This window comes from Micromonospora sp. NPDC051141 (assembly GCF_044455765.1).
Lineage (GTDB): Bacteria > Actinomycetota > Actinomycetes > Mycobacteriales > Micromonosporaceae > Micromonospora.
Genome location: NZ_JBITFD010000003.1, coordinates 494,379 through 552,049 on the forward strand (window position 1 = coordinate 494,379; position 57,671 = coordinate 552,049).

The 57,671-nt window shown below is 72.8% G+C and carries 47 protein-coding genes, 1 tRNA gene and 1 pseudogene (2 of these 49 cut by a window edge); 30 read left to right on the forward strand and 19 right to left on the reverse strand.

Translation table 11 applies throughout. The annotated features are described in order from the left end of the window. A protein-coding gene (locus ACIA6B_RS07555; protein ID WP_396771946.1) for a polymorphic toxin-type HINT domain-containing protein crosses the window boundary here: on the forward strand, positions 1-2,225 show its 3' portion. Its footprint begins 1,864 nt before the window's first position; 2,225 of the gene's 4,089 nt are visible here — the last part of the coding sequence; the start codon falls outside the window, past its left edge; its stop codon occupies positions 2,223-2,225. Positions 2,226-2,235: 10 nt separating this feature from the next. Then, on the forward strand, positions 2,236-2,790 hold the full coding sequence (locus ACIA6B_RS07560; RefSeq protein WP_396771948.1) for a hypothetical protein: 555 nt from the start codon (positions 2,236-2,238) through the stop codon (positions 2,788-2,790). A gap of 59 nt (positions 2,791-2,849) precedes the next feature. On the opposite strand, the gene ACIA6B_RS07565 is transcribed toward ACIA6B_RS07560, so the two are convergent. Next, entirely contained in the window at positions 2,850-3,500 is a 651-nt protein-coding gene (locus tag ACIA6B_RS07565; RefSeq protein ID WP_396771950.1) for a GNAT family N-acetyltransferase, read from the reverse strand. An 89-nt stretch (positions 3,501-3,589) separates the two neighbouring features. Here ACIA6B_RS07565 and wrbA point away from each other — a divergent pair, with 89 nt between their 5' ends. From wrbA to ACIA6B_RS07585, 4 genes are all read left to right on the forward strand, one after another. Continuing rightward, on the forward strand, positions 3,590-4,207 hold the full coding sequence (gene wrbA / locus ACIA6B_RS07570) for an NAD(P)H:quinone oxidoreductase (RefSeq protein ID WP_281938840.1): 618 nt from the start codon (positions 3,590-3,592) through the stop codon (positions 4,205-4,207). Positions 4,208-4,366: 159 nt separating this feature from the next. After that, positions 4,367-5,767 carry an FGGY family carbohydrate kinase gene (locus tag ACIA6B_RS07575; RefSeq protein WP_396771952.1) on the forward strand — a complete coding sequence of 467 codons (1,401 nt, stop codon included), beginning with the start codon at positions 4,367-4,369 and terminating at the stop codon, positions 5,765-5,767. Positions 5,768-5,868: 101 nt separating this feature from the next. Next, a complete protein-coding gene (locus tag ACIA6B_RS07580) occupies positions 5,869-8,541 on the forward strand; it encodes a nitrate- and nitrite sensing domain-containing protein (RefSeq protein WP_396771954.1) in 2,673 nt (890 codons plus the stop codon). Between the two features lie 5 nt (positions 8,542-8,546). Then, the gene (locus ACIA6B_RS07585; protein ID WP_199199713.1) at positions 8,547-8,960 is read left to right on the forward strand and encodes a roadblock/LC7 domain-containing protein; all 414 of its coding nucleotides are present in this window, start codon (positions 8,547-8,549) and stop codon (positions 8,958-8,960) included. Positions 8,961-9,053: 93 nt separating this feature from the next. On the opposite strand, the gene ACIA6B_RS07590 is transcribed toward ACIA6B_RS07585, so the two are convergent. Next, positions 9,054-10,544, reverse strand: coding sequence for a GH1 family beta-glucosidase (locus ACIA6B_RS07590; protein WP_396771957.1), 1,491 nt, complete (start codon positions 10,542-10,544; stop codon positions 9,054-9,056). Positions 10,545-11,382: 838 nt separating this feature from the next. Between ACIA6B_RS07590 and ACIA6B_RS07595 the strand changes: the two genes are divergently transcribed. From ACIA6B_RS07595 to ACIA6B_RS07605, 3 genes are all read left to right on the forward strand, one after another. After that, the gene (locus ACIA6B_RS07595; protein WP_396772091.1) at positions 11,383-14,280 is read left to right on the forward strand and encodes a glycoside hydrolase family 48 protein; all 2,898 of its coding nucleotides are present in this window, start codon (positions 11,383-11,385) and stop codon (positions 14,278-14,280) included. Between the two features lie 345 nt (positions 14,281-14,625). Continuing rightward, the gene (locus ACIA6B_RS07600; RefSeq protein ID WP_396771958.1) at positions 14,626-15,507 is read left to right on the forward strand and encodes a phosphatase PAP2 family protein; all 882 of its coding nucleotides are present in this window, start codon (positions 14,626-14,628) and stop codon (positions 15,505-15,507) included. Positions 15,508-15,516: 9 nt separating this feature from the next. Then, positions 15,517-16,188, forward strand: coding sequence for a maleylpyruvate isomerase N-terminal domain-containing protein (locus ACIA6B_RS07605; RefSeq protein WP_396771959.1), 672 nt, complete (start codon positions 15,517-15,519; stop codon positions 16,186-16,188). 122 nt (positions 16,189-16,310) lie between these two features. Here the strand turns inward: ACIA6B_RS07605 and ACIA6B_RS07610 are convergent, their stop codons facing one another. Both ACIA6B_RS07610 and ACIA6B_RS07615 read right to left on the reverse strand, forming a co-directional pair. Continuing rightward, positions 16,311-17,195: a DUF1028 domain-containing protein gene (locus tag ACIA6B_RS07610; RefSeq protein WP_396771960.1), complete on the reverse strand. Its 885-nt coding sequence runs from the start codon at positions 17,193-17,195 to the stop codon at positions 16,311-16,313. A gap of 220 nt (positions 17,196-17,415) precedes the next feature. Further along, positions 17,416-18,627 carry a low temperature requirement protein A gene (locus tag ACIA6B_RS07615; RefSeq protein WP_396771961.1) on the reverse strand — a complete coding sequence of 404 codons (1,212 nt, stop codon included), beginning with the start codon at positions 18,625-18,627 and terminating at the stop codon, positions 17,416-17,418. 143 nt (positions 18,628-18,770) lie between these two features. Here ACIA6B_RS07615 and ACIA6B_RS07620 point away from each other — a divergent pair, with 143 nt between their 5' ends. Together ACIA6B_RS07620 and ACIA6B_RS07625 are read left to right on the forward strand one after the other, a co-directional pair. Beyond that, a complete protein-coding gene (locus ACIA6B_RS07620) occupies positions 18,771-19,751 on the forward strand; it encodes an LLM class F420-dependent oxidoreductase (protein ID WP_396772092.1) in 981 nt (326 codons plus the stop codon). 1 nt (position 19,752) lies between these two features. Further along, positions 19,753-20,553: an SDR family oxidoreductase gene (locus tag ACIA6B_RS07625; protein ID WP_396771962.1), complete on the forward strand. Its 801-nt coding sequence runs from the start codon at positions 19,753-19,755 to the stop codon at positions 20,551-20,553. Between the two features lie 24 nt (positions 20,554-20,577). Here the strand turns inward: ACIA6B_RS07625 and ACIA6B_RS07630 are convergent, their stop codons facing one another. The 6 genes and pseudogenes from ACIA6B_RS07630 to ACIA6B_RS07655 all read right to left on the reverse strand — a co-directional run. After that, on the reverse strand, positions 20,578-22,950 hold the full coding sequence (locus ACIA6B_RS07630) for a transglutaminaseTgpA domain-containing protein (protein WP_396771963.1): 2,373 nt from the start codon (positions 22,948-22,950) through the stop codon (positions 20,578-20,580). A gap of 76 nt (positions 22,951-23,026) precedes the next feature. After that, positions 23,027-24,181 (reverse strand): DUF58 domain-containing protein, encoded by a 1,155-nt coding sequence (locus tag ACIA6B_RS07635; protein WP_396771964.1) that lies wholly within the window; start codon positions 24,179-24,181, stop codon positions 23,027-23,029. A 2-nt stretch (positions 24,182-24,183) separates the two neighbouring features. Further along, positions 24,184-25,179, reverse strand: a complete 996-nt coding sequence (locus tag ACIA6B_RS07640; protein WP_107156932.1) for a MoxR family ATPase — start codon at positions 25,177-25,179, stop codon at positions 24,184-24,186. A 28-nt stretch (positions 25,180-25,207) separates the two neighbouring features. Next, positions 25,208-27,835 carry a fibronectin type III domain-containing protein gene (locus ACIA6B_RS07645; protein ID WP_396771965.1) on the reverse strand — a complete coding sequence of 876 codons (2,628 nt, stop codon included), beginning with the start codon at positions 27,833-27,835 and terminating at the stop codon, positions 25,208-25,210. Between the two features lie 142 nt (positions 27,836-27,977). Then, a complete protein-coding gene (locus ACIA6B_RS07650) occupies positions 27,978-28,865 on the reverse strand; it encodes a hypothetical protein (RefSeq protein WP_396772093.1) in 888 nt (295 codons plus the stop codon). 2,175 nt (positions 28,866-31,040) lie between these two features. Beyond that, positions 31,041-31,223 (reverse strand): annotated as a pseudogene (locus ACIA6B_RS07655) (tetratricopeptide repeat protein); the annotation flags it as partial. Between the two features lie 190 nt (positions 31,224-31,413). Here ACIA6B_RS07655 and ACIA6B_RS07660 point away from each other — a divergent pair. After that, positions 31,414-31,497 (forward strand) — tRNA-Leu (locus ACIA6B_RS07660). Between the two features lie 591 nt (positions 31,498-32,088). Next, positions 32,089-33,108, forward strand: coding sequence for a tyrosine-type recombinase/integrase (locus tag ACIA6B_RS07665; RefSeq protein WP_396771966.1), 1,020 nt, complete (start codon positions 32,089-32,091; stop codon positions 33,106-33,108). A 150-nt stretch (positions 33,109-33,258) separates the two neighbouring features. Here the strand turns inward: ACIA6B_RS07665 and ACIA6B_RS07670 are convergent, their stop codons facing one another. Continuing rightward, on the reverse strand, positions 33,259-33,762 hold the full coding sequence (locus ACIA6B_RS07670) for a helix-turn-helix domain-containing protein (RefSeq protein WP_396771967.1): 504 nt from the start codon (positions 33,760-33,762) through the stop codon (positions 33,259-33,261). A 354-nt stretch (positions 33,763-34,116) separates the two neighbouring features. Beyond that, a complete protein-coding gene (locus ACIA6B_RS07675; protein WP_396771968.1) occupies positions 34,117-34,554 on the reverse strand; it encodes a helix-turn-helix domain-containing protein in 438 nt (145 codons plus the stop codon). A 937-nt stretch (positions 34,555-35,491) separates the two neighbouring features. Here ACIA6B_RS07675 and ACIA6B_RS07680 point away from each other — a divergent pair. From ACIA6B_RS07680 to ACIA6B_RS07755, 16 genes are all read left to right on the forward strand, one after another. Continuing rightward, positions 35,492-35,947, forward strand: coding sequence for a hypothetical protein (locus ACIA6B_RS07680; protein WP_396771969.1), 456 nt, complete (start codon positions 35,492-35,494; stop codon positions 35,945-35,947). A 56-nt stretch (positions 35,948-36,003) separates the two neighbouring features. Beyond that, positions 36,004-36,345, forward strand: coding sequence for a hypothetical protein (locus ACIA6B_RS07685; RefSeq protein WP_396771970.1), 342 nt, complete (start codon positions 36,004-36,006; stop codon positions 36,343-36,345). Between the two features lie 12 nt (positions 36,346-36,357). Further along, a complete protein-coding gene (locus ACIA6B_RS07690; protein ID WP_396771971.1) occupies positions 36,358-37,065 on the forward strand; it encodes a hypothetical protein in 708 nt (235 codons plus the stop codon). Positions 37,066-37,117: 52 nt separating this feature from the next. Further along, positions 37,118-39,133, forward strand: coding sequence for a hypothetical protein (locus ACIA6B_RS07695; protein WP_396771972.1), 2,016 nt, complete (start codon positions 37,118-37,120; stop codon positions 39,131-39,133). A gap of 15 nt (positions 39,134-39,148) precedes the next feature. Then, the gene (locus tag ACIA6B_RS07700; protein ID WP_396771973.1) at positions 39,149-40,645 is read left to right on the forward strand and encodes an SCO6880 family protein; all 1,497 of its coding nucleotides are present in this window, start codon (positions 39,149-39,151) and stop codon (positions 40,643-40,645) included. Continuing rightward, complete coding sequence (locus ACIA6B_RS07705; protein ID WP_396771974.1) at positions 40,642-42,216, forward strand: hypothetical protein; 1,575 nt, start codon at positions 40,642-40,644, stop codon at positions 42,214-42,216. The genes ACIA6B_RS07700 and ACIA6B_RS07705 overlap by 4 nt, the downstream gene beginning before the upstream one ends. Continuing rightward, the gene (locus ACIA6B_RS07710; RefSeq protein WP_396771975.1) at positions 42,216-44,069 is read left to right on the forward strand and encodes a type IV secretory system conjugative DNA transfer family protein; all 1,854 of its coding nucleotides are present in this window, start codon (positions 42,216-42,218) and stop codon (positions 44,067-44,069) included. Before ACIA6B_RS07705 ends, ACIA6B_RS07710 begins: the two co-directional genes overlap by 1 nt. Beyond that, the gene (locus tag ACIA6B_RS07715; RefSeq protein ID WP_396771976.1) at positions 44,069-44,668 is read left to right on the forward strand and encodes a hypothetical protein; all 600 of its coding nucleotides are present in this window, start codon (positions 44,069-44,071) and stop codon (positions 44,666-44,668) included. Before ACIA6B_RS07710 ends, ACIA6B_RS07715 begins: the two co-directional genes overlap by 1 nt. Beyond that, entirely contained in the window at positions 44,665-44,925 is a 261-nt protein-coding gene (locus tag ACIA6B_RS07720) for a hypothetical protein (protein WP_396771977.1), read from the forward strand. The genes ACIA6B_RS07715 and ACIA6B_RS07720 overlap by 4 nt, the downstream gene beginning before the upstream one ends. Beyond that, on the forward strand, positions 44,922-45,137 hold the full coding sequence (locus ACIA6B_RS07725; RefSeq protein ID WP_396771978.1) for a hypothetical protein: 216 nt from the start codon (positions 44,922-44,924) through the stop codon (positions 45,135-45,137). Before ACIA6B_RS07720 ends, ACIA6B_RS07725 begins: the two co-directional genes overlap by 4 nt. After that, on the forward strand, positions 45,134-45,637 hold the full coding sequence (locus ACIA6B_RS07730; RefSeq protein WP_396771979.1) for a hypothetical protein: 504 nt from the start codon (positions 45,134-45,136) through the stop codon (positions 45,635-45,637). The genes ACIA6B_RS07725 and ACIA6B_RS07730 overlap by 4 nt, the downstream gene beginning before the upstream one ends. A 74-nt stretch (positions 45,638-45,711) precedes the next feature. Next, the gene (locus tag ACIA6B_RS07735) at positions 45,712-46,710 is read left to right on the forward strand and encodes a M23 family metallopeptidase (protein ID WP_396771980.1); all 999 of its coding nucleotides are present in this window, start codon (positions 45,712-45,714) and stop codon (positions 46,708-46,710) included. A gap of 387 nt (positions 46,711-47,097) precedes the next feature. Then, entirely contained in the window at positions 47,098-47,631 is a 534-nt protein-coding gene (locus tag ACIA6B_RS07740; protein WP_396771981.1) for a MarR family winged helix-turn-helix transcriptional regulator, read from the forward strand. Further along, on the forward strand, positions 47,628-49,019 hold the full coding sequence (locus ACIA6B_RS07745; protein ID WP_396771982.1) for an APC family permease: 1,392 nt from the start codon (positions 47,628-47,630) through the stop codon (positions 49,017-49,019). Before ACIA6B_RS07740 ends, ACIA6B_RS07745 begins: the two co-directional genes overlap by 4 nt. A gap of 82 nt (positions 49,020-49,101) precedes the next feature. After that, positions 49,102-50,442: an MFS transporter gene (locus ACIA6B_RS07750; RefSeq protein ID WP_396771983.1), complete on the forward strand. Its 1,341-nt coding sequence runs from the start codon at positions 49,102-49,104 to the stop codon at positions 50,440-50,442. 559 nt (positions 50,443-51,001) lie between these two features. Next, positions 51,002-51,382: an Lsr2 family protein gene (locus tag ACIA6B_RS07755; protein ID WP_396771984.1), complete on the forward strand. Its 381-nt coding sequence runs from the start codon at positions 51,002-51,004 to the stop codon at positions 51,380-51,382. Positions 51,383-51,471: 89 nt separating this feature from the next. Here the strand turns inward: ACIA6B_RS07755 and ACIA6B_RS07760 are convergent, their stop codons facing one another. From ACIA6B_RS07760 to ACIA6B_RS07780, 5 genes are all read right to left on the reverse strand, one after another. Beyond that, on the reverse strand, positions 51,472-51,750 hold the full coding sequence (locus ACIA6B_RS07760; protein ID WP_396771985.1) for a hypothetical protein: 279 nt from the start codon (positions 51,748-51,750) through the stop codon (positions 51,472-51,474). Positions 51,751-51,806: 56 nt separating this feature from the next. Further along, positions 51,807-52,007: a hypothetical protein gene (locus ACIA6B_RS07765; protein WP_396771986.1), complete on the reverse strand. Its 201-nt coding sequence runs from the start codon at positions 52,005-52,007 to the stop codon at positions 51,807-51,809. Positions 52,008-52,185: 178 nt separating this feature from the next. Then, positions 52,186-52,911, reverse strand: a complete 726-nt coding sequence (locus ACIA6B_RS07770; protein WP_396771987.1) for a hypothetical protein — start codon at positions 52,909-52,911, stop codon at positions 52,186-52,188. Positions 52,912-52,925: 14 nt separating this feature from the next. Beyond that, the gene (locus ACIA6B_RS07775) at positions 52,926-53,564 is read right to left on the reverse strand and encodes an RNA polymerase sigma factor (protein WP_396771988.1); all 639 of its coding nucleotides are present in this window, start codon (positions 53,562-53,564) and stop codon (positions 52,926-52,928) included. A gap of 67 nt (positions 53,565-53,631) precedes the next feature. Beyond that, entirely contained in the window at positions 53,632-53,874 is a 243-nt protein-coding gene (locus ACIA6B_RS07780) for a hypothetical protein (protein WP_396771989.1), read from the reverse strand. A 284-nt stretch (positions 53,875-54,158) separates the two neighbouring features. On the opposite strand from ACIA6B_RS07780, the gene ACIA6B_RS07785 reads away from it, so the two are divergent. Next, entirely contained in the window at positions 54,159-55,115 is a 957-nt protein-coding gene (locus tag ACIA6B_RS07785; RefSeq protein WP_396771990.1) for a DUF5954 family protein, read from the forward strand. An 80-nt stretch (positions 55,116-55,195) separates the two neighbouring features. Here ACIA6B_RS07785 and ACIA6B_RS07790 read toward each other — a convergent pair whose 3' ends face one another. After that, entirely contained in the window at positions 55,196-56,272 is a 1,077-nt protein-coding gene (locus ACIA6B_RS07790) for a hypothetical protein (RefSeq protein WP_396771991.1), read from the reverse strand. Further along, positions 56,272-57,671, reverse strand: partial view of a MobF family relaxase gene (mobF, locus tag ACIA6B_RS07795; RefSeq protein WP_396771992.1) — the 3' end only. It continues 2,869 nt past the right edge of the window; only the last 1,400 of its 4,269 coding nucleotides appear in the window; the start codon falls outside the window, past its right edge; the stop codon is at positions 56,272-56,274. The genes ACIA6B_RS07790 and mobF overlap by 1 nt, the downstream gene beginning before the upstream one ends.

A 57,671-nucleotide genomic window follows, 5' to 3' on the forward strand; every position in this document is an offset into this window, starting at 1 on the left:
CGTTCCTGACGACCGAGCTGCCGCTGGCCGCCGGCCAGGACGACCGGGCGGTGGTCGGCCACCTCGCGGACACCGCGACGAAGCCGGCGGCGAAGACCGCCGCGGTGGCCGCGCTGGCCGGTGACGACGCGCAGGTGCGCGAGTTCCTCCGCACCCGGGCGTACCCGGGCAAGGCCGACGACGACCGCATCCTGATCGGTCAGTTGATCACCACCGGCGGGTCCACCATGAAGACGGCCGCCGAGGCCGCGCTGAACGGGACCGACCAGGACCGGCACGAGTTCCTCCGGTCCGGCCGCTACGACGCGGCGGAGCAGGACGACCGGATCCGGGTCGGTCAGATCATGACCGCGGGTGGTCCGGAGGTGAAGGCCGCGGCGACCATCGCGCTCTCCGGCCCCCGGGCGGCGCTCCGGCACTTCATCGACGCCGGCCAGTACAAGGCCCGTCTCCGGGACGAGGAGACGACGGCGCACGTGGCCAAGGTCCGGGCGCTCGTCGCCGACGCGGCGCGTAACGCGGCCACCGCGCGGGTCGACGCGGCCCGGGCGGCCGAGGCCGCGGCCCGGGCCCGGTCGGCGGCGGCCGAGGCGGCGGAGTACGCCCGGCAGGCGGAGCTGTCGGCCGCGGCGGCGCAGGGCTACGCCGACCAGGCGCAGCAGTCCGCGCTGGCGGCCCAGCAGTCCGCTGCCGCCGCCGCGCAGTCGGCGGCGACCGCCCAGGCCGCGGCGGCCCGGGCCCGCAGCGACGCGCAGGCCGCGCAGCAGTCCGCGGCGGCGGCCACCGTGTCGGAGCGGCGCGCGGCCAACTACGCCGCGGCGGCGCAGCAGTCCGCGGCGCGGGCGAAGGCGTCGGCCGAGGAGGCCGGCCGGAGCGCGGCCGAGGCGCGGCAGGCGGCGACCGAGGCGTTCCAGGCCGTGGTGGCGCTGCAACGTCAGGAGGCCGAGGCCCGGCGTACGGCCGGTCAGACGGACCCGGGCAGCGTCGAGTGCAACCTCTACATGCACCTGAACCGGATGTGCCACAACCCGTTGCTCGGCGCGCTCGAACGCGAGGACAACTGGTGCACGATCCAGTGGGGCCACGGTCCGCTCTGCGAGGGCGTGGTCAAGTACTTCGACCAGAAGGACGCCGAGGAGGGCAAGCTCGTCGGGCAGCTCGTGCTGACGATCTGCGGGTTCATCCCCGTGGTGGGGGAGCCGTGCGACGCGGTGGACGCGCTCATCGCCTATCTCGAAGGCGACACGGAGGACGCGCTGCTGTCGCTCGCCGGGATGATTCCGGTGGTCGGCTGGATCGGCGGCGGCAAACGCGGCGTGGACCTGCTGCGTGAGCTGTACCAGTTCGGCAGCAAGGCGTGCAAGAAGGCGAGCAGTTTCCTGCCCGGCACGCCGGTGCTGCTGGCCGACGGCAGCCGGAAACCGATCGAGAAGCTGCGGATCGGTGACCGGGTGCTGGCCACCGACCCGGTCGGGCGGGTGACCGGGGCGAGGGAGATCACCCGGACCATCCAGAGCGAGGGGGAGAAGAACCTCGTCCGCGTCCGGTTGGACGTCGACGGGGCCGCCGGCCGGGCGACCGCGACGGTCACCGCGACCGAGAACCACCCCTTCTGGGTGCCCGCGCGCAACGCCTGGGTGCCCGCCGGTGAGCTGCACCGGGGCCAGTGGCTGCGCACCGCGGCGGGCACGTCGGTGCAGGTCGAGCAGGTGAGTCGCCGTACGGTGACGACGCGGGTGCACAACCTGACCGTCGCCGAGCTGCACACCTACTACGTCGGCGTCGGTCGGACGTCGGCGCTGGTGCACAACACCAGCGCCTGCAAGGTCACCAACACCGGCAAGATGAACGACGTGGAGATCGCCCAGGCGCACGAGCTGGGCGACCACGTCGGCGGCAAGGAGTTCGTGGGGCAGCCGGTGCGGGACACCCCCGGCATCGACGGCTGGCTGGACGGCGTACCGACCAGCCTGAAGGCCACCGACAGCGTCAGCCCGAGCGCGGTGCTCAAGCACCTGTCGAAGGCCGAGTCCCAGCTGCGCAACGCGAACTACCGCGACGCGATCGTCTACGTCCGGGCGAACAACCTCGACCATGCCCGGTTGCAGAGCTTCATCGACGGTGGGCCGGCGATCAGGGACATCACCCGGCAGGGCATCGTGAAGGAGGTCTACATCAAGACCGCCACCGGCTGGATCCACTGCCTCGCCGGGTCCTGTAGCTAGGGTTTGCGACATGGCGATCGAGTGGCACCTACGGGTGAACCGTCCGTTCACCCTCCACGAGGCCGTCGATCTCACCAGCGTCCGGCTGGCCGACCTGCTCGGCCAGCCGGACGCCCCGCCGCCCGTCCGCGTCGTCGAGGCGTCCGCGGAGCGCCGCCGCGGCGGGCCCGGGGCGCCACTGCCGGCGGACGCCCTGGACCGCGTCGCCGAACCCGCCGGCCTCGGCGCCGACATCGACTTCTTTCTCGAGATTCCCGAGTGGCGCGCCGGTGCGCTGCTGAGCCTCAGTGAGTTCCTGCCGGGCGTCGACGACCCGGAGGCCGGGGTGTTCGTCTGGGTGACGTCGCAGCACGATCCCGCCTCCCAGGTGCTGAGCATCGCCGCCTGCGTCGCGTTCGCCGAGTGCGCCGACAGCGAGGTGGTGGACGAGTACGGCTATCTCGCGAAGACCCGGACGAACTCGCCGGAGGCGCTGCTCTACCAGCTCCGGGTGACGTCACCCGTCGAATCGTTCACCGCCGCGGCGGACCTGGTCCTCAGCCGCACCCGGCTGCGCCGGCGCTGACCAGGGCACCCCTGATCGCGCTGCGCCGGCGTCGTTGCCGACGGAGCGCGATCCCCCGTTCAGGTTCCCGGCGCGGGGCGGCGGTCGGCCGGCGCCGGTCTGACCAGGATCCCCGGCGCGGCCGGCCGGGAGAGCGGTTGCCCGCCGAACTTGCGCAAATCTTGAGCCGTGGTCAGTCCAGCCGGCGGTGCATCACCAACAGGTCGACGTACCCGTCGGGGGGGGGGGGGGGGGGGGGGGGGGGGGCGGGGCCGGCCCCGCGCCCCCCGCCGCCCCCCCCCCCCCCCCCCCCCCCCCACCACGTCGAAGCCCAGCGACCGCCACAGCCGTACCGCGCGGGTGTTGCTGGCCACCACGGCGTTGAACTGCATGGCCCGGTAGCCGTCCGCGCGGGCCGCGTCCAGCACGTGTGCGGCGAGCGCCCGGCCGACGCCGCGGCCCGCGGCGGCGGGGGCGACCATGAATCCGGCGTTGGCCACGTGGTCGCCCGGGCCGGCCTGGTTCGGCGCCAGCCGGGCGGTGCCGAGCACCGTGCCGTCCGGGTCGACCGCGACCAGGGTCCGCCCGGGCGGCGTCGCCATCCACTGCCGGCGGGCCTGCTCCTCGGTGACGTCACGCGGCCAGGTGTACGTCTCCCCGGCGGCCACGATGTCGTGCAGGAACGGCCAGATCAGCGGCCAGTCGGCTGCCGTCGCGGTACGGATCTCCACCGGTCGAGCATGGCACGCCCGACGTTTGACGTGGCAAACAACGGGTAGTCGCCGAAGCTCACCGGCGAACTCGCGAAGGAGAAGCTCTGATGGATGGCCAGGTCAAGGTCGCGGTGATCTACTACAGCGCGACCGGCATCACCTACCAGATGGCCCGGGCGGCGGTCGAGGCGGCCGAGGAGGCCGGCGCCGAGGTGCGCCTGCGCAAGGTGCGTGAGCTGGCGCCGGACGAGGCGATCCGGTCGAACTCGGGCTGGCAGGCGCACCGGCTGGAGACCCAGGACGTGATGGAGGCCGAGCCGGACGACCTGTCCTGGGCCGACGTCGTGATCATGGGCTCGCCCACCCGGTACGGCATGATCGCCGCCCAGCTCAAGCAGTTCATCGACACCACCGGACCGCTGTGGGCCAACGGCGCGCTGGCCGACAAGGTCTACACCGGCTTCACCTCGACCGCGACCTCGCACGGCGGTCAGGAGGCGACGCTGCTCTCGCTCTACACCGTCTTCTACCACTGGGGCGGCGTCGTGGTGACGCCCGGCTACACCGACCAGAGCCAGTTCGTCGCCGGCAACCCGTACGGCGCGTCGCACACCAGCAACAACGGTGAGGTCGCCCCGGACCACGTCGCGTTGGCCGCCACCGCGCTCACCGCCAAGCGGGCCGTGCTGATGGGGGCCGCGCTGAAGCGGGGCATGGCCGGCTGACCGGCCCGGCACGCGGGTGACCGGTGGCCGGACGGGGGCTCTCGAACCCGTCCGGACCACCGGTCGTCCTTCGGCCTACCCGCGATCGGCCCCGCCATGCGCGCCCGGGGCGGGGAACCCGATCGGAGTCGTCGGCGGCGCCGGGTAGGTTGACCGGCGATGGACATTCTCGCTCTGGACCTGGGCACCTCGTCGGTACGCGGGCTGGTGCTGGACGCGGACGCGGAACCGCGTCCGGGCGCGCTGGCCCGTCGCAAGGTGCGCCTGGCCGCCGGCGACGACGGCACCGGGACGCTGGACGCCGCCGGCTACCTGGCCTGCCTGGTGGAGTGCCTCGACGAGTTGGCCGCCGGCGGGCACCTGCGGGAGGTCGGGCTGGTGGCGACGTCCGCGCAGTGGCACTCGGTGCTGCCGCTGGCCGCCGACGGCACCCCGTCGGGTCCGGTGCTGACCTGGCTGGACACCCGGCCGACGCCGCCCGTCGGGGTCGCCGGCCCGGCCGACCCGGACGACTACCATCGGCGCACCGGCACCTGGTGGCACCGCTGCTACTGGTCGGTGCGACTGCCGTGGCTGCGGGAACGCGCGGGCGACGTGTCCCCGCGCTTCGTCGGCCTGGCCGAGTACGCCCTCGGCGCGCTGCTCGACGACGCGCCCATGTCGATGTCGCTGGCCTCCGGCACCGGCCTGCTCGACCTGCGCCGCCTGGACTGGGACGCGGAGGCGTGCGCGCTGGCCGGCGTACGCCCGGACCGGCTGCCGCCGCTGGCCCCGGCGGGCTGGCACGGCCGGTTGAACCCGGAGCACGCGCGGCGCTGGCCGCAACTGGCCGAGGCGCGGTGGGCCGCGCCGGTAGGCGACGGCGCGGCGTCCAACGTGGGCTCCGGCTGCGTGGACGAGTCCCGCGCCGCGATCACCGTCGGCACGTCCGCCGCGGTCCGGGTGATCCAGGCCGTGCCGGCCGGCGCGGAACTGCCGCCGCTGCCGGACCAGCTCTGGCGGTACCGGGTCGACCACGACCACGTGGTGACCGGGGCGGCGTACTCCAGCGGCGGGAACCTGTTCGCCTGGGCGAGCCGCGAGTTGCGGCTGCCGGAGGGCGACGAGTTGGAGGCCGCGCTGGGCCGTGCCGGCGACGCCCGGTCGCTGCGGGTCAATCCCCGCTTCGGCGGCGACCGGCCGCCGGGCACGGCGCCGGCCGGGTCGGGCGAGTTGGGCGGGTTGAGCTTCGGCACCACCGCTGTCGACCTCCTCGCCGGCCTGATGGGCGGGCTGTGCCGGCTCGTCGCCGACGACCTCGTGCTGCTGGAGGCCGGTGTCGCCGACCCGATGGAGGTGGTGCTCGGCGGCGGGGCGCTGACCGCCTCGCCGTGGTGGCGGGCGGCCTTCGCCGAGGCGCTCGTCCCGCGTACGGTGCGGTGGCAGCGCAACCCGGAGATCGGGGCGACCGGTGCCGCGCTGGTGGCCCTGGGGCGGGTCGCGGAGGCGGCCCGGATCGGCGGCGTCGGCGGTGTCGGCCGGCCGGACGCCGACGACCCGGGCGCCGCGCCGACGCGCTGACCGTCCTGCTCATGCCGCCCGGGCGGGCGTTGACACCGCCCGCCGGCCTGGTTGGATGGATCCCGCTCCCCGGCGTGGTGGAGTCGGACGAGGAGGCAAGCGTGGGCGCAGGTCCCGACCCGGTTCGCGGCGCGGCCCCACCGCCGCACCGGCGGCGCTCCGGGTTCCGGCTGCGGGACTGGCGGCTGAGCACCAAGCTCGCCACGGTGCTGGTGATCCCCTCGGTGGCGTTCCTGGTGCTGGCCGGCGTGCAGACCCGGGGGCTGGTGGGGCAGACCACGACGTTGAGCGACTTCGCCGAGCAGGTCGGCATCGGCCGGCAGATCACCGCCGTGGTCGACCGGCTCCAGCAGGAGCGGGACCGCTCCGCCGGTGAGCTGGCCGCGTTGCGCCGCTCCGGCACCGGCGCCGACCGGGACGCCGCGGTCGCCGCGCTGCGGCCGTTGCAGGAGGCCACCGACCGGGCGGTGGACGAGTTGCGGACCGCGGCCGAGCCGCTGGCCGACGCGGACGCCGCCTGGCGGGTCTCCTACGCGGAGGCGCTGGAGGCGTACGACCAGGTGGTGAACATCCGGGCCGCGGTGCCGCCCGCGGTGCTCTCCGGCGACACCGTGCTCGGCAACTACCACCGGGCCGTCGCGGCGCTGCTCAACCTGCTGGCCGAACCGTCGCCGGGGGACGGGGAGCGGGCGCTGACCGAGGCGGTGCTGCGGTACGTGCAGCTGGCCCGGGTCAAGGAGCTGTCCTCGCGGATCCGCGCCGAGCTGTACGCTGCCGCACGCGCCGGCCGGTACGAGCCGGACGCCCAGGTGACGCTCAGCGACCTGCGGGCCCAGCAGCTCACCGCGTTGGGCGCGTTCCGGGTGGCGGCGACCGCCGACCAGATCCGCCGCTACGACCGGACGTCGGTCGATCCGGCCTTCGTCACGGCCACCCGGCTGGAGGAGCGGACGCTGCCCACCGGCGAGGCGACGCCGGCGCTGCTGTCCGCGCCGCAGTGGTGGGCGGCCACCGAGCAGCGGCAGGAGCTGTTCCGCCAGTTGGAGAGCGAGATCGTCGACGACGCGGTGGGCCGGGCCGACGACGCGAGCGCCCGGCAGTTGCGCGAGACGCTGCTGGTGGCCGGCGGCATCGTCGCGGTGCTCCTGGTCGCCGTGCTCATTTCCCTGCTGGTGGGCCGGTCAGTGGCCCGGGCCATGCGCCAGTTGCGCGGCCAGGCGTTGCGCATCGCGCAGGTGGAGCTGCCGATGACGCTGGAGCGGCTACGGGTGGTGGACCGTCCGGTGAACCGCATCGACGTGCCGCCGGCGGTGATCGACTCCCAGGACGAGCTGGGCGAGCTGGCGGAGGCGTTCGTGGCGGTGCACCGCAGCGCGGTGGACGTCGCGGTCGAGCAGGCGATGATGCGCCGCAACGTGAACGCCATGTTCGTCAACCTGGCCCGGCGCAGTCAGGTGCTCGTCGAGCGGCAGTTGGAGCTGCTGGACGACCTGGAGCGTGAGGAGAGCGACCCGGATCAGTTGGAGAACCTGTTCAAGCTGGACCACCTCGCCGCCCGCATGCGCCGCAACGACGAGAGCCTGCTGGTGCTCGCCGGCTCCGAGTCGACCCGGCGGTGGAACCGCCCGGTGGGGCTCGGCGCGGTGCTGCTGGCGGCGAGCGCCGAGATCGAGCAGTACCAGCGGGTGCGCCACGAGAACCGGGCCGGCCTGCACGTGGTCGGGCACGCCGTGGGTGACCTGGTGCACCTGTTCGCGGAGCTGCTGGAGAACGCCACCGCGTTCTCCCGGCCGGACACGGCGGTGCGGGTCGTGGTCGGGCCGGACGGACCGGGCGCGTTGGTGGAGATCGTGGACCAGGGGCTCGGCATGAGCCAGGCCGCGCTGGCCGAGGCGAACGCGGTGCTGGCCGCGCCGCCGGCGGCCGACGTGTCCGCCTCCGAGCGGATGGGCCTGTTCGTGGTGAGCCACCTCGGCGCCCGGCACGGGGTTCGGGTGCGGTTGCGCGCCGGCCGGGAGGGCCTGGTGACCCAGGTCCGGATCCCGGGCGTCCTGTTGGCCGAGGCGCCCGCGCCGGGGCTGGACCCGCCGGTGCCGGCGCGGATGCTGACCGGCCAGGCCGCCGCGGCGTCCCGGTCGCTCGGCGCGGCGACCGCCGAGTTGCCGGTGGCCGGTCGGCACCCGGTGTCGCCGCTGCTCCGGCCGCAGCCGGGTCCGTCGCCGCAGCCGGGCCAGTCGCCGCAGCCGGGCCAGTCGTCACAGCCGGGCCAGTCGTCACAGCCGGGCCAGCCGTCACAGCCGGCGTTGCCGGTGTCGCCGTTGACCGGCCGGCCGCTCGGCGACGTGGCGGAGCCGGCGCCCGCCGCCGCGCCGGCGGGTGCGCCCGCCGGCGCGCCCCGCGTGGCCCCGCGACCCCGGCCGGTGCCCGGCCGGGCCGAGGACGTGCTGGCCCCGGCCGTCGGGGCGGCGGCCGGCGGCGGCTGGTTCACCCGCCAGGGACCGACGTCGTCGGTGCTCGGTGTGACGCCGGCGCCGGCCCGGACGCCGGTCACCGGGGGGACCAACGAGCGCGGCCTGCCGGTACGCGTGCCGATGGCCCAGCTCGCCGCGGTCTCCTCGCCGGCCGGGCCGGACCGCGCGGCGGTACGGCACGAGCCGGACCCGGAGGCGGTCGGCGGTATGCTGTCCCGCTTCTACGGCGGGGTGCGCCGGGCCGAGGCCGAGGAGACGACCGAGATGTACCTGCCGCGTGACGAAGGGGGACGACGACAGTGACGACGTTGAGCCAGGAGGCACGGGACCTGAGTTGGTTGGTGAACGCGTTCGCCGAGCGGGTTCCGGGTGTGGCGCACGCCGTGGTGGTGTCCTCCGACGGGCTGCTGGTGGCGATCTCCGCGCACCTGCCGCGGGACCACGCGGACAAGCTCGCCGCGGTTACCTCGGGCCTGATGAGCATCACCGCGGGCGCGGCCCAGATGTTCGACGGTGACATCGTCAAGCAGACGGTGGTCGAGATGGGTCGCGGCTACTTCCTGGTGATGCAGATCCGGGACGGTTCGATCCTGGCCACGCTGGCCGGCGGTGACGCCGACATCGGTGTGGTCGGCTACGAGATGGCGCGGCTGGCCAAGCAGGCCGGCGAGATGCTCACCCCGGCGCTGCGGGCCGAGCTGCAACAGGCGCTGCCGCGCTGAGCCGAACCAGGCGCTGCCGCGCTGAGCCGAACCAGGCGCTGCCGCGCCGGCCGGGCGCCCGACCGGCGAGGTCGCCGGCCGGGCCACGCCCGCCTAGAGCCCGTTGCGGCGGATCACGTCGCGGTACCAGTGGGCGCTGCGCTTGAACACCCGCCGCTGGGTCGGGTAGTCCACGTAGATCAGGCCCCAGCGCTCCTCGTACCCCTCGTTCCACTCGAAGTTGTCCATCAGCGACCAGACGTGGTAGCTCTCCAGCGGCACCCCGTCCCGGATGGCCCGGTGGGCGGCGGCGAAGTGGTCGCGCAGGAAGGCGACCCGGCCGGCGTCGTCGATGGTGCCGTCCGGGCCGGGAGCGTCCGGGCAGGGCAGGCCGTTCTCGGTGATGGTGATCGGCACCCGGCCGTAGTCGCGGGTGACCCGGGTCAGCGTGTCGTACAGGCCCTCGGGGTAGATCTGCTGCCAACCGGCCTCGGAGGTGGGCCACTTCTGGATCGTGTCGCCGCTACCGGTGACGTAGATCGGGGTGTAGTACTGCACCGCGAGCAGGTCCACCGGGCTGGAGATGATCTTCAGGTCGCCGTCCCGGATGCCCCGGACCATCCGGCTGCCCGCCCCCAGGTCGGCCAGCACGTCCCCCGGGTACTCGCCCTTGAAGACGGAGTCGAGGTAGAGGCGGTTCTCGTAGCCGTCGTAGAGCCGGGTCGCGGCGGCCGACTCGGCGGTCTCGTCGGCCGGGTAGCAGGGGTGCAGGTTGAGCGCGGGGCCGATGCGTCCGGGCACGCCGGAGGCGCGCAGCGCCTGCACGGCGAGGCCGTGGGCGAGCTGGAGGTGGTGGGCGACCAGATACGCCGCCGCCGGGTCGCGGTGGCCGGGGGCGTGGTGGCCGGTGAGGTAGCCGTTCTGCACCACGGTCTTCGGCTCGTTGATGGTCAGCCAGACGGGCACCCGCTCGCCGAGCGCGCGGAACACCGCGTCGGCGTAGTCGGCGAAGCGCTCGGCGGTGTCGCGGTTCTCCCAGCCGCCGTCGTCCTGGAGCGCCTGGGGGAGGTCCCAGTGGAACAGCGTGGCCATCGGCGCGATGCCGCGCTCGTGCAGACCGTCCACGATCCGGCGGTAGAAGTCGAGGCCACGCTGGTTCGGGCGGCCGGAGCCGTCGGCCTGGATGCGCGGCCAGGAGATGGAGAACCGGTAGCTGCGCAGCCCCAGGTCGCGCATCAGGTCGAGGTCCTGGGCGTACCGGTGGTAGTGGTCGGCCGCGACGTCGCCGGTGTCGCCGTTGCGGGTGCGTCCCGGGGTGCGGCTGAAGGTGTCCCAGACGGACTCACCCCGCCCGTCCTCCTTGGCGGCCCCCTCGATCTGGTACGCGGAGGTCGCCGCGCCCCAGCCGAAGTTGGGCGGGAAGCGCAGCCCGCGGTCCGGCTCCGAGTCGGTGCGCCGCTCGGGTGGGCTGTCGCAGCCGCCGAGGGCGGTGGTGGCGGCGACCCCGGTCGCGGTGGCACCGGCGAGCCCGGTCCGGACCGCGCCGGCGGCGCTCGCGGACAGGGCGGCGCGGCGGAGCAGGCGCCGTCGGGTGAGTAACGACATGAGGCTTCTCCTCGAAGTGACGGGCCGCCCGGGGCCGGGAGCGCTCCCAGCATAGGCCGGAGGCGGCCGGCCTCGAATCCGGCGGTCGCGGCGCGGGCGGCGGCGCGGCCGGCGGGCGGCCGGAATGGGGTGGGCGGGTGTCGCTCGGGGGCTGGGGCGAGCGGCGAGAGTGGGGCAGATAGCGAGAAAGGCCGTCCGGGTGGCGTGTCACGCCTGTCCCGTCGGCCTCTTTTGCCGTCGACAACGGGGGTTTAGTGTGGGGACGGGGGAGGGCAACCCCCGTCCCCACCGAGATGCACACACGCACGATTGGGAATTGGCGTCCGTCGTGCGTGTCGCGCGGGAGCCGGGCCACGCGAGTGGCTCTGGTTCCACCTCCCTCCGTTTGGCGGGTGAGGGCCGGCGGCGGCGTCCGGGCTGGTTCGCCGCCGGCCACTGGGCCGGTACGCCGGGCACGGGTGTCCCCGGCGACTCAGTAACTTACATGTCCGTCGATGGAAGCGCTCCCATCGGCGATGCTGCGACTGTAACGCCCGTCACGGCTTTGTGAAAGCCCCTAAACGAGATCGAAACATGGACGTGGGTATCTGCCCTGGACATTGTGGTGGGAGCGCTTCCATGGCACACTCTCGTCACGCGACGAGGAGCCAACTCCCGCGAGCGCGGGCCGCCGAGGGCACCCGGACATCCGGTGCGGCGCCCCGATTCCCGGCACGACCGGGACGACCACCTTTCCGGACGCCTCCGTCCCCCCGCGTACGCCCGTCGACGCGTGGAGGCGCCCCGCCGGGGCCCCGGCCCCGGCCCGGTCCGAGGAGACACCGCCCACATGAGACTCATGGCCAGACGTCGCCGCACGGCGATGCTCGCCGCCACCGCCCTCGCCATCGGCGGGGTGACCCTGCCCGCGAGCGCCGCCCAGGCCGCTCCCGCCTGCGACGTGACCTACGCGACCAGCGAGTGGAGCACCGGGTTCACCGCCACCGTCACCATCAAGAACCTGGGTGACGCGCTGAACATCTGGTCGCTGAAGTTCGCGTTCCCGAACAGCAGCCAGCGCGTGACGCAGGGCTGGTCGGCCAAGTGGAGCCAGAGCGGCAGCGACGTGACCGCGACCAACGAGTCGTGGAACGGCAGCCTGCCCACCGGCGCGTCCACCAGCATCGGCTTCAACGGCACGTTCAGTGGCAGCAACCCGAAGCCGACCGCGTTCACGCTCAACGGGGTCGCCTGCAACGGCGCCTCCAGCAACCAGCCGCCGTCGGTCTCCCTCGGTGTGCCGGCGGGCCCGTTCACCGCGCCGGCGGACGTTCCGCTGACCGCCACCGCGAGCGACGCCGACGGCACCATCAGCAAGGTCGAGTTCTACCGCAACGGCCTGCTGGTCAACACCGACACCACCGCCCCGTACGGCTACGACCTGCTGAGCCTGCCGGCCGGCAGCTACACCGTGCAGGCCAAGGCGTACGACAACGCCGGCGGCACCGCGATCGCGGAGAAGTCGTTCACGGTCGGCGCGGCCACCGGGCCGAAGCTGGTCGCCACCCCGTCGGCGGTCAGCGTCGACGAGGGCGGCAGCGCCAGCGTCCGGTACACGCTCAGCGCGGCGCCCACCGCCAACGTCCCGGTGACGCTCGCGGTGACCGGGGACAGCGACATCACCGTGTCGCCGGCCTCGCTGACGCTCACCCCGAGCAACTGGAGCACCGGCGTCACCGCCACCGTCTCCGCGGCGGAGGACGCCGACACGGTCGGCGGCACCGCCACCATCGCCGCGTCGGCGACCGGTGTCGCGGGGGTCTCGGTGGTCGCCACCGAGATCGACAACGACTCCCCGGGTGGCGACAACGCCTACATCAAGAAGTTCCTCGACCAGTACGGCAAGATCAAGAACTCGGGCTACTTCAGCCCCGAGGGCGTGCCGTACCACTCGGTCGAGACGCTGATCGTGGAGGCGCCCGACCACGGGCACGAGACCACCTCCGAGGCGTTCAGCTTCTGGATCTGGCTGGAGGCGCAGTACGGCCGCGTCACCCAGAACTGGAGCCCGTTCAACAACTCGTGGACGGTGATGGAGAAGTACATCATCCCGTCGCACGCCGACCAGCCCACGGCGGGCTCGGCGGGCACCCCGCAGTACGCCGCCGAGTACAACCTGCCCAGCCAGTACCCCTCGGCGTTGCAGCCCAGCGTCCCGGTCGGACAGGACCCGCTGCGCTCGGAGCTCCAGTCCACCTACGGCACCGGCGACATCTACGGCATGCACTGGCTGATGGACGTCGACAACACCTACGGCTTCGGTCGCTGCGGCGACGGCACCACCAAGCCGGCCTACATCAACACGTTCCAGCGGGGCACCCAGGAGTCGGTGTGGGAGACCGTGCCGCAGCCGTCCTGCGACACGTTCAAGCACGGCGGCCAGTACGGCTACCTCGACCTGTTCGTCAAGGACAGCGGCGCCCCGGCCAAGCAGTGGAAGTACACCAACGCGCCGGACGCCGACGCGCGTGCCGTGCAGGCCGCGTACTGGGCCCTGACCTGGGCCAAGGCGCAGGGCAAGGAGGCCGACGTGGCGGCCACCGTGGCCAAGGCCGCCAAGATGGGCGATTACCTGCGGTACGCGATGTTCGACAAGTACTTCAAGAAGATCGGCAACTGCGTCGGCGCGTCCACCTGCCCGGCCGGCAGCGGCCGTGACTCGGCGCACTACCTGATGTCCTGGTACTACGCCTGGGGCGGCGCGTACGACACGTCGCAGAACTGGTCGTGGCGGATCGGTTCCAGCCACAACCACTTCGGCTACCAGAACCCGCTCGCAGCCTGGGCGCTGACCAACGTGCCGGAGCTTAAGCCGAAGTCGTCCACCGCGGTCTCCGACTGGACCAAGAGCTTCGAACGGCAGCTGGAGTTCTACACCTGGCTCCAGTCCGCCGAGGGCGGCATCGCCGGCGGCGCCACCAACAGCTGGGACGGCAGCTACGCCCAGCCGCCGGCCGGCACCGCCACCTTCTACGGCATGTTCTACGACGTCGACCCGGTCTACAACGACCCGCCGTCGAACCAGTGGTTCGGCATGCAGGCCTGGTCGATGCAGCGCATCGCCGAGCTGTACCTGCAGACCGGCAACGCCAAGGCCAAGGCGCTGCTGGACAAGTGGGTCCCGTGGGCGATCGCCAACACCACCACGGGCGCCAACTGGTCCATCCCGTCGGACCTGAAGTGGACCGGTCAGCCGGCCAACTGGAACCCGAGCAGCCCGCAGCCGAACACCAACCTGCACGTCGAGGTGACGGTCAAGGGGCAGGACGTCGGCGTCGCCGCCGCCTACGCCCGCACGCTCATCGCGTACGCCGCCAAGTCCGGCGACACCGCGGCGAAGAACACCGCCAAGGGCCTGCTGGACGCGCTCTCGGCGGCCGCCGACACCAAGGGCGTCTCGATGCCGGAGAAGCGCGGCGACTACAAGCGCTTCGACGACGTCTACAACGCCACCGACGGTCAGGGCCTCTACGTCCCGCCGGGCTGGACCGGGAAGATGCCGAACGGTGACGCGATCGCCGCCGGCAAGAGCTTCCTGGACATCCGGTCCTTCTACAAGAACGACCCGGACTGGCCGAAGGTGCAGGCGTACCTGAACGGTGGCGCCGAGCCGGTCTTCAACTACCACCGGTTCTGGGCGCAGGCGGACGTCGCCATGGCGTACGCCGACTACGGGACCTACTTCCCGCAGGGATGAGATGACGACTCCTCCGTGGGCGGGTGAGGCCCTGCCCACGGAGGAGGTCGACCCGGCCGATGGGGGAACGGAGCGGCCGGGTCGGCGGACGGCCTGACGCCCACGGTCAGGCCGGGTGGGCCGGCCGTCCGGCCGACGCAGCGGACGGACCGGCCCACCACTCCGCCCGGGGCGACCCATGGCGCGAAAAGGCACCGAAAAATCAGCGCCCCACGGGATCACATCCGTGGCGCGGACGGAGTAACGTATTTGTCGGAGAGGCCGCTCCCCCCGTGGCGGCCTCTCCACTATTTTTTGCCCGGCCTCCACCGCGCGCCGCCCCGGCCCGACCGCTAAGTTGTCCGGGTGCGGGAGACGGCGAGGGGTTGGACGGCGGTCTGGTTGGTCGTACTGGCCTTGGTCCAGACGGCCGCCTTTCTGGTGGTGTGGCGGTTCGCCGTGCACACCGAGCTGGGGCAGTGGCTCGACACGGTCGCCCTGACCGGCAACCAGATCGGCCAGGACCGGGTCGACGGGCCGGTGGACACCATCCTCAACGCCATGTCGGTGGTGTCGCTGCTGGCCGCGACCGCGGTGATCGGCTTCATCGCGCTGATCCGGGGCCGCAAGGCGCTCGCCGTCACCGCCACGCTGTTGATCGCCGGCGCGAACGTCACCACCCAGGTGCTCAAGTACGTCCTCACCCGACCCGAGTTCGGCGTCGACCCGGAGCGGGCCGCCGCCGGCAACAGCCTGCCCAGCGGGCACACCACGATCGCGGCCTCGGTGGCGGTCGCGCTGATCCTGGTGCTGCCCCGGCAGTTGCGGGTCGCGGGCGCGTTCCTCGGCGCCGGCTACGCCGCCGCCGCCGGGGTGGCCACGCTCTCCGCCGGCTGGCACCGGCCCAGCGACGCGGTCGCCGCGTACCTGCTGGTCGGCGCCTGGGCCGCGGTGGCCGGGCTGGTGCTGCTGGTCTTCCAGCGGGAACAGGCCGTGGTGGAGCCCGGCGACGCGCACCGGCTGGCCGCCGCCGTGCTCGGCGTCGGCGGCGCGGTGGCGCTGCTGGCCTCCGCGGTGGCGTTGTCCTGGCTGGTGGACCGGTCCACGGTCGCCGTCGAGGAACTCGGCCGCCGTCCGCTGTTCATCGGGTACGCGGGCAGCGCGGCCGGTATCGCCGGCACGATCGCCGTGGTGGCCGCGCTGGTGCTCGCCCTGGTGCACCGGCTGGTGCCCCGCTGGAAGGGCTGACGCGGCCCGATGGAGCCGGTACGGGCCGCGTTCCGCGACGAGTGCGAGCGGCTGGAACGGGTCCTGCGCGGGCTCGACGAGGCGGCGCTGGACCGGCCCACCCCGTGCCCGCCGTGGCGGGTCCGGGACCTGCTGGCCCACGTACGCACCGGCGCCGGCCGGCTGGCCGGGATGCTGGCCGAGCCCGCACCGCCCCGGGCCGAGGTGACCGCCGCCGGGTACTTCGACGCGGCCAAGTTCGCCCCCGCGGTCGACCGGGACCGGATCGACGGGGCCCGGGCGGCGGCCCGGGAACTGCCCGGCGCGGCCGACGTGGCCCGGGAGTTCGGCCGGGCCTGGCGGGCCACGGACGCGGCGGTGGCCGCCGAGCCGCCCGACCGGGTGGTCCGCACCCGGCACGGTGACGCGATGGCGGTGACCGATTTCCTGCGTACCCGCGTGGTGGAGGTCGCGGTCCACGGCCTGGACCTGGCCGACGCGCTGGACCGGCCGCCCTGGACGGGCCCGACCGCGGCGGCCGTGACGGTCGACGTGCTCACCGCCGGGCGACCGGTGCCGGAGTGGCTCGGCTGGGACGCGCTCACGGTGCTGCGCAAGGCCACCGGCCGGCTGCCGCTGACCGACGCGGAGCGGGCGGCGCTGGCGGCGGCCGGCATCCGTCGACTCGCCTTCGGCGGCTGAGCCGGGTCGCCCGAGCGCCGACGCCGGTCGGCCGGTCCCGTGGGCGCCGGTCGGCCCGTCCCGTCGGTGCCGGTCGGCTGGTCCCGTTGACGCCGGTCGGCCGGTCGCGGGGTGGGCTGGGGTCAGCCGGTCGCGGGCGCCGGCCCGGCGGTCCCGTCGGCACCCGACCGGTCGGCCGCGCCGCGCCGCAGGTGGTCCAGCACGATCGGGTCGATCCGGCCCGGCACGAAGCGCTCCTCCAGGTTCTCCAGGCCGGACCAGGCGGCGAGCGCGTCGTCCAGGCCGGCCGGGCCGACCGGGTGCCCGGCGGCGGCGAGCAACTCCGCCACCTCGACGGCGAGCGGCCCGGTGAGGTCGCGCAGCGTGGCCGGGTCGGGCCGACCGAAGATCATGGTGTGCAGGCCGAGCAGGCGGCGCAGCTCGGTGACCGGGTCCGGATGGTCGTCCACCCGCAGGTCCACCAGTTCGTCGCCGGTGCCGGCGTACCCGCCGTGGCGCTGCACCACCAGCAACGCGGCGCTCTGCCGGCCGCGCCGGTCGCCGCCGGCCCGGTCGCCGGCGGTCAACGCGGCGAGCAGCCGCTGCGGGAACGGCAGATCGACGCCGGTGAGCCAGGCGTCGCGTAGCGCGTCGATCACCTGCGGGCCGCTCAGGATGTTGCCCTGCGCGGCCCAGCCGTCGCCGGCCTGGCCACCCGCCCAGGGGTGACAGCGTGGCCCGGTCCAGGTGGCCCCGGCCCCGGCGGCGCCGACCACGGCGAGCTGCCGGTCGTCCCGCCCCGGGTCGGCGGCGACCAGCCCGGCCACCGTGTCGGCGGCGGTGACGCCGGTGCGCAGCAGCGCGAGCGCCTGGGCCCGGTAGGCGAGGTTGGCGTGCGCCTGGGTGGCGACCGCCCCGACCCGTGCCTCGGCGGCCGGCACCAGCGCCCCGGCGGCGAGGAACCGGCTGGCCACGGCCACGCCGTGCAGGTGCCCGTCGGCGGAGCGGGCGACGAGCGAGAACGTCACGCGCGGATCGTAGCCCGGCGGCGGGCATGGCGTCCGCACACCGGCGGGAGGCGGCGGACGCGGCCGGCCCGGCGACGCGGGCGGGCGGACGGCGGTGCGGGCGCGGGCGGACGGCGGTGCGGGCGCGGTCAGAACAGCGGTGCGGGCGTGGTCAGAACGGCGGTGCGGGCGCGGTCAGAACGGCGGTGCGGGCGCGGTCAGAACGGCGGTGCGGGCGCGGTCAGAACGGCGGTGCGGGCGCCTCCGGCGGTCGGCCCCAGGCACGCCGGAGGTCGGCCACCGCCACCGCCGCCAGCACCACGACCGCGTACCCGGCCGCCACCAGCAGCGGGACGCGCACCAGCAGCGGCACGGGCAGCAGCAGCGCGGCGATCGCCACCAGCCGGGACGGGGAGACCCGGCCGAACACCTCGTACTCGAAGCGGGCCCGGCCGGCCAGGAACAACGCCGGCCCGCCCAGCGCCACGGCGAGCCACGCCAGCTCGTTGTGCCCGCCGGGGTGCTCGACGGCCAGCTCGTAGCCGATCGCGGTGGCCACCACGCCGACCACCATGACCAGGTGGGTGTCGGCGGCGGAGCGGCCGATGGTGGCCGGGTGCTCGGCCCCGGTCACCGCCTCGCCGAGGATCTGCCCGGCCCGCTGCACGTAGATCCGCCACAGCAGCACGGACGTCGCCAGGGCGGCGGAGAACGCGACGATGCTCTGCCAGCCGCCCGGCGAGCGGGTGAACGTCAGGCCGGCGACCAGGATCGTCTCACCGATCGCCACGAGAAAGATCTGCTGGTACCGCTCGGCCAGGTGCCGGCCGTGGATGTCCCAGCGCGAGATGGTCGAGCGGCCCAGCCCCGGCACCGGCCAGCCGAACCGGTTGCCGAGATACTCCACCACCAGCGCGGCGCACCAGAGCACCACCCGGGGGTTGGTGGGCAGCACCGCGCCGGCGAGCCAGAGCACCCCGGAGACGACGTACGTGATCAGCATCCGCAGCTTCAGCCGGCGGTACTGGATCCGGCGCAGCACCAGCAGGAGGATCGCCGAACGGCCGACGTTCGCCACCACGTAGGCGACGGCGAACGCCAGGCCGGCCCCGCTGAACGCGCGGGGGATCGCCACCCCCATCACCATCGCCGACACCAGGGCGGTGATCACGATGACCTGCAACCACAGGTGGTACGGGTCGTAGCGGCTGGTGGTCCACGCGGTGCCCTGCCAGAGCATCCAGAGCGCGACCAGCAGCAGCAGCGTCTTTCCGCCGCCGGTCACCGCCGCCCAGGTGGTCTTGCCGCCCTCCAGCGCCAGGTCCTCGAAGGCGCGTGCGGAGATCCGGGTCAGCGCGAACACGTAGACCAGGTCGAAGAACAGCTCCAGGAACGTGGCCCGGTCGCTGTCGCCGTCGTCCGAGCGCAGCGCGGCGGGCTCGGCGACCCTCACCGCCGTGCCCCGTCCACGATCGCGTCCACCCGGCAGTCGTAACACCCCCACCGGCCGCGGCGGCGCGGATCGGTCGGATCGCCCCCGATCTTGCTCCGGCGGTGCCGGGCGGGCACGATCGACGGGTGACGAACCGATGGGGCATGACCGTGCCACTGGGCGGCGTGCCGCTCACCGACCACGCCGAGGTCTACGCGACGCTGGAGCGGGCCGGGTTCACCGACGTCTGGTCGTCCGAGGTGGCCGGGACGGACGCGTTCACCCCGCTCGCGCTCGCCGCCGCCTGGACGCCCCGGCTGCGCCTCGGCACCGCGATCACCCCGGTCTTCACCCGAGGGCCGGCGCTGCTGGCGATGAGCGCCGCCGCGCTGGCCGAGGCCGCGCCGGGCCGCTTCGCGCTGGGCGTCGGCGCGTCCTCGCCGGTGCTGGTGCGGGACTGGAACGCGGTGCCGTTCGACGAGCCGTACCGGCGGACCCGGGACGTGCTGCGTTTCCTGCGGGCGGCGCTGCGCGGCGAGACCGTCGACGGGGCGTACGACACGTTCACGGTCCGCCGGTTCACCCTGGAACGCCCGCCGGCCGTGCCACCGCCGGTGCTGCTGGCCGCGCTGCGCCCCGGCATGCTGCGGCTCGCCGCCGCCGAGGCCGACGGGGTGATCCTGAACTGGCTCGCCGCCGACGACGTGCCGACCGCGCTCGCCGAGCTGGGTCAGCGCCGCCCCGGCTTCCAGGTCGCCGCCCGGATCTTCGTCTGCCCCACCGAGGACGCCGCGTACGCCCGCGCGCTGGGCCGCCGCCTGATCACCGGCTATCTCACCGTGCCCGCGTACGCCGCCTTCCACCGCTGGCTGGGCCGGGAGGAGACACTCGGCGAGATGTGGCGGGCCTGGGCGGCGGGGGACCGGCGCGGAGCCGCCGCCGCGGTGCCCGACGACGTGGTCGACGCGCTGATCCTGCACGGCTCACCCGAGCGGTGCGTGGCCGCCGCCCGCCGGTACGCCGCGCACGGCGTCGACGTGCCGGTGCTGGCGGTGCTGCCCACCCCGGAGACGACCGAGGGCGGCGCGACGGCCTGGGCCGACCTGCTGCCCCGGCTCGGGGCCGGCGCCGAGGACGGGAGCTGAGATGAACCTGACCGACCGGGTGGTGGTGATCACCGGCGGGGCCGGTGGCATCGGCGCGGCGCTGGGCCGCCGCTTCGCCGCCGAGGGCGCCGCCGCCGTGGTGCTCGCCGACCTGGCCGCCGACGCGGCCCGCGCGGCGGCCGACGCGATCGGCCCGGTGGCCGCCGGCGTCGGGCTGGACGTCACCGACGAGGCGGCGGTCCGCGCGCTCGTCGACGAGACCGAACGCCGCCACGGCCGGATCGACCTGTTCTGCGCCAACGCGGGCGTCGCCACCGGTGGCGGCCTCGACGCGTCCGACGCCGACTGGGACCGGGCCTGGCGGGTCAACGTGCTCGGCCACCTGCACAGCGCCCGGGCGGCGCTGCCGGGAATGCTGCGCCGGGGTCAGGGCCACCTGCTGCTCACCTGCTCGGCCGCCGGCCTGCTGACCGCCGTCGGGGACGCGCCCTACACCGCCACCAAGCACGCGGCGGTCGGCCTCGCCGACTGGCTGGCCATCACCTACCGGGACGCCGGCATCCGGGTCAGCGCGCTCTGCCCGCAGGGCGTGGACACCCCGATGCTCGCCGACGGGCTCGCCGAGGGACACCTCGGCGCCCGGGTGATCGCCGCGTCCGGCGCGATCCTCACCCCCGACCAGGTCGCCGACGCGGTCGTCGCCGGGCTGGCCGAGGAACGGTTCCTCATCCTGCCCCACCCGGAGGTCGCCGACTACGCCCGCCGCCGCGCCGAGGACCCGGACGGCTGGCAGGCCGGCCTGCGCAAACTCGTCCGCAAGCTGCGCGCCGCAGGCTCCTGACCGGCCCGCGCCGACCCGAAGACGTCAGCGCCGCCAGCGCAGCGGCCCGGGGTGAACCCGCCACCACAGCCGCCGCCAGCGTGGCCGGGCGTCGCGCAGCGCCGCCCCGTACGCGGTGGCGAGCGTCGCCGCCCGGTCCGCCTGCTGCCCGGTGGTGCTGCCCGGGGCGAAGGCCACCTGGTTGACCAACCCGGCCAGCTCGCCGACGTCGACACCGGACGCCTCGACACCGGACGCCTCGACACCGGATGCCTCGACGCCGGATGCCTCGACGCTGGACGCATCGACGCCGGGCGCCCGGTCGCCGGAAGCCCTGGCGCCGGCCGGCGACACACCGGTCGCCGCGCGGGCCTCGGCCAGCGCCCGCCGGGCCCGCTCGGCGACCTCCGCCGCCGCCAGGTCCAACCCGACCGGGCGGCCGGCCAGCCGCAGCGCGTCGGTCAGCTCCCGCCACGCGCCGGCGACCCGCTCGCCGGGAGCACCCCGGTCCAGCCGGGACCGGCTCAACCGGCGGCGCGTCGCGGCCAGGGCCGCCAACACCGCGCCGACCACCAGCAGCAGACCGCCGACGCCGCCACCCACCAGCACCGGCGTACCCGGGCCGCCGCGGGCCCGGTCCGGCGCGGACGCGGCGGCCGGGGGAGAGGCCGAGGGCTGCTCGGTCGGCGCCGGCACCTCCGACGGTGGCGGCTCCTCCGGCTGCGGCCGGAAGTCCTCCTCCACCGGGCGGGGCGCGGAGTCCGGGCGCGGCATCGGATCGAACGACACCCAGCCGACGCCGTCGAACAGCACCTCCGGCCAGGCGTACGCGTCGGCGGCCCGCACCGGCCCGTCCCCGTTCGGCGCGAACCCCACCACCACCCGGGTGGGTAGCCCGGCGAGCCGGCCGAGCACCGCGAACGCGGCGGCGAACTGCTCCGAGGTGCCCCGCTGCCCGCCGCCGTTGCGCGGCCCGAACAGGAAGAACGTCAGATTCGGGTACGCGTGCCCGCTGGGCGCGTCCGCGGTCACCCGGTAGTGCTCGGCGAGGAACGTGGCGATCGCGTCGGCCCGCGCGTACGGGGCGCCGTTGGCCTCGGCGAGCTGGGCGGCCAGCCGGCGCAACTGCTCCGGCGCCCCGTCCGGCACCCGCAGCACCCGCGCCACCGCGTCGCCGGCCGGCACGTTCGCGGTGCTCACCAGGTTCACATCCGGGCGCTCCCGCACCGAGGACACCTCGTACCGCAGCCCCGGCACGAGCCCCTCCGGGCGGATCAGCGTCCCGCTCGCCGGGTCGTACGCCACCCGCGCGCCGCCCACCTCGCGAGGCGTCGGCACCGCCGGCAGCAGCCGCCCGGTCAGGTCGCCCACCGTGATCTCCTGGCGCACCGCCTCGGTGGTGGCCCCCGGCGCGGGCTCGACCGCCGGCAGGATCCGCCCCGCGTTGCGGTACGTGGCCCCGACCCGCCAGGTCACCCCGTCGTAGTCGCTGAGCACCGCCAACCGGATCCGAGGTGGCCCACCCTCGGCCGGCCCGACGACCGTGCGCACGTCGAGCAGCCGCTGGTCCGGGTTCAACGCCCAACCCGAGATCCGGATCAGCGGGTTCTCGTCCAGCGACTCCACCTGCGGCGGCTCCACGTAGCGGCGCGGGTCGACCGGACGCGCGTCGACCTGACCGGCGACCACCGGCGCGAGCAGCGCGGCCAGCGCCACCACCAGGGCCAGGCCGGCCGCGCTCGCCGCGGCCAGCCGCAGCCGCACCGCCGCGCGTACCGCCGGGGTGAGCCCGGCGACCGGGTCGGCGTCCGCCGCCGGGTCGGGCCGGCGTCCCGGCGCGGCCAGGCCGATCGCCGCGACGGCCGCGAACAGCACCGTCGGGCCGACCGCCGGTTCCGCGTTCGGCCCGACCACGTAGAGCGCGCCGGCGTAGAGCAGCGCCGGCGGCAGGTACCCGGCCAGCACCCGGCCGGCCCGCAGCGCCACCTCGGCGGCGGTCAGCCCGGCCAGCCAGGCGGCCACCACCGGGACCAGCACGGTGTCCGGCGTCGGCTGCACCGGGATCATCGCGGTCAGCAGCCGGGGGATCGCGTTGCGGGCGGCGTCGGCGGCCACCTCGCCCAGCCCGCCGGGCAGCGCCGCGTGGCTCGCCGCCAGCCGCAGCGACAGCAGCGTCCAGCCGGCCAGCGCGGCCACCGACAGCGGCGCCACCAGCCACGACGCCAACCGTCGGGCGGCCACGCTGACCAGCACCGAACCGACCGCCGCGCCGACCATCAGCCGGGTCAGCAGCGGATCCGCGTACACCCGGCCGAGCACCACGCCGGCGAGCGCGACCAGCACCACCAGCGCCACCGGCACCGGCGCCGCCCGCAGCGCCCGGACCACCCTCTCCCGGGCCGGCGTCCCGGTCACCACCGGCGGATCCCGTCCCACCCGGCGGCGAACGCCGCGCCGTCGGCCGCGTCCAGCCTCTCCCGGGCCGGCGTCCCGGTCACCACCGGCGGATCCCGTCCCACCCGGCGGCGAACGCCGCGCCGTCGGCCGCGTCCAGTACCACCAGGCCCGCCGCGCCGGCCGCCGTCGGCGCCGCCGCGCCGAACATCCCGACCACCACCGACGGGTACGCGCCGCGCAGCGCGCCCACGTGCCCCAACTCGTCGGCGGCCCCCGGCCCGGTGAGGAAGACCAGCGTGTCGCCGAGCCGGTCCTGGCGCAGCCGGCCCGTCGCCGCCGACAGCACCTCCGGCCCACCGCCGGTCAGCTCGGTCGCGGCGAGGCGATCCAGCGGCCCGGCCACCCCGGCGGGCTCGGCGTCGGCCGGCGCGACCAGCAGCAGGTGCACCGGAAGGGACTCCCGCACCGCCGCGGCCACCACCGACGCCGCCGCCTCGCACGCCGACTCGAACGACTCCGCCACCCCGGCCACCCGCCCCGGATGCGCGACCGCCCGGTTGTCCAGCACCACCACGAGGCGCGGCAGGCTGGTGTCCACGTTCTCGCGCACCATCAGCTCACCCACCCGGGCGCTGGTCCGCCAGTGCACCCGGCGCAGCTCGTCACCGACCACGTACTCCCGCAGCGAGTCGAACGTGATCGACCCGTGCGGCACGCTGTCGGCACGCCCGTCCAGGCTGCGCCCGGCGCCGGTGGGCACCGCGGACATCGGGTGGATGCGTGGGTGTACCCACACTCCGACCGTGCCGCCGTAGCCGCGGGCCAGCGCCACCAGCCCGAGCGGGTCCCGGCGCACCACCCGCAGCGGACCGACCGGCACCACCCCCCGGCGGTGCGTCGGCACCGGGTAGCGCACCACCGTGTCCCGCCCCGGGCGCAACCGCAGTAGCGGCACCGGCACCGGCGCGCCGGCGCAGCGGTCCTCGGCGACCAGGTTCGCCGCCCGCAGCCGGCCGGTGTTGCGCACGGTCAGCTCCATCACCGCCGGCTCGCCCCGGGCCACCCGGTCCGGGTCGGCCCGCCGCGCCACCGTCAACCGGGGCCGCCAGGCGGCGGTCATCCCGGCGTAGCCGACCGCGACGCCGGCCGCCGCGCCGAGCACGGTCAGCTCCGGGTACGCGTACCGGAAGCCGACGCCGAGCAGCACCAGGGCGGCGACGAGCAGCCCGATCCCCCGGGCGGTGATCCCCACGCTCAGCCGTGCACCGGGGCGGGCTGGCCCGACGGCAGCGGCACCGGCACCGAGGCGACCGCCTGGCGCAGCACCTCGGCCGGCGTGACGCCCCGCACCTGCGCGTCCGGGGTGAGCAGCAGCCGGTGCGCGAAGACCGGCTCGACGAGCGCCTTCAGGTCCTCCGGCATGATCCAGCCCCGGCCGTCGATCAGCGCGTACGCGCACGCCGCCCGCGTCAACGCGATCACCCCGCGCGGACTCACCCCGACCCGCACCTGCGGATGGGTACGGGTCGCCGCGGCCAGCCGCACCGCGTACGCGTACAGCGGCTCGGCGATGTGCACCCGCCGGGCCATCTGCACCATCTCGCCGACCGTGGCGGTGTCGGTGACCGCGCTCAGCGAGTCGGGGGAGCGGACCGTGGCGCCGCGCAGCACCTCCACCTCGACCGCCTCGTCGGGATAGCCGACGGAGAGCTTCACCAGGAACCGGTCGAGCTGCGCCTCCGGCAGCCGGTAGGTGCCGTCCATCTCGACCGGGTTCTGGGTGGCCACCACCAGGAACGGCTGCGGCACCGGATGGCGTACGCCGTCCACCGTGACGGTGCGTTCCTCCATCACCTCCAGCAGCGCCGACTGGGTCTTCGGCGACGCCCGGTTGATCTCGTCGGCGATCACAATGTTCGCGAACACCGGCCCCGGGTGGAACTCGAAGCCGCGGCTGGCCTGGTTGAAGATGGTCACCCCGGACACGTCCGAGGGGAGCAGGTCCGGGGTGAACTGGATCCGCCGCCACTCGCCCTGCACGGTGGCCGCGACCGCACGGGCGAGCGTGGTCTTGCCGACCCCGGGCACGTCCTCCAGCAGCACGTGCCCCTGCGCGAACAGCGCGGTCAGCGCCAGCCGGACCACCTGCGGCTTGCCCAGCACGACCGCGTTGACGTTGTCGGCCAGCCGGGCGGCCAGAGCGGCGAAGCCCTGCACCTCCGGCTGGCTGAGCGGTTCGTGCGTGTTCACGGGGCGCCTTTCGAGGAAAAGATCGTGGTCAGCAGGCGGGCAGCAGGTTGAGGTTGTCGCCGCCCTCCAGGTTGAGCCAGGCCCACGGGATGTAGGTCCGGCCCTTGTAGTCGACCTGGATCCACCAGGTGCTCTGCTTGTTCTTGTTGTAGATCCAGGCGTCCACGTTCTCGCCCTTCGCCTTGCAGTACGCGCGCAGCCGGGTGCCGTCCGGCACCCAACCCGCCTGGCGGTCGTCGTCCTGCCGGGTGACCTCGAAGATCTCGTTGCCGTTGCGGCCCGAGACGTCCTTGTCGCAGTACGTCCGCTGGTCGCCGTCCGGCCCGTTCTTGCAGGTGGCGACGCCGTAGAGCGGGTCGGTGGTCTGGGCGCGGGTGGCCGTGCCCCTACCGGCCGCGTTGCTCGCGGTCAGCGCCACCGAGTACGCCGTGCCCGGCGTCAACCCGGTCACCCGCAGGCTCGCACAGCTCCCGGTGGCCGTCTTGCCGCCGGTCGCGGCCGTGCAGGTGGCCTTTCCGCCGCCGGCGTCCACGGTGAACGTCACCGTCACCGACGTGGCGTCCGCCGACGAGCCGGTCACCGTGATCCGGGGCGCGGCCACGGTGCGCGCCGTGGTGGCGGCCTCCGCGCCGGGGCCGGCCTCGTTGACGGCCCTGACCTTCACCGTGACGTTCTGGCCGTTGCCGAGCCCGCCCACGGTGGCCCGCACGTCGGTCACCTCGACCGTCTTCCCGCCGGCCGCCACCACGTACTTCGTCACCGGGCGGCCGTTCTCCACCGCCGGCGACCACTGCACCGCGACCGTGCCGGGCTGGTCGGCCACCGTGGACGCGCGCAGCTCGGTCGGCGCCTTCGGCACGGTGAACGGCACCACCGTGTTGCTCACCGGCGACGCCTTCGACCCGGCGCCCCTGTCGCTGACCGCGGTCACCGTGAACGCGTACTGGGTGCCGTACTCCAACTGGCCGGCCGGCACCACCAGCTCCGGCTTCGGCGACTCGCCCGCCGGGGCGCTCGCGCCGGCCGAGGTCGCGGTCACCGCGTACCTGGCGATCTTGTTGCCCTGGCCGTTGGCCTCAGGCCAGCTCACCCGGACCGTGCCGTCCGGGCGCGCCTCGGCGGTCACCGCGGTCGGCGGGTCCGGCACCTCGGCGGTCGGCACGACCGGGTTGCTGCGGCGCGCCGGACCGTCGCCCTTGGCGTTCACCGCGTGCACCGAGAACGTGTACGTCTCGCCGTTGGTCAGGCCGGTGATCTCCAACGCGCGCTGGTTCGCGCCCACCTGGTGGGTCTGGCCGGCGCCCTCCACCACGTACCTGGTGATCTCGGCGCCGTTGGACGCGGCGGCCTGCCAGCTCACCCGCGCCGACGCGTCGCCGGCGGCGGCGGTGACCGCCTTCGGCGCGCCCGGCCGGCTCACCTTCGGCTTCTTCGGCGGGGGCGGCGGCGGGGGCGCCGGCGGCGGGTCGCCGCCGAGCACGTCGTTGGCGTACTTGTCCACCTCGCGCACCCGGTTGTGGTCGTCGACCACCTGCGCGGTCGACGAGTCCGGCGGGTTGATGAACAGGTGGTTCTCGCGGACCTCCAGCTCCACCGGACCCGGCCGGCCGGCGCCCTTGACCGTGTCCACCAGTTGCCCGCCGGCGTCGAACGAGTAGACCGTGCCGGTGCCCTCGTCGGCGACGTAGAACCGACCCGCCCAGGCGACCGCCGGGCTGAGCCGGGCACCCTCGCCGGGCACCGTGAACCGCTTCACCTCGGCCCCGTCGCGCACCACGTGCACCGACCGGTCGCCGGGGACGGTGACCGGCACCTGCGGCCCGCTGGTCCGCGTCGGCAGGCTGCCCGGCGCGGTCATGGTCAGGCCGGCCCGCCGCGTCCGGCCGCCGCTGACCGTCACCAGCGACGCCGAGGTGCGGTCCAGCACCGCCACCCCATCGTCCAGCGTGGACACCACCAGCTCGTGCGCCGGCTCCGCCACCTCGTACGTCTCGACCCGTTTCGGGCTGAGCCCGCCGGCCGGCGCGTCACCCGGCGTGGCCGGCAGGTCGGCGGCGGTGACCGCCGAGACGGTGCCCTCGCTCGGCACCGCGATCCACAGCTTGCCCGCGCCGTCGAACGTCCCCCCGGTGATGCCCGGCGGGTAGCGGACCGGCTCGCCCACCGGCGTCAACGCCCGCGGATCGAGCTGCCGGACGATGCCCTGCACCGCGTCCACCACGAACGCCTCGTCCTCGTGCAACGCGACGCTCACCCCGAGCCCCGGCGCGGTCGGCGTGGTGGCGGTGATCTGCAACGTGGCCAGATCCAGCGAGCTGACCTGGCCGGTGTTCAGGTCCCGCAGGATCAGCAGCCGATCGGTCTGGGCGACCTGCGTCTGGTGCCGCCGTCCGCCGGGCACCTCCATCCGGGTGTCCACCCGGGCGGTGATGCCGTTCACCCGGGCCAACTCGCTGCGCGTGGTGCTCCACAGCCAGGACGACGAGTCGAAGTTGGCCACCGCGTTGTCGGCCGCGCCCAGCCCGAGCACCGTCAACCCCATCGCCGCCAGCAACGCGGCCACGGTGCCGATGGTCACCAGCCCGCCGCGCATCCGCTTCCGGGGGCGGGCCGTCTCCGGCCCGGCGGTGCTCGTGACGTCCTCGATGGTGGTCACAGCCGGCTGCCTTCCCGTCGGTGGAGGAGGGCGCCGCGCCCGGCCGACCCTCCCCAGAGCCGGAGCCATCATAGGGGCCGGCCGGGGCAGGTGAAACCCGCACCGTCCTCCTGTGGACACCGAGCGTGTCCCCGGTGGCCGGTCAGTTCGGCGTGGCGCCGCCACCCTCCCGGTCCGTGCACACCTGGCCCGACGTGGCGTACGAGTCGGTCGAGTAGACCGCAAGCACCGTGAAACAGTAGTCCAGCCGCGCGCTCAACCCGTTCACGGTGTACCGGGTCTGCCCGGCGTCCACGGTGGCCATCACGCCGAGCTTCTGCCCGGCCCGGCCACCGGCCACCACGAACGGCACCCCGCCGTCCGTCGGGTCGGTCCAGGTCACCGTGATCGTGGTGGTGTCGTCCCGCAGCCGCAGGTCACCCGGGGGCGGGCCGGTCACCTTCGGTTTCACCGCGCCGGGCGCGGGAGCGGGCGGCGTCGCGTCCCGGTTCAGCCACACCGCGCCCCCGGCGACCACCGCCACCAGTGCGAGCACCGCGCCGCCGACCACCAGGGCCGGCACCGTCCGGTTCCGGCCGCGCGACTCGGGCTCCACCGCCGCCGGGTACGCGGCCGGCTGGTGGAACGCCGACGGCACCGCCGGCCAGGAACCCTGCTCCGGGTACGCCGCCGGGTCCGGCCGCTCCGCCTCCGGGAAGTCCGGCGGCCCGTCGTGGACCGGCAGCGGCCACCCCCGGTGCGGCGCACCACCGTCGACGTCCCGGTCGTGCCGGTCCGTGCTCGGGTGTTCCGTGCTCGGGTGTTCCGTGTTTCGGTGTTCCGTGCTCGGGTGTTCCGTGCTCCGGTGCTCCGTATGCCGGTGCGCCGCGACGGCGCCGCGCCGCTCCTCGGCGACGTTCGGTCCCGCCTCGGGGGCGTCGACGGTGTCCGGCGCCGGTTCGGGGCCGGGCCCGACAACCGGCTGGGACGGCGCCACGCTGCTCCAGGGCGGCGCGGTCATCCCCCACGGCGGCGCCGGCGTGCCGCTCACAGATGCGGCGCTGACGGGGGGCCCGCTGACGGGGGGTCCGCTGACGGGTGGCCCGCTGACGGGTGGGCCGCTGACCGGATATTCCGGCGGCCCGCTCACCGGGTGGCCGGGCGGTCCGCTCACGGGTCGGGTCGGTGACCCGCCGCCGGTGTGCACGAACGCCTCACTTCCCGGCGGGACCGGCGGGTACCCCGGTGCTACCGGTGCGGCGGCCGGACGTACCGGCGCGGACGGATCGCTCCCCGGTAGTACACGGGGTGCCGATGGGCGCGCTGGCGCGCTCGCGGGTGGGCCGCTCGCCAGGGCTGTCTCCGGCCGATGTGCGCTCGGCGAGCCCGCAACCGGCGGCGGTCCGTCCGGCAGGTGTCCGCCCGGTGCCCCGCTCGTCGGTTGCAGGCTCGTCGGGACGTGGGTGCTCGCCGACGCCCCGCCGACGGAGCGCGGGGCGGCCGGCTGCCCGGTCGTCGGGACGGCGTCGGCCGAGGGCTCGGCGGCGGCCTGCCGCTCCGCCTCCTCGCGCAGCAACGGGCCGATCTGCCGCACCTGAACGGTCGGCTTGTCCCAACCCGGTCCGGGTGTCACCGGCCCGGATCCGGGTCCGTCCGCCGTCCCCCCGGTCGGCTCGTCGAGCCGGTGTGCCGGCGCGGCGGTCGGCTCGTCGGGCCAGCGTGCCGGCGCGACGGTCGACGACGGCGTAGCGGGTGTCCCCGCCGACGTGGTGTCGAGGGCTGGCGACCCGGACCTGGGCTCCGGGACCCGTGGCGTCGGCGATGCGGGTGTGCCGGCCTCGCGTTCCTCCCCGGTGACGCGCGCCAGAGTGGACGGAGACGTCGGTGTCGCGGCGGCCTCGGTGCCGGATGCCGGGTGTGGGACGGCGGCATCGGTAGGCGTCCCGGTGCTCGCCCAGGGGGAGCGGGGCGACGGCCGGCGAGACGGGGAGACGACCGGCGGCGGTGGAAGCGCGGCGGCGTCGGTGGTCGATGCCGCCGGATCGGGAGGCGGAAGCGGGGCGACCGGTGCCCGGGACGGTACCGGCGTCACGCCGGGAGCGGGCGGCACCGACGTCACCCGATGGCTCGCCGGGATCGGCGGAGTCTCCTGGCCGGCGGGGATCGGTGGAGTCCCGTGGCCCGATCGGATCGGCCGAGTCCCGTGGCCCGCGGGGATCGGTGGAGTCCCGTGGGGCGTCGGGATCGGTGGTGCCCGGTGGCCCGCGGGCATCGGAGGTGTCCCGTGGCCCGATGGGATCGGTGGCGCCCCACGGGGCGTCGGGACCGGCGGTGCGCCGTGAGTCGTCGGGATCATCGGTGGAGCCCCGTGCGCCGTGGGGATCGGGGGCGCCCCGCTGGGCGTCGGGATCGGTGGCGCTCCGTGGCTCGGTGGGGCCGGTGGGCCATCGGCGTCGGGCGGAGAGGGCGCGGTCTCCGGGCCCGCTTCCGGCGGAGCCGGCGTGGCCGAGAGGCCCGGTCGGGGTGGCGGGGGCGCCCAGGGGCTTGCCGGCCGGTCAGCCCCGGTGCGCGGGAGCGGGGACGGGACCATCGGCGGTGGCAGCGTCGCCGAGCCCGGTGCGGACCCGGGCGACGGGGGCGGGGGCGGGGGCGGGGGTGGAACAAGGTGCGCTCCGGCGCCGGACGTGGTCCCGGGTGCCCGGAACTCCGGGGCCGGTTGCGGTGCCCGGAACTCCGGGGCCGGTTGTGGTGCCCAGAACTGAGGGGCCGGGTGCGGTGCCCATTCTCCACCGGGCACGGGTGTGACACCGGGCGGTGCGGGGACGGTCGAGGGTGGCGGGGCGGCCCGGGACGGCTGCGCCGGCGCGACCGCCGGCAGTGACACGGTGGGCCCGGCCAGCGCCGGATCGGGGTGCGCGCCGGCAGCGGCGGCGGAGCCGCCGGGGAGTGGACCGGAACCGGTGGGAGCGGCGGCGGAGCCGCCGAGGTAGTGGCGCGCCGCGCGTACCGCGGGGTGGTCCGGACCGAGCACGGCGGGCCCGGCGGTGGCGACGCGGCCGTAGTTGCGGCGGGCCTCGTGCCGGTTGCCCAGCTCCTCCGCGACCCCCGCGAGGTCGAAGCTGAGCGCGAGCATCAGCGGGTCGGCGTCGCCGCGACGGCGCTCACCGGCGGCGTACGCCTCTTCGAGGACGCGACGGGCGGCGGCCGGGTCGTCGGCCTCCCGGTGCAGCCGGGCCAGCAGATGGCCGGTGGCCAGCACGTCCTGGTGGTCCTCGCCGTACGCCGGTCGCGCCACGGCGATCGCGTCGTCGAGCAGGCGACGGGCGCCGGTCAGGTCTCCCGCGGCGCGGAGCGCGAGGGCCTGGTGCTGCGCGGCGGTCAGCGGCGAGGGGTGGGACACGTGAGCCATGCTGCCCGGAATCGCCGGTTGCGCGCTACCCGCCCGGCCGTGGGCGGCGTTGACCTGCGAAGACGTGTGGCGCCGGAGGTGATGTGCATGATCGTTTCGACCCGTGTACAGTAATGCCCCGTGCGGCCCTCGGGGCCGGCCGAACCGGTGTGAACGTCACCGCGGCCGACCAGGTAGGCTGGACGAGCAAGTCCGGGTGGCGGAATGGCAGACGCGCTAGCTTGAGGTGCTAGTGCCCGTATAGGGCGTGGGGGTTCAAGTCCCCCCTCGGACACAGATTTGAAGCATCCCTGCTGTACTGACGTGCTGGTGCTCAAGGTGGCTTGAGCACCAGAATCTTGGCAGTGAAGCGGCCCTGAGTGCGGCAATGCGCGGTCAGGCTGGCCGCCGTGGCTGATGCGCCAGTTCCCGCTGTTGTGCTCCCCGCGACGCTGTCGGAGCGGATCCGCAGAGACGGTCCGCAATCGGCCAGACCACTACGTCGTCCACCGCTGCCGATGCCAGATTTCCCGAAGCCTCGCACGGGAGTCATGGTCTACGGCTTGGCTGCCATCGACGTCAGCGGTCGAATCGCCGATCGTCTGATCGTCCACGCACTTGGTTGGACGACGGAGACTCGCCTCCACATCTACGAGGATGCGGGACTCATCGTCGTGCGCTTGAGTCCGCGAGGGATTTTTAGCCTGACTGGGCAGCGGCATTTACACCTTCCCGCGGCCGTCCGAAAATGGTGCGGCCTCAAGGCGGGCGAACGGGTTCTGCTGGCGGCGGATGCTGCTGCAGGAGTCCTTGTAGTTCACCCACCGGCTGCCTTGGACCAAATGATCGTCCAGGCTCACACTTTCGCCCTCGGCGGTGATCGGGCATGACGGACACCACGGCAAGCGCGGCCGAGTTGGACGCGGCTCGTCTGCTTCTTGCTCGGATGGGCATATCGCCTACTGATCTCCTGGTAGCTGCCATGCCTCGGCCTCAAGCGCCGACCTTTGCCGAGTATGTGCCCGTGGTGGCGGCTGCGGTCACGGTGGGAACGCGGCGTGCCTACGGCTCCTACTGGAAACGGGTGGTGGAGCACTGGGGGCAGCGAAGAATTGACGAGCCCAGTCCGTCGGAGATCGAGCAGTTGGCGGAGTACGTCAAGACGCATGTCGTAGCCCGGCGGAATGCTCGTGGAGGCCGTAGCGCGGCGGAGCACTTGGTTGCCGCCTTGCGTTGTCTCTACAAGAGGGCGGTCGCTGATGGATTCATCATGGCGTCCGAAAATCCTGCATTGAAGGTGGCGAAACCGCGGCGGCTGCCGAGTGTCCGTCGAGCCGTGCCGGATACTCGGCTCGCCGAGATCAACGAGGTCGCAGCCAGCACGGGCGACGATCCCGCACTCGACACCCTGCTTTTACGCCTGCACACCGAGACGGCCTGCCGTCGCGGTGGCGCACTGGCGCTCCGTCCAGTTGATCTGGATCCGGAACAATGCCTGATCCTCTTACGAGAAAAAGGGGACTCTAGGCGATGGCAACCAGTCTCGCCAACGCTCATGCGGTACTTGCAGCGGCATGCTGAGGAGCGCGAAGCGACGGAGATGGGGCAACTGCTGCGCTATAGGAGTGGACAGCCGCTCACTTACCGACGTTATGATCATCTGTGGGTGCGTATCGGGGAGCATGTCCCATGGGTTTACACGCAGCAAATCAGTACGCACTGGTTGCGCCACACTACGCTGACCTGGGTGGAAAGGAACTTCGGCTATGCCGTCGCGCGAGCCTACGCCGGTCACTCGGAGGGCGGCAGTGATGCTGGCACTACTGCCACCTATGTACGGGCAACGATGCAGGAGATTGCCTCAGCGCTGTCTGCTCTCACCAATGAGTCGCATCCTTTGAGCTGAACTTCTTTGTGTGGTGGGATCTCGTCATGGGTGGCAGGATCCCACCACGCTATACGACGACGTGGCAATATCATCTCCGGTCCGGCCCGCAGTGGCATCTTTCGTTGTTCCACATGTCCTAAGCATCTTTAGAGGGAGTGGGTCGGACGGTCAATGAAGTGGCGCAGACTTGCCGCAGTCGGGAAAGGCGCAATAGCCGTTAGCTCCCTGGATGTAGGGGTGTCGCTGGCTGGTTTTCGTTGATGCTCCCGCGGTGGGGCGATGTTTGGTGTTTGAGTCCCGTCCGGTGGTCGGACCAAGTCTGTCCGGCTGTCGGACTAGCGCTGGTTCGGTGGCCGGACCAGTCGGCGACATTGGAGGAATTCGCAGTCGATAGGCGGTCCTGGCTTTCTTGCGTCGGGCTTCGTCCACCTTTGGCCTGAGGCGTACGACCCAGCCCAGCTCTTCAAGTTGGTTGAGCCTGACGGCGATAGTCGAGCGGGCCATCCCTGTTGCTCGTTCCAGGTCTGTCAGGCTGGGGGAGAACTGTGCCGGGATTACCGCGGTTGAGTGATCCGTCCACGTCAAGAGCGTGAGGATAAGGTGGCGCCCGGTGGGACTGAGAGGACATTCAGCATCTCGAACTGCGCGTTCTATCGCCCATCGCTCTGCCATGCGATACGCCTTCCCGTCGCCACACGCGGTCGTGGAAGCCCTAGTGCCGTCCGGCACCTGAGCCCCGTGACCGTAGTAGCGCGTTGCCACTTCGCCCAAGCGAGTAGCTGTCTACCGAGCGCACGACAGTGCACGTCGGCGGGGGTGACCTGCGGCTTCGGCTCCGGCGGAGACGCGGCCACGATTGGCCGTATCGGTTCGTGGTCCGCTCCGGCCGGCGACCGTACAACGGGCCGCGGGTTCCCCCGATGGGCCGACGCCTGTGGGCGGGCTTGATTCCCGTGGTTCCGCTATCGATGCTGCGGCTATCGAGGTCCGGTTGGGCTCGTCGCGGTCGCTGAGTTGGTTGCGACCTCAGCTTCCCGACTGCCGTGGTCGTTCGCTCCGCGAGCTAGTTCTGGTCTGCGCGGCTTGCTCCATGGTGAGGATGTTTTGGACTATCGCGGCGACGCCTTCGCGCGCTCCGGGCGACAGCTTTTCGATGGACCGGGTCAGCACCTGCACCTCAGCGCTGCTCGGTGACGAGTCCAGGAAGAAGGCGGGTGAGACGCCGAAGAAGTCGGCCAAGGCCGTCAGCGTCGCGGCCGTCGGGTTGTTGTGCTCGTCGGTGCGAAGTCTCCGTAGGGTCTCTGGCGAGATGCGGTGACCTCGGTTCTTCAGTGCCTCGGCGACCTCTGCGTCGGTGTACGGCCCCCGGCCTTTCGGGTGGTGGTTGGCATACAGGTACCGGAGGCGATCTCTGATGAGTGCAGAGCCTGAGCCACCTGGTGGGTGGTCGTTCGGTGCCGCCATGACGCCCCCCGAGATGCGACTACAGTTGGCCGGGCTCCAACTCTGTGTGGAAATCCCGCGTGTTCTGTGCTTAACTCTCAGTGCCCGGCACACACCAAGTTGGACTGGCTCCAACTGGGTGTGTTGAGGGTAGCGCATCGGTTGGTCTCACTGGAGGGGGTTGTGAGGCTCCGGTTCGCTTCGTTGGGAAACCGTGATGCCGTGAGGTGACGCGGTTTCGAAATGGCCTGCTCGTGTGGTCGACGTCCAGGTCGTGACAGTAACGGGGGACCGGCCGGCGGCGAGGAAGGTCGTCGTTGCTGGCCAGTGCTGTACGGCGAGCCTTCGGGGGGAGGCGGACGTGTCGGATCCACACACACATCCCGCAGGCCACCTCGCCGGCGCCGGCACCACTTCGGAGGTGTCCGGCGACGGCGACGGGGGAACGCTGGCGGAGCGGGCGACGCCCGCTCCGCCAGCCGAACCCCAGCAGCCGGCCGCTGGCGGCGTCAGGGCTGCAGGAGCAAGCTCCTGGTGGATCGCGAGCGACCCTGCTGGCCCGCGGGAGATTCCGCGGGAGTTCGGCGGCGGCGGCCAGGTCGAGTCGCTGTGGCTACGTGCGTCGTCGCTACGTCCGGGCTGCCCTCTGGTCAGCGTCTCATCAGCCGATGGCGGTGTCGGGCGATCGACTCTGACGGCAGCGCTGGGCGGGGTGCTGGCGCTGGCAAGCCCCGCTCCGGTTGTCGCGGTGGACGCGACCACACGCGCGTGGGGCGGGCTGGGTCACCGGGTGGGGCGACACAGCGCAGCATCGGCGTGGGACGCGAGCCTTGCGGAAGCGAGACTGGCTGACCCTCGGGTCGCCGAGGAGTTGATGCAGCGGGGGCCGACTGGGCTGCGGGTGCTGGTCGGTGAGAGCAAGATGACGGCCCGGCGGCGGCCTCCGACGTGGTCGGAGATGTTCGGGGTGATCGGGCATCTGCGGTCGGTGTACGCGATGGCGTTGCTGGACCTTCCCGCAGCGGACAACACACCGACGTGGCGGGCGCTGGGGTGGGCGACTGTGCCGGTGTTGGTGAGCCGGGCCACCGTCGACGCCTTGCAGCACACCATGCGTCTGCTGGCGCATCTGAAGGCGGCGGGCCTGGAGCAGGTGGCGCAGTCCGCGGTGGTGGTGGTCATGACGACCACGCATTCGACCGCGCGGGAGGTTCGCGCGGTCGAGCAGTTGGCGCGCCAGGCGGGCACGCATCTGGTGCGCGTGCCGTTCGATCCGGTGCTGGCCCGGCCGGACCCGCTGGATCCGCGGTCGTTGAGTAAGGCCACGCGCACGGCGTTGACCGAGGTCGCCGCAGCGGTCGTTGACCGCTGCCCGGCTGACGTCGGCGGGCGCGGCGGGCCTTCTGCCGCCTGAGTGCGGCGATTTCTCACGGGGAGGAACTGGTTGTGATCGTGCATTGGATAGCTGCCGTGTTGACGGTGCGGGCGCCTGCGATGGTCGCGGCACTCGCGCCCGATCCGACACCCTCGGGCTCGGGCGGGGGGTTCGACTTCGGCCGGATCAGTCCGGACCCGGCAGCAGTGCCGCGCTCGGACTTGTTCTACAAGCTCGCCAACGCCGCCCTGTTTCTCGGGGTGATCTCCGCGGTGGCGGGCCTCGCGGCGGGCGCGATTGCGTTCGGGATCGGGCCGATCTTCGGCGCCCACATCATCAGTGATCGAGGGAAGTCGATGATGTGGAAGGCCGGTCTGGTGGCGATCGTGGTGGGTTCGGCGACGTCGATCATCGCGTTCCTGCTCAGCGAGATTTAGGAGGTGTCTCGCGTGCGGGAATCGGAGTACAAGGCGACCGACGGTCGACGTCCTACCCCGTTGGTGCTGGTGATCATCCTGGCCGGTCTGCTCGCCGGGGTGGCGGTCTTCGTCGCGGGACGAGCCAGCGCGCCGACGCGTGCCACGTCCGAGCGCTACGCCGATCGTCTCGTCAACGGTGTGCCGGTCGGCTTCGCCGGCACACCGCGCGGTGCGGGGGACGCGGCGGCGGCGTATGTGACGGCGGTGGCCGCAGCAGCAGGCCGGCCGCAGGCCGAGCAGCAGGCGCTCGTCGACGTCATCGCGGCCGACGGTGCGTGGCCGGCGGTGGCCGACATGCTGGGCGCGGGATCACCGCCCGAGGGCGGCGCGGTGATCGGGCAGACGGTAGCCGCCCGGGTGTGGGTCGCCGATACGGACGCGAACGCGCCTGTGCCGCAGGGCGGTGAGGTGACGGCGCGGCTGCTGGTGTGCGCGTTGGCCGGTGCGATGACCGACGGTGTCGTCGCGGGCCCGCAGACGGGCCTGGCGGGTGGCTGGTACGTGCAGTCGGTGACGATGCGCTGGACCCAGGCGAGGTGGCGGGTGGTGGCGGTGCAGCGGCCGGTGCCGGTGCCGCCGCCGGATCAGCGCGGCGCCCGCCGCGACGGCGGCCCGCGTGACACCCAACCGCTGCTGGAGGTGCTCAGCGCGCGGTCGTGGGTGCCGGGGACGGTCTGATCTCATGTCGTGGCTGAGCACCGGGCGATGTGCGACCGGGGTAGCTGTCTGCGTGCTGGTCCTGGTGGGCGTAACAGCGCCACCGGAGCCAGCTTCGGCTGCTGCGACGCCGGCCCCGTCTGCCTCGACCGCCGCCGGTTGCCCCGCGCCGCCGTCTGCCGGGCAGCCGCCACCGCCCGGCGCGGAGCTGCCGGCGCCGCAGGTGGCCTGGTGTCTGCCATGGGTACGTTGGAAAGCCGGCGCCGGGTGGGTCACCGACTGCGGTAAGGCCGGCGGCGCGGTCGAGCAGGAACGCTGTGACGCGGTGTCGCTCACGGTGCAGTCACCGCCGCCGGATGGCACTGCCTCGGTCCTCGACGAGCTGCTACCAGCAGGTGGGGTTGCGCCGGTCCGATGCGAGCGTTTCAGCGACCGCGCCGGCGAAGACACGGCCAATGCGCAGTGGTGGACGGCGAAGCAGCACCGGTGCGAGGCGGCGCGGACATCGCTGCTGCCCTTCTCGTCTCTCAAGCCGGCGGGCTGTGACGTTCTCGATGTGGGTTGCAAGGTCGGCGAGCAGGTCAAGGGCGCCGCGCGCTCGGGCTTCGAAGGCTTGGCAGACATCGCGGTGGCGGGCTTCGGCTGGATGTTGAGCAAGCTGGCAGAGGTGGTGTTCGAGCAGTCCTCGGCTGTGCCGGATGAGCCGTTCTACGGCGTCTACAACGACATCTCCGGGGTCCTGATCGTTGTGGTGTTGCTGTTCTTCCTCATCTCCACGGCGATTAGCGGATTGCGCCTCAACGGCCCGGGCCCGTTGTCGAGTCTGGGTGGGCTGGTCCGGGCCATGTTCGGGATCGCGTTCGCCGGCGGTATCGCCTATATCCTGATGGCCGCCTGGGACGAGGCGACCGTGGCGTTGATCGCCCGCAACCAGCAGCGCGACTGGCAGCCCAGCATGTGGGTGGACGCGCTCAACGCGCTGACCGCGGACACCGGCACGGTCCTGCTGGCCTTCGTCGTCGCGGTGATCAGCGTGATCGGTCTGACCCTGGTGTTCGTCATGCTGCTGTTCCGGTCCCTGCTCGCGGCCGGTGCGGCGCTGTTCGGGGCGATGGCGATGACCGGTCAGGTGATGGCCGAGACCCGCTCGTGGGGCCGCAAGTGGTTCTGGACCTGCAACGCTCTGGCCAGCAGCAAGTTCTTCATCGCCGCGCTGTGGATCTACGGCACGCGCAGCTCCTACGAGAGCGACAACGTGATCAACGTGCTGCGTGGCATGTTCATCATCGTCCTGATGGTCCTCGCGCCGTGGATCCTGCTGCGGTTGACGAGCATGTGGGACGGCTACCTGGCTGACGTCGACGCGCGGGGGTTCCTGGTCTCAGCCGCCGGCGCAGTGGGGATGGACGCCGCCGCGCGACGCCTGACCGACCCGCTCAGCGGTGGTGGCGACATCGGCGCTCCGGAGGCCGCATCGCTGATGCAGGGCAACTCCGACGCCATCCCCACGATCCCCACCGGCACGCCCACCGGCCACCCCAGCGCCATACCGGAGGCGGTGGACGCACTTCACGGCGGCGGGGACGGCGAGCAGGTGGGACAGCCCACCAGTGAGCCGGGTGGCGAGCGCAACGGTGGGGAGAACGCCGACGAGGCCGAGGGCATCGAGCGGGACTCCCGCACCGCCCGCAGCGATGTGGCGAGCGGTCAGCTCACCGCCCCCGGCGACGCGACCGGACAGCCCGCCCTACCGCTCACACCGCCGGCTGTGGGCGCGAAGACCACCGACGCGGACAGCTCGACAACCGGCCAGCCGGGCAACGCCGGGCCTGCCCCGGCGGCCGGCGGCGATGACGTCGCCGGCTCGCCTGGCCCGACACCGGCCGGGCTGCCGCTGCCACCGGCACCGGCGCCGATCCCGGAGACGAGCGGGCCCAGCCCGTCGACCGAGCCGGCCGGTTCCGGCCCACCCGCCCAGGACAGCCCTGGTGGCGCTGGTTCAGGCGCTACCCGCGCGGGTGCGGGTGGCGGTGGTGCGGGTGGCACCGCTGCGGGCGGTGCTGCCGAGCTGCCCATCGTTCCGCTCTAGGTGAGGAGTGAATAGGTGACCCAGTTCCAGTTTCCGCCGCGGTCCACACGCGGCTCGATCATGGGCTTCTCGTGGGGACAGATCGGCATGGCCGTGGCGGGCGTGATCTGCCTGGTCATCGCCGCGAACCTCCTGGCCGCCGGCCGGCAGGGCAGTGCCGCTGGCATGGTTCTGGCGGCGTTGACCCTGCTCACGGTCGGTCTGCTGCGGCTGCGGGGCCGCCGGGTCACCGAGTGGGCGCCGATCGTCGCCGGCGCGCTTACCCAGCGTGCCGCCGGCCAGGACCGCTACCGCGGTGGTGTCTTCGCCGCTACCGCGGGCAGCACGCATCTGCACCTGCCGGGTCCGGCCGCCGGCTACCAGTGGCTTCCGGCGGTCGCCGCTGACGGGCTGACCGAGGTGGGCCTGTTGCACCACCGCCGGGAGAACACCGTCACCGCGGCGCTGCTGTGCGCGGGCAGCAACCTGGTCCTGGCCGATACGTCGGTGCAGCGGCAGCGTCTGTCGGCGTGGGCGGAGGTGCTGAACCTGCTGGGTACCGAGTACGCCGACGCCGGCTTGGCCCGGTGGGCGCTGACGGCCCGCGCGGTGCCGGACGCCGGGAACCGGGCGCAGCGCTACCTGGTTCAGGCGGCGGTCGACACCGACACGCCGGCGTACCGGTCCCTGGCGGAGCTCACCGCCGGGGCGGCGCCGTCGACGCAACGCCACGAGGTGTACCTGAGCGTCGTGTTCGACACGAAGAAGCTGTCGGCGGAGATCACCGACGCGGGCGGCACCGACGCGGCCATCGCCACGGTCGTGCTGGACAAGCTCGGCGGGGTGCGGGCCGCGGTCGGGGAGGCGGGCATCAACGCGGTGGGCTGGTTGACGCCCCGGCAGTACGCCGCGGTGCTGCGTACCCAGTTCGATCCCGAGGATCAGCCGCACGTGGACATGCGGACCGCGAGCGCGGCGGGCGTCGCGCCGTATATGGCCGGGCCGGTTGCCGCCGAGAGTGTCGGCTGGTCGTCGTATCGCCACGACTCCGGGTTCTCGCAGACCTTGTGGGTGTACGAGATGCCGCGCCAGCCCGTCGCTATGACGTGGATGACCGCCCTGTTCACCCGCACCGTCGGCCGACGCGCGGTGACGGTTGTCGCCGAGCCGGTGCCTGCGCAACTGGCCCAGCTCGCCACGCGTCGCGACAAGGTCGCCCGCGCCGGTGACGAGATCACCAAACGCAAGATGCGGCTGGTGCGCACCGCCCGCGAAGACGACGAAGCCCGCTCGGTGGAGCAGGTCGACCGGGAGCAGGCTGCCGGGCACGTGCGCTACCGCTACGCCATCGTCGTCACCGTCACCGCCGGCACCCACGAGCAACTGCGCCACGACGTGCGCGCGATCAAACGCGCCCTGGGCCGCGCCGGCTGCCAGGCGGTCGTCCTCTACGGCGAACAGGACCAGGGCTTCGTCGCGGGGGCGCTGCCCCTGGCACGGGGGCTCAAGCCGATGCGGGGGTGGATGGCGTGATCCCGGCACGGGTGCGCAGGGAAGGATCGCTCGGGCGGCGCATTGAGCAGGCGGCGCAGCGGCGGGATCTCGCAGCGGCGCACGCCGACCTGGCGCGTGAACAGCGCGCGCTGCGTCGGATGTCGCAGCGGCTGCTGGGCCCGCCGCCGGTCGACGGGCGCGGCGCGGTGGGGCGGGCGGCGGGGCGGGTGTACTGGCGGCTGCGGCTGCCGCCGCTGGTCACCACCAGCGCGCAACTGTGCAGCGTGTACCCGTTCGTCGCCGATCCTGGTCTGGGGGTGGACGGGCCGCTGATCGGGCAGGAGGTGTACTCCCGGACCGGGTTCGTGTTCTCGATGCGGGAGCTGTACCGGGCTAGGCTGCTCAGCGCCCCGAACATGGTGGTCACCGGGGAGATCGGGTCGGCGAAGTCATCGCTGCTCAAGACGATCGCGTTCCGGGGCGTTCCGTTCGGCACCCGCTTCTACATCGTCGACGTCAAGGGCGAGTACGACGGCCTCGCCGAGGCTGCCGGAATCCGGCCGGTGCGCATCGGCCCCGGCTCCGGGGTGGTGATGAACCCCCTCGCCGGCATCCGCCGCCTGCCGGGGCAGGGGGAGGAGCAGTGGCTGCAGATCCAGCGGGCCCGAAGGCTACTGCTGCTCGAAGGGCTCCTGGAGATCCAGCTCGGCGGGCCGTTGAGCGAAGCGGAGCGCTCGTTGACGGAGTACGCGCTCGACGCGGTGACCCGCGTCGACGATGGCAGCAGCGCCGGTCGGCTGGCCACCCCCACTTTGTCGCTGGTGCTGCGGGCGATGGGTGATCCGCAGGCGTGGGCTTACCGCCTCGCTGGCGTGCACTACGCCGTCGACCAGTTCGCCGCCGACAGCCGTCGGGTCCGCCTCGCGCTGGAGCGGCTGATCACCGGCGCGCTCGGCGGCATCTTCGACGCCCCGGCGGCTGCGGCGCTGACGGTGGACTTCGACCAGCCCGGGGCGATCCTCGACCTGCGGGCGGTGCGGACCTCGGACCAGATGACGGCGATGGCGATGACCTGCGCCCAGTCATGGCTGGAGGCGGAACTGACCCGCCCCGACGCCCCACCGAGGGTGTGCCTTTACGACGAGTTCGCGTTGATCACCCGCCACCTCGGTCTGGTGCGGCGGATGCGGGAGCAACTGAAACTCGCCCGCGCGTTGGGCACGGAGAACATTCTGGCGTTTCACCGGTTCTCGGATCTGGCGGCCAGTGGCGGCGCCGACTCCGAGCAGGTCCGTATCGCCCGCGGGCTGATCGAGGACACCGGTGTGCGGGTGTCCTACCGTCAGGCCGCCGGGTCGCTGGACGCCGCCCGCGAATTCCTCGGCACCACCGACACGGAGACCAACCTGCTGCTGCACCTACGGCGCGGCGTCGGGCTGTGGAAGGTGGGGCTGCGGTCCTACGTCGTCAAGCACCAGCTCTCCCGAGCGGAGCAGACCATGGTCGACACGGACAGCCGTATGCGCGTTGAAGCCGAGCGGGCGGGGCGGGAGCTGACTGACGCGGAGTACGAGGCGCGGGAGTCCGCCGCGGTGGGGCAGGTGCCGTGATGGCCGGCTCTCTCATGTCCCCCGGACATCGGCTGCCCAAGCGCGGCATGCCCCGTGCTGACATCCTCGCCCGCCTCGCGCTGCTGGGCATCGCCGTAGCTCTCGTGCTGCTGGGCACGGTGACCCTGTGGCTGGCCGGGCAGCTCGGCGGTCTGCTCACTCACGCGGCTTGGCCGGACAGCACGCCAGCGGACGCGCCCGGCATCGCGGCGCGGATGATCGTCCACCGCGGGGATCCTGGTGCGGCGTGGCCGGCCGCTGCCCGCGCGACCCTGCCACCGGCCGGCCTGCTCTACGCGCTGTGGCTCGTGCTGTTCACCGCCGCCGTGGCGGGCCTGGCGGTTCCGGCGGTTCGGTTCGCGCAGCGGCGGGTGCAGCGACACGGATTCGCCCGCCGCGCAGACCTCGACCAGGTCGTCACGGCCGCGGCGGTGCTGCGCCGCGTTGACGTGCTGCGCCCCGCCCTGACTGTTGAGGTAACCGACCGGCCCGATGTCGTGCAGGCCAAGACCCGGCGGCGTGCCGACCCGCTGGAGGTGGCGCGGCGCCTCGGCGATCACGCGCTGACGGGTGAGCCGCTGTACTTGGCCAACGAGTACACCGAACTGCTCGCTGGCGCGGCCCGCTTCGCCGGTAAGACCAGCCGTTACGTGGTGCCCCGCGTCGCGGACGCCCGCGGGGCGGTCATCACCACCTCCACTCGCCTCGACGTCGCCGCCGTCACCTATGACCTGCGCACGCAGATCGGCCCGACGTGGATCTTCGAACCGCAGGGACAGCTTCCCGGGGTTCCCCGGCTGCGATGGTCCCCGATCGAGGGCGCCGAAGATCCGGACATCGCCGCGCTGCGGGCGAAAGGCTTCGCCGCCGGCGCCGGCCTCAAAGCCGACGTCGAGAACGGCCAATACTTCCAGGACCAGGCCGCGTCCATCATCCGCGGCCTGCTGCACGCCGCCGCCCTCGACGAGAACACCACCCTGACCGACGTGGCAAGCTGGGCGGCCAACCCCGCCGACGCGCGTGCCGAACGGATCCTGCGCCACCACCAGCAGACGGTGTGGGCCGACCGGCTGGCGTTTCACCGCGAGTCCACCGGCCGCAGCCGAGACGCCATCCAGTCCGTCGTCTTCGGCGCCCTGGACGCGTTCAGCAACCCGCGGATCCTGCACGCCTGCTCCCCGCCGCGCGGGCAGCAGTTCCGGCCGGAGCCGTGGCTCGACGCCTCCGGCACCCTCTACCTGGTCGGCACCCGCAGCGGACAGTCCCTGGTCGCGCCGCTGTTCGCCGCGATCGCCGAAGACATCATCTACCGAACCCTGCAATGCGCGTTGACCGCCGTGGGCGGCCGGGTCGAGCCGTGCCTGTATCTGGTCGGCGACGAGATCACCAACATCGCGCCGCTGCCGTCGCTACCCGAGCTGGTGTCCGAGGGCGGCGGCTCCGGCATCGCCGTGTCGCTGTGCTGCCAGAACACCCACCAGTTGCAGCAGCGGTGGGGACGCGACGGCGGCCAAGCCCTACGCGACGGCGTGAACGCCCGCTTCGTGATGGGCGGCATGCAGGACGTGTCCGCGCTCAAGGACGCGCAGTCGCTGCTCGGGCAGGTGCAGGAGGTGACGTCGGCGGCGTCCTGGGGCGGCGGGCGCGCCAGCGTGCAGGAGAACAGCCGCCGGGAGAACCTGCTCGACCTCGCCGAGCTGCGCACCCTGCCCGCCGGGCACGCCTTGGTGCTGCTCGGGAACATGCCCCCGGTCGAGGTGGTCCAGCCGGCGTGGTGGGAACGCCCGGACGCCGACCGGTTCCACGCCGCGCAGGCCGCGTTCACGGCCCGGCTGCACGGGGGGCGTCGCTGATGACACCTCGTGCCTTCCAGTTCGAGGTGCCGCAGCAGGCATCCGAGGAGCAACGGGCCTTGGCGGAACTCGCTGAGCTGATCGACACGCTGCGCGGCAGCGTCGAGCAGCTCGCCGAGGCGCACGTCGCCCTCACCGACCGCGTCGACGCCTTCGACGCCGCTGGCGGGTGGGCGCCGTCGGGTTACTGCTGGCGCGGCCTGGACGCCGACGCCGCACGGCAGCTGTGGGCATGGCTAGTCACGTGGACGCGGTGGCTCGTGGACCGCTACGGCCTGGCCCAGGACCTCGGAGCGTGCTGGCCCGCACATCCCGCCTTGGTGGAGGAGCTGACCGCGTTGAGCGTGTCCTGGCACCACGCCTACTCCGGCAAGGCCGACCCGGACGCGCCGCTGCGCTGGCACGAGGCGCTACACCGCGCCCGCCACCGCTGGCAGGCATGGGACAGCACCCGCTGCCGACACGGGCACCACACACCCCGCAGCGGCGACACCGTCTGGTCGCAGCCGTGGCCAGACGACGCCGAGCGGGCCGTCACCGACGACATCGACACCCGCTCTCACACCACGGCGCCGCAACCGAGAGAGGGGACGACATGACGCAGCCGGCCGAGGTCACCAGCGTCTGGGACTGGCACCGCTTCGAAGCCGCCCTGTTCGGGCTGCGCACGGGCGTCGACACGCTCAACGAGTACATCGCTGAGATCCACGACGGGCGCCACGCCTGGCGTGACGACCAGCAGGAGGACAGGCAGCAGTGGACGGAACTGGACGAGATGACGCGGCGGGAGACGGAGCTGGACGTCGCCAGCGACGGGCACCTCGACGGGAAATACACCCGCGACGTCGACGAATGAACACGCCACGAACCACGCGCGTTCCGCTGGCAAGCATCAACGGCACGTTGCAACGGCTGCGCCGCGACATCGATGCCGTCGTCGAAGCCGGGGACCCGGACGTTCGTGCGGACCTGGTGGCGATCCACTACCAGGTGCGCCTGCTGGGACAGCACCTCAACGCGGCGCTCGGCGCGTCCGCTGAGCCGATTCCGCCCGAGGATCCGCGATGAGCAGGCGCAGCGGCAGCGTGGCCATCGCGGGGGTGGCCACGCTGGCGCTCACCGCCTGCTCAGGCACCGGCCCCGCCCTGACGGGCGGCACAACCACCGGCGGTCCGTCCACCGCAGCGGTGGCGCCGACTGCGGCGCTCGCCGCCGACCCGGACGGCGTCGCGCCGGCCCCGCCCCGCGCCGCGGATCCGGCGGCAATGACCTCAGCGGTGCGGTTCCTGCGTGCCTGGGCGCGCCCCGACCTGCCCGCCGACCGGTGGTGGGCAGGCTTTCGTCCCTACGCGATCCCCGCGTATGCGGACCTGCTCGCCACGGTTGACCCGGCCAACGTTCCCGCGACTCGGATCACCGGTTCAGCCCGGGCGGCGGCGGCCACCGCCGAGCGCGTCGACGTCGATGTGCCGACCGATGTCGGGGTGCTGCGGGTGGTGTGTGTCGCCATCGGCGGCCGATGGCTTGTCGCCACGATCGGCGTCGCCGACAAGGCGGAAGCCTCGTGAACCGTGGACGGGTCGGGCTCAGTGTCGCGGTCACCGCCGCGCTCCTGCTGCTGTGTGGACTGCCGCTGACAGTCGTGCTCACCGACGACGCCCCCGCAGCGGCGTGCACCGTCGCAGATCCGTCGCAGCAACCAGCCGGCGGGAGTGGACAGGTGGGGAGGTGGAACGTCGAGCAGGTCGGTAACGCCGCGCAGATCGTCGCCGTCGGACGGCAGCACGGCGTGCCAGCCCGCGGGTGGGTCATCGCGGTGGCCACCGCGATGGTCGAATCTGACCTTCGGAACCTGCGCGGCGGTGACCGCGACTCCCTCGGGCTCTTCCAGCAGCGTCCCAGCCAGGGATGGGGGACCCCGGCGCAGATCCTCGACCCCCGCTACGCCGCGACGAAGTTCTACGACAAGCTCCAGCGCATCACCGGCTGGGAAACCCTGCCTCTGTCGGTTGCCGCGCAACGCGTGCAGGTTTCGGCGTTCCCCGATCGCTACGGCCACTACGAGCACGACGCCGAGCAGGTCGTCGCCGCGGTCGCCGGTGTCGACACGATCGCCGAGCTACCCGGTGCCAGCCTCGCCGTCTGCGCTGGCGGGCAGCTACCGGTGGCGGCGTCGGGCTGGACGGCACCCCTTCGCGCCGCCGTGGGCAGCGGTTACGGGCCCCGCGCCGGCAAACTCCACGCCGGAGTCGACCTGGGCGCGGCCCGCAACACGGTCATCCACGCGGCCAGCGCCGGCACGGTGGTGTGGGCGGGCTGCGACCCGAGCACCGGCAACTGCGACATCGACGGCAGTCCCACCACCCGAGGCTGCGGCTGGTACGTCGACCTTGTGCACGCCGACGGATACGGCACCCGCTACTGCCACATGATCCGCCGCCCCGACGTCAACAAGGGCGACACCGTGCAAGCCGGTCAGCGAATCGGCCTAGTCGGCACCAGCGGCCACTCCTCCGGCCCGCACCTGCACTTTCAAACCCACCAGGGCGTATGCGCCGGCTCGCGGTGCGACCTCGGTAACGCCAACTCGGTCGACCCGGTCGCGTTCATGCGTCAACGCGGTGCCCCGCTCGGCGAGTAGACGGACCACGTTCAGAACTCACGATCGTGCCCGCTTCACCAGGTTCCAACATCGATCGACGGACGGACAAGCGATGCGTCGTTGTAGTTCCTCCGCGGCCTCAACCCGGGGCGAGTTGTCGACCTCGTCAAGAGGCGGATTCAGGACGCAGACGAGACGCATCCGTCCTCTGTCCAACTCCCCGAGCGGGGGTGATGGGTCGCCCACACACGGCAGGTAGGTCATCAACCACGGCACGGGGGGTTACAACATGTACGACGACGAGGACACTGACCGTTCGGGCCGGCCGGCACCGCAACCGCCGCCGCCGGCCGACTGCGGCGCTCAGATCGGTCAGCGCCGCAACCGCAAGCCCAACCGGCGGCCGGCCCGGCGCAGGTGGACGCCATGAACGCGGCCACCGAACGGATGCCGCGACGAGCCTCCGGCGTGTACCGGCCACCGGTCAACGTCGCGCGGACACCGACACCGCGGCCGGGGCCCCTGTCGCAACTGGTCCGCACCGCCAACACCCTGCGCGCGCAAATCGAACGAGGGGTACTGCGCACCGAAGGACTGACCTGGACCACCTACGACGTGCTCGTGTTGGTGTGCGCCCGCCGCGCAGTCGAAACCCGCACCGCCGCCGCCGAGGTGGGCATCGCCAAAGCGACCCTGACCAACGCGCTCGCGACGCTCGTAGACCGAGGACTGGTGCGCCGGCAGCTGCAGGAGGGCGACCGGCGCCGGGTGGTCCTGCGGCCCACTCAGGACGGCATCGACCTGGCACGGCGCCTGCAAGCACCAGTGGAGGCCGAGCAGTCCCGACTCTTCCGGGAGCCGGGCATGCCGTCGGGAGACAGCCTCGCCAAGGTTCTGCGGACCCTCGCCACCCGCAGCCAGCAGGCCGACACCACCCACGACTCGGACGGCGTCCGGTGACCGGGCGGATCGGCGTGGCGCGCGGCACCGCCCTGTATGTCGGGGCGGTGCTCGGGCCCGGCGTGCTGGTGCTGCCCGCTCTCGCCGTGGACGCCGCCGGGCCGGCGTCGCTGCTGGCGTGGGCGCTCATGCTGGCAGTTTCGGCGCCGATCGCCGCCGCGTTCGCCGCGCTCGGCATCCGCTATCCCGACGCCGGAGGGGTGGCGACGTTCACCCGGCGGGCGTTTGGGCCTGCGGCCGGCACGGTGGTCGGCTGGTGGTTCTACGCGGCCGTGCCGTTGGGCATGGTCGCCGGCGCCATGGCGGGTGCCCGGTACGCCGCCACCGCGCTCGACGAAGGGCCGGGCGCGGCGGCAGTGATCGCCGCCGTGCTGCTCGCGGCGGCGTACGCGCTGAACCTGGTCGGCCTGCACCTGTCCGGCCGGCTGCATCTGGCGCTCACCGGCGGGCTCTGCGCGCTGCTGATCACGGTGGTCGTCGTGTCGCTGCCGCACATTGACGCGAGCCGGTTCACGCCGTTCGCTCCTCACGGATTGTCGGGTGTGGCGAGCGCCGCCGCGGTGCTCTTCGTCGCGATCTGCGGCTGGGAGGCCGCCGCGAACCTGGCGGGTGAGGTCACGCGCCCGCGCCGGCAGCTGCCGGTCGTGGCCGCAGCCAGCCTGAGCGTCGTCGGGGTGCTCTACGCCGGGCTGGCGGTCAGCACCGTCGGCGTGCTCGGCGCGCCGGGCGGGCGCAGCGCGGTGCCGCTGCTTCGGCTGCTCGGCGCGCAAAGCGGCGGCGGCGCGGTGGTGACGGCGCTGTGCGCGCTGCTCCTGACCTTCGGCGCATGCTTCACCTTCATCGCCTCCGCAGCGCGTGCCGGCGCTGCCCTGGGCCGCGACGAAGCCCTCCCCATGTGGCTCGCTACCACTCGCGGTGGGGTGCCTCGGCGCAGCCTCGCGGTGCAGGCGAGCGGCGCTTGCGTGGTCGGCGTCGCGGCGTGCGCCGCGCCGGCAGCGCTTGACGTGGATCTGCTGATGCGCGCGTTCTCGGCCCTTCTGGCGTCGGTCACCGTGCTGGGACTCGCGGCAGCCGTGCGGCTGCTCGGCTCACCGCTGATGCGCGGCGGCGCATGCGTCGGCATGGCCGTGGTCGGGGGAGTTGCCGCGTGCGCAGGCCGCCTGATGCTGCTGCCCGCTGTGGTCGCCATCGCGGCCCTGACCTGGCGGCGCTACCACTGGTCGCCGCGCGAGCTACCAGGCAACAAGCCGGTGACAACGCAGCCGGCGGGCGCCGTGCAGCGGGGCATCGCGGACTTGGACGTTCAACCCCGCAGGTCCTTCGATCTGGTCAATCGGGATGCCGGGCTCTCCGCCTCCGGCCGAGGCCGCTCCACCAGAAAGCCGTGACACCCCGGGCGGCGGTCACCGGCACCTGCCTGACCGGCGACCGCCGCACCTTCTGTCCTGCTGACCGGCAAGGAGCCCTCTTGTGTCAAACACAGCCGCACCCACCGCACCGTCGGCGGCCAGTATCGGGTGGCGCCTCGGCGCCCTGTACGGGCCGGCGATCTACGGCGTCAGCGCCGCAGCCGTCGCGTTACCCGTCGCCGCCGGCGCACTGCACACCTCGCCGGTCACGGCCGTGTGGATCCTGACCATCCACGCCCTGGGCCTGGGCGTCGGCGCCGCTGTCGCCGGACGTGCCATCGACCTTGCGGGGCCACGACGCACCCTCAGCCTCGGGGTGCTCCTCCTCGCGGCCGGGGCCGCGATCTGCGTGGTCGCCACCGTCCTTGCCGTAGCCGTCGCGGGCCGGGCGCTGCTCGCGGCGGGCTCCGGGACGATGACCGCGACCGCCCTCACGCTTGCCACAGGCCGTCCGCCCCCGCAACGAGCGACAGTCCTGGCCCGCCTCGGCGCCGTGATGGCGTTGTTCTCGGCAACCGCTCCGCTGGCCGGGGCCCTGGCCGTCACCGCATCCTGGAGGACCGCGATGGTGCTGCCCGCACTGTCACTGATCGCACTACCGCTGTGCTGGCAGCTCACCCCGCGCCATCCGACGGCGGCGGCACGCGTCGACTGGATCGGCGCGGCCCTGCTGGCGACCGCCGCGGCAGGGCTGCTTCTGACAATCCAGTCCGCCACCCTGCACCTTCCGCCGCCGGCCGTCGCCGGTCTCGTCGTGGGCACCTGCGCGCTGGCCGTCATCGCAGGTCGTCACCGCCGAGGGCACCCGCGCGGATTCATCGCCCCAGTGATCAGCCAGCGACGGTTCCTCCTGTGCGCGCTGGCCGGAGCCGGAATCTACGGCGGGCTGTTCGCCTGCGTGTACGCCGTCCCGCAGATGCTCACCCGCCTCGGCTGCACCGCCGAGACCATCGGGCTGCTGCTGCTGCCCAGCGCGTTCATCGCGGCGGCGGCAGCCCGCCTCGCCGGCCAGGTGACGAGTGAGTCGGCGCGGCGCCGGATGCTGGCCGGCGTGGCCGCGGTGTTCAGCGTCAGCATGCTCGCCGCCGGGTTCAACCACCGTCCGGTAGCGCTGCTCTGCGCGACCACCGCCGGGTTCACCGCCTTCGCCCTCGCCCAGACGACCCTGACCGCCGCTGTCACCGCCGACCTGAGAGCTGCCCAGCGAGGCGGCGCGGTCGGTCTGCTGAACCTGACGTTCTTCGTCGGTGGCGCGGTAGGCGCGTCAGTGTGCTCGGTGCTGTGGCAGCCGTGGGGGCTTCCCGCTGCTCTGGCGGTGATCTCCGTACTGCCGGCTGTGGCCGCGGTGGGGGCGTGCGCTGCGATACCGTGCCGGCCACCAACGGGCTGCACACAGGCGTGACGGGCTCACCCGCCCCCGCGCCCCTGCGAGACCGTGGCCGCTCGAAGGCGCCATCTCCAGCAATGGAGCCCACGCCAAGCTGGAGCTATACCGTACGGCTGCTCCCTGGCTCCTCGGCAGTCCGCGTACCGCCGCCGTCGTCAGCGCGGCCTACGAACGGACCCGTCTCGGGGCCTTCGATATCCCGGCTGAGGCGATGACCGGCCCGCAACAATGGCTCCGCTGGCTCTTTCGCGCATAGAAATTTCGGCTCAGGCGGATGCTCAGCGTCTGCGCTCAGAGACGCCACCAGGGAGCACCCATCCCGAACTTCCGCCGACCGCGGATAGCTGTGTTCTGAGCTGCGAGAAGCGCAGACGGCAGTGGGAGGTGAAGAGGTTGCCTGACGTTTGTACTTCACTGCCTGTGCCCAGAATGGAGCTGTAGGTGCCTATCCCTGCGAGAGGGTTCGATGAGGATAGGCGGCGAAACTGGTTTCACGAGCCGTGCCGTCGAATTCCTTAAACTGGCGCGGGAAGCTACGATCCAGGTCACGCTTCTCGCCCGGAAGGACTACCTGGTGGCAAAGCAGATCATTCACAAGCTCGTCGATGACCTAGACGGCGGAAACGCCGACGAAACGGTCACGTTCGCTCTCGACGGCGTCCGGTACGAAATCGACTTATCGGCCTCCAACGCCGAGAAACTTCGGAACCTGTTCGAGCCCTACACGAGTCACGGAACGAAAGCTGGCCGCAGTGGTGTGGCCGCAAGCGTACGAACTGGCCGGCATGCTGCCGCTCCGCTCGGTGCGCGCCGTGGCAGCAGTGGCACCACGGCCAACCGCGAGCAGAACAGGGCGATCCGCGACTGGGCCAAGCGAGCTGGTAAGGACATCTCAGACCGGGGACGGATTCCGCAGGAGATCGTGGACGAGTACAACCAGAAAGCAGGGCGTTGAGCGACACCATGCGGCTGACCGTCACCCCCCGCGTCAGCTCAGCGGTGGGCAGAGTCAGGGCTGTAGCGGCGGTGGTGTACGGCGGCGGCTCACGACGATGAGCCGCCGTCGGTCGGCCCGCTCCGATCAGGCGGCGGCCCGCCGTGCTGCTCGCGCCATCGCCCCGTCGACTCGGCGCGCAGAAGCCGATCCACCATCGCTTCGGCCTCGCCGGGGGAGTCGTAGGTCCACCGCAGTACCTTCCCGGTCTCGGTATCTCCCGCGCGTGCGACGACCTGCCATGTTGTCTGCCGAACCAGCCACACATCGCGTCTGGCCAGACGCCCCCAGGCGCCGTTCCACCATCGCCGGACGATCTCCTCCACCACGCCTGAATCGTACACACGTTCGACTGTCGCGTCGGAGCAAGTAGCGGGTGGTCACCTCACTCGCAGTGGTCCTGACTGCCGCGGTCTCGCGGTTCGCAGCAGTCGTCACGGTGACGGTAGACGCGCAGGCTCGGACCGTTGCGCCGGTGGCTGCGCTCGCCGGTGATCTCGTAGAGGCACGCCCGCCACACCGCTGTCTCGCCGTAGGCGGCGATGACCTGACCATCGCCGGGGCCGCCTCTGAGCAGCACGTCCATCACCTAACGGTACGCACCCGCCATTGGTTCGAGACGGGCGCCGGCTTCCTCACGCTCTCGCCGGCCGTTCGAAGGCGGCCGTCACTCCGCTGCCGGCGCACTCTGGGCCTCAGCTACTACGTGCGGACCTGGCCGCTGCATCCACCTACGGCTTGATCAACGCCTGGCTCGGCATCGCTCAACCAAGGGCGTCAACGACGTCGTTCGACGGCTCGAACAAGCGCTTGATCGGCGGCTTCAACGACGCCGTGTGTCGGGCCAACTCCCAGATCCGAGTGACGTCTGGGTGCTTGTTGCCGTCGGGTCCGCGCTTCAGGTAGTACGACAGGGTGGTGGAGAGTTCCATCAAGGCGAGGGCCATGCCGTTCACGATCTCGGTGGCCTGATCCAAGGTCACGATTCCTTGATCCAGGTTGACTGCCAGGTGCGCCAGATCGTCGCTTTTGCGCACCGCCGTGCTGAGGTGCTGGAGAAGATCGCCCAAGTGGTCGGCAGTCTGGTTCTCGCGCCACGGATCCCTGAGCTGACGCAGGAACAATTGTGCCTCGTTCGCTACTGCCCACACCTTGTCGATGGTGCTCAGGTGGTCCGCCGCGTCACGTCCGTCGGCCGTTTCGGTTTTGTGGTGCAGGCAGTTGGTGGGCGGACTCTGAAGCTGCCGGTCGACTGGCGCCGTGGAATTCTGCGGTAGGGCGTCGGTGGCGATGATTGCGGCGAGGCCAGCCTCGACGTCGAATCCAGTCCCGGCATCCGCGATGAATTGGTGGTAGTGCCCCTGAAGCAGGATGTCTCGCAGTCCCGCCTCGACGTCCCACGTCGCCGTGAGCCGGGCTTCGATGGCGCTCAGCTCCGCGCTGGCTGCGACGGCGAGCTGATCCGGCGTGTCGCTGCTGTGGTCGCTCACGGAGTCCCCCTCGCTCATCGGTTGCTCTCCCCCGACCCATCAAGCAGCTCGTGTAGTCTCTGGCGCGCTTTGTAGAGGCTGCTGCGCACCGCTGCCGGCTCCATGCTCAACTGGAGGGCGATCTCGGTGGGGGCGTATCCATCGAACGACCAGGCCAACACCTGTCGTTGCCGCAGCGGAAGCTGACGCAACGCCACCCGAAGGTCTTGTTTGGTGGCCGCCGCAGCCAGCTCGCAGCCGTCGTTGACGCCGGGTTCGTCATCACTGGCTTCGGCGACCGGAACCGGGTCGAGCCGGCCTACCCGCTCTGCGTACGCGCGGGAGGCGGTTGTCCGCGCCCATGCCTCGGGCTTGGCGATGCTGTCCCATAGTCGGTACGCCTTGTACATCGTCTCCTGTATGACGTCTTTGGCGTCTGCCTCTGAGGCGCCCTGCCAGATGAGCCATCCGACCAGCTTGGCGGCGTGGGCACGGTAGAAGGCGCTGAACTCCTCAACGATGCGCTGGCGGGCCGTCGCTGGCTCGGTAACAGCCGGCAGGGGATGGCTCTTCACGTCGATTATCAGTAGATATTTGGCGTCCGAGACGGTGACATTGTCAGACCGCAAGCGCTTCACCTCCACCACTTTGGAGTTGGATCGCTGTTCGAACATGGGCCCTAGATGCTGGTAGTGATGGATGCTCTCCGGGGATGCGCACTTGGACGTGTCGGGAGTTCCGTCAACCACGGCGACCGCCAGTGTGAGCGGCGACGGGCACGCTCATCGTGATGCTTGAACCGTCGGCGCGCTGGTCGCGAAGCCGACCGCCGTCGGGCATTGCCTCGGCGATCGTGACCAACGATTCTGCGCGGTGCTTCTCGGCCTGCGCCCGCCACCGTCCGCGGATCCAGAGCGCCGCCAGTGTGGTGATGTTGCCGCCGGCGACGATCGCGGCGGCCCACCCCCAGCTCGTGTTCTCCACTGCACCTCGTCTCGATTCGGCCCCGCGCTGGATGCGCCGCTTCACAAGGTAAGAGGGGCGTCAGGGGGTCAGCGTGAACCGCCGCGCTGCAGAAAATTTTGACCGAGACCTGACCGGGCGGTAGCCCATACTCAGCGAGGCTGGGACGAAGGGCATCGGCAGATCGCCGCCCGAGGTGTTGAGGAAGACGTACGGTCCAGGTGCTGCCGGTGCCCGCCTGCCGGTCACATCAGTAGCGGACACGCCACCTCAGTTGCACGCGGCAAGTCCTAAGTAGTTACACAATGACTCCTGTGGGTGACGAAGAGACGTCGGAGCCGGTGGTCATGCGGGTACGGCGGCGTGATGACCCAGTTGGTGCGGTCACGGAGTACGACGCGGCGAGGCGTGCTGACGAGTACCCGCGGCTTCGCGTGGGCGCTCCGCTGTTCGGGCATTGCGTGCAGGCCGAGGCCGGACGGTGGCGGGTGTCCGCGTTGGTGTCGGATACGCCGCAGGCGGCGCGGGACCTGCTCGCGCATCGGTTGCGGAAGGTGCTGGACGAGACCGAGGATGCCGGGCTGGCCGCGGAGTTGACTGCCGTGGTCGATGTGTTGGATCGGGAGAAGCGCGACGAGGTGATGGTCGCCGGGCGGGCGTATCGGGTTGTGCGGGTGGACACGTTCGCGCGGTTCGGCGCGGATGGTCCCGAGCCGCCGCGGCCCACGGACCGGGATCCCCGCGACGCCGAGGACCATGACAGCTTCCTCGATGAGGAGATCGTCGCCGATCCGGATGCGGTGACCGGAATCAGTGAGGCGATGTTGCGGGTCGAGCTGTCGACGGCGCACTATCCGCGCGCGCAGGTGCCCGCCGACGTGTACGCCGACAGCGTCGCCGCCGTCACCGCCTACCCGCTCGGAGTCGTTCTCCCGACTCGCTACTCTGCCGCAGAGTGCGTCGAGGGAGCGTGGCGGCCCTACAGTCGGGCGGTGGCCACACCTCAGTTGGCGCGTGACGAGATCGCGTTCGGCCTGCGTCACATCGAGCCGCGTCTGCTGAGGCTCACCGATGAGCAGACGGCTGCCTTGCAGCGGGCCGCCGACGAGCTGGATGCCCAGCCCGTCGACGACCTCACCGTGCTCGGGCGCCGTTTCCGGGTGACTCGCATCGAGACCCTGCTACGCATGTCCCATGGCGCTCCAGAGGGACCACGTCCGTCGGATCCGGATCCGGAGGAGCCGCCGGCGGCTGACCGGTAGCGCCGCCGCTCGCGCGATCGGTGCCGGGCTCCGGTGCGCAGTTGTGGCCCGTAAGACCTCCGTGCAATCCGCGGTCCGGTTCACTGTTTGATGTCGGGCTCACGGTCAGGCTCGACGTCGCTGTCGAGGTCGGGGCGGGGTCGGGGAACTGCCGCCCGATCGGGCGTCGCATCGGCTGTGCCGGCTGCTCGTGGAAGCACTTGATCCACGGTCTTGCTGAGCTGATCCACGCGTTCGGCGATGTGTCTTACGTAGCCGAGCACCTCGCGGGTCAGTTGATCGGAGGCTGGTGTTCGGGCCTGCTCGGCTTGTGCGACGAGGCTGTCCAGGATCGCGCCGGTCTGGTGTGGTTCCGGGGTGGCGGCGTACACTGTAAGTGAGGACATGGCTTGGGCGCTTTGGCTCAAGTTGTGGGGGTCGCGATCGCCATCTGGTGGAGCGGCCCCTCTCTCGTTGAGGCGCAGTTCGGTGCCGGTTGTTGCTTCGATAATGGTGGCGACCTCGGTTACGCGGTTGAACCATTGCGGTTCGTCGGCGCGGATGGCGCGGCCGGCGGACCAGGCGACGGCGTCGGCCATCCAGAGTCCCGGGTCGTTGCGGCCGTCGACGTGGATGAGGCGCATGCGGTGACTGATGGCGCCCTGGTCGAGGAGGCGTCGGTAGGCGCGGATGTCGTTGCGGTCGGTGTGGGGTAGGCGACCACCGGCGTCGCGCGCTTGCTGCCATTCTGCCGGGCTGGCCCGGCTCTCTAGGTAGACGTCACGGACTCGCTGGGTGTTGAGGTAGCGCAGGAGGCGTTCCAGGCTGACCTGCCGGGCGTGTTCACGTTGGTCTTCGAGGTGGGACCGGACGCGTTGAGGGCCGGAGGGTGGGAGATCCCGGTTGCCTGCGTTGAGGGGCACCTGCGCGGAGACGACGCTCCAGCCGGCGTGCTCAGCGACGACGTCGAGCATCGCTTCGATCGTGCCGACGTGCCCCCGGTGATACAGCGCGGTGGAGTGGTAGGCGCCGTGGATGCCGGCGGCGGCGGTAGCGGCGGCTTCGGCGGCGGGGACGTCGTCTTGGTCGATGATGACGGCGGCCATGAGGTAGGCGCCGGGGCTGCCGCGTTGCTGGAGCCAGGACTCGTCGACGAAGGCGGTCGGGTAGGTGGGCATCAGTCGAGCTCCGTTCCCTCGGTGACCGCCTGGTTGGGTGTAAGGCCGGTGCGGCGGCGTGCGGCGTCGGCGTACTGCGCGAGGCGCTCGGGGACGGGTGCGGCGTGGGGCTGTGGGCGGGTGTCGTCGATAGCGCGCACGCGGGCGGTGGTGGTGGCGACGGCGTCGGTTAGGTCGGCGCGGCGTGCTGTGGCGCGGCGGGTTTGTTCGGCGGCGGCGGCGAGTCCGGCGTAGCGGGTGGGCAGGGCAGTGGTGTACCAGCGCCGCCATTGGCTGTGGTGGGCTTCGAGGTTGTCGACGCGTTCGCGGCGTTGGTCGATGACCGTGTGGAGACTGATGAGCTTCGCGCTCAGGCTGGCGTGGTGGCCGGCGGCACTGGCGAGGCGTTGCTGCGCCTCCTGTTGGGCGGCGAGCGCGCGGGCGCGGGAGGGGCCGCGTTGCCACCAGCGGGGCTGCTGGTGTTGGGCGTGGGTGGCGGCGCGTTGGCCAGCGGTGGTGATAGCGGCGAGAAGCAGGGTGAGGTCGTGGTGGCGGTGCTCGGCGTCGGTGAGGTCGAGGTGCGCGCCACGGAGTTGGTCGGCGACGTAGGGCGGCGCGGTGGCGTCGATGTCCTGTTGTGCGGTGACGAGCCGCGCGAGTTCGTTGTCGTCGGTGGTGGTGAGGTGGCCCGCGAGGGTGGCGGCGCCGAGAGCGATGCGGGCGCGGTGCCAGGCGTTCCACCGCGAGATGTCACCGGGGGAGGGTTCGGCGCCGATGGGGTGGTCGCTGGTGAGCTGGTAGCGGTCGCGGTAGGTGATGACGACCTCGGCGCGGGCGAGCCACTGATCGCGGCCCGCCTCGTCTTGCGGCACGGCGCCCAGGGCGTGGGCCCAGGCCGGTTGGTGCTCGGCGGCGAGGTCGGCCAGCGCCGTGACGCGCCGGTCGCAGATGGCGGCGACCTGGCGCAGGACGTCTCCGATGTCGCCGGTGAGGTCGGCGGGCATGCGGTCGGTGTAGGAGGCGGCGAGCGCTGGGTTGGTGGCGATGGTGGGGTCGGCGGTGGCGCGGACCATCAGGCGGTCGATGCGCCAGGACAGCACGGCGGCGATGTCGCCGGCGGAGTCGATTTCCCGGGGCCGGATCGCGCGGCGCAGGACATCGGCGGGTTCGTGGCCGGCTTCGCGCAGAGTGGTGAGGCGGGCGATCAGCGCGGGCAGCGCGAGGTCACGGGCGAGCCGATCGGCCATCGTCTGTCCGCTGATGCCCGCGAGGATGGTCAGGTAGTCGGGGATGTGAGCGCGGGCGGACAGGTCGTCGTAGATGGGTGTCCAGGTGTGCAGGGCGTCGACGTCGGCCCAGAGTTGGTGTTCGGTTTCGGTGGCGGAGCGGTCGGGTGCGGCGCGGCGCATGATGTCGGCCA

Excerpts from the sequence above, each read along its gene's own strand:
- ACIA6B_RS07730 (WP_396771979.1), top strand. The coding sequence starts at position 45,134 with ATGAGCAGGCGCAGCGGCAGCGTGGCCATCGCGGGGGTGGCCACGCTG.
- ACIA6B_RS07790 (WP_396771991.1), bottom strand. The coding sequence starts at position 56,272 with ATGCCCACCTACCCGACCGCCTTCGTCGACGAGTCCTGGCTCCAGCAA.
- ACIA6B_RS07710 (WP_396771975.1), top strand. The coding sequence starts at position 42,216 with ATGGCCGGCTCTCTCATGTCCCCCGGACATCGGCTGCCCAAGCGCGGC.
- ACIA6B_RS07785 (WP_396771990.1), top strand. The coding sequence starts at position 54,159 with ATGACTCCTGTGGGTGACGAAGAGACGTCGGAGCCGGTGGTCATGCGG.
- ACIA6B_RS07625 (WP_396771962.1), top strand. The coding sequence starts at position 19,753 with ATGAACCTGACCGACCGGGTGGTGGTGATCACCGGCGGGGCCGGTGGC.
- ACIA6B_RS07775 (WP_396771988.1), bottom strand. The coding sequence starts at position 53,564 with ATGTTCGAACAGCGATCCAACTCCAAAGTGGTGGAGGTGAAGCGCTTG.
- ACIA6B_RS07590 (WP_396771957.1), bottom strand. The coding sequence starts at position 10,544 with ATGTCGTTACTCACCCGACGGCGCCTGCTCCGCCGCGCCGCCCTGTCC.
- ACIA6B_RS07670 (WP_396771967.1), bottom strand. The coding sequence starts at position 33,762 with ATGGCAGAGCGATGGGCGATAGAACGCGCAGTTCGAGATGCTGAATGT.
- ACIA6B_RS07740 (WP_396771981.1), top strand. The coding sequence starts at position 47,098 with ATGAACGCGGCCACCGAACGGATGCCGCGACGAGCCTCCGGCGTGTAC.
- ACIA6B_RS07595 (WP_396772091.1), top strand. The coding sequence starts at position 11,383 with ATGGCCAGACGTCGCCGCACGGCGATGCTCGCCGCCACCGCCCTCGCC.
- ACIA6B_RS07620 (WP_396772092.1), top strand. The coding sequence starts at position 18,771 with ATGACCGTGCCACTGGGCGGCGTGCCGCTCACCGACCACGCCGAGGTC.
- ACIA6B_RS07575 (WP_396771952.1), top strand. The coding sequence starts at position 4,367 with ATGGACATTCTCGCTCTGGACCTGGGCACCTCGTCGGTACGCGGGCTG.
- ACIA6B_RS07680 (WP_396771969.1), top strand. The coding sequence starts at position 35,492 with ATGTTCGGGGTGATCGGGCATCTGCGGTCGGTGTACGCGATGGCGTTG.
- ACIA6B_RS07675 (WP_396771968.1), bottom strand. The coding sequence starts at position 34,554 with ATGGCGGCACCGAACGACCACCCACCAGGTGGCTCAGGCTCTGCACTC.
- ACIA6B_RS07765 (WP_396771986.1), bottom strand. The coding sequence starts at position 52,007 with ATGGACGTGCTGCTCAGAGGCGGCCCCGGCGATGGTCAGGTCATCGCC.
- ACIA6B_RS07720 (WP_396771977.1), top strand. The coding sequence starts at position 44,665 with ATGACGCAGCCGGCCGAGGTCACCAGCGTCTGGGACTGGCACCGCTTC.
- ACIA6B_RS07725 (WP_396771978.1), top strand. The coding sequence starts at position 44,922 with ATGAACACGCCACGAACCACGCGCGTTCCGCTGGCAAGCATCAACGGC.
- ACIA6B_RS07665 (WP_396771966.1), top strand. The coding sequence starts at position 32,089 with ATGACGGACACCACGGCAAGCGCGGCCGAGTTGGACGCGGCTCGTCTG.
- wrbA (WP_281938840.1), top strand. The coding sequence starts at position 3,590 with ATGGATGGCCAGGTCAAGGTCGCGGTGATCTACTACAGCGCGACCGGC.
- ACIA6B_RS07560 (WP_396771948.1), top strand. The coding sequence starts at position 2,236 with ATGGCGATCGAGTGGCACCTACGGGTGAACCGTCCGTTCACCCTCCAC.
- ACIA6B_RS07605 (WP_396771959.1), top strand. The coding sequence starts at position 15,517 with ATGGAGCCGGTACGGGCCGCGTTCCGCGACGAGTGCGAGCGGCTGGAA.
- ACIA6B_RS07715 (WP_396771976.1), top strand. The coding sequence starts at position 44,069 with ATGACACCTCGTGCCTTCCAGTTCGAGGTGCCGCAGCAGGCATCCGAG.